Genomic DNA, 46,926 nt, shown 5'->3' with positions numbered 1-46,926 from the left:
TACCGAGATGCCTCGATACCGCTCTACAGACTTAGAATGGCCATCTCGATTTGCCTCACTTTAATGTGGGCTCAAAATTCGGGATGACTCATGTTTATTTCTTCAGTTAAAACAGGGAGTGAATTACTTCTCCTCGTCTTCCACCATATCCTGTTCGATGTTGTGATCAACCAGGATACGGTTACAGTGCTCACAGATCATTGTCCGCTTACGCTGACTGATTTCGAGCTGTTGCTGCGGCGGGATGGCGTTGAAGCAACCACCACAAGCGTTCCGTTCCACTGTTACCACACCGAGGCCGTTGCGATAGGTGTTCCGGATACGATTGTAACCTTTAAGCAGGCGGTCAGAAATCTCTTTACGTTGCTTCTCGGAAGCACGACGTAATTTCTTTTCTTCCTTCTCTGTCTTTGTGATGATCGCCTTGAGTTCTTCCTGCTTTACAGTGAGCAACTCTTTTTTCGCGGTCTGCTTCTCGATCGTCATATCGAGGGCAGCCTGCTTGGTTTCCAATTCACGAGCGGAAGAGCCGGCTTTTTTGTCAGACAGCTGAATCTCCAACCGCTGCATCTCCGTCTCCTTCATCAGGGCTTCGTATTCGCGGTTGTTCTTCACGTTGTTCATCTGCTCCTCGTAGCGGAGGATGAGCGACTCAGACTCGTGCATGTTGGCTTCGTGGCGGCCGATCTCCATAGTGAGATCTTTCACCTGCCCTTCAAGGCGGGTTACACGGGTATTGAGGCCAACGATCTCATCCTCCAGGTCACTTACTTCCATCGGAAGTTCACCCTTTAGGATTTCGATCTCGTCGATCTTGCTATCAATTTGTTGCAGGCGATATAGCTCGCGCATCTTCTCTTCTACTGTCTTTTCGGTCAGTACTGCCATGCGTCGGGGGTAGTTTATTACTTTAGTTAGCGGGGATTTACACGAAGTAGCGTACCGGATTAGTAATACGCTCTGTGCAAAGAACCGCAAAGGTACGGAATTTCTTACTTAACAACTCCGCAAGTAATTGAGTTGTAAACTGTTCGCTTTCATAATGACCAATATCACAGATGACCAGGTCCCCGTCGGCGTCAAAGAACTCATGATATTTGTAATCGGACGTAACAAATACTTGTGCTCCAGCCTTTTTTGCCTGGCTGAGCAGGAAACCGCCGGAGCCGCCGCAGAGGGCAACAGTTTTTACGGGTTGTTCGAGTAATTGGGTGTGTTTCACCACGGAGGTCTCCATTTTTGCTTTCAGGTGGTGGAGAAAAGCTGTTTCTTCCATCGCAACCGGAAGTTCACCGACCATGCCGGAGCCGATGGTCCCGTCTTCATCTTTCGGGCCGAGGAGGCGCAGGTTCCCCAGGCCAAGTCGCTGGGCAATGCGCTCGTTAACACCCTGATGCCGTACGTTGTCGAGGTTAGTGTGGATGGCGTAGATCGCCACATCTTCCTTGATCGCTTTGATGACGGTGCGCTCTACGTAATTGCTACCATTGAATCGTTTCAGGCCCCGAAAAACAATGGGGTGGTGAGCGACCACAAGATTACAGCCCCTGGCCTTTGCTTCGGCGATGATGTCTTCAGTACAGTCCAGGCTGGTCAGCACGCCAGTGACTTCGGTGGTGGGATTGCCGACAATGAGTCCGGCGTTGTCGTAACTCTCCTGCAGGTGAGCCGGAGCGATGGATTCGAGGTGGGTGGTGATGTCGTTTATGGTCATATTGGTACTGTTGTTCTGGTGGGGCTAAAGGACCAATAGACCAATAGTACCAACAGACTAATGAGGCGGGGACGCAGGTGCAAAGAAAAGGCTAAAGGAGCAATGGCTGATTGCCCGGCCTTGAGGCTGATGAAGGCCTAAAGAAATGGTAACCAGTCTATCCGATCATATCGATAATCTTGGTAGAACTCTGCCCCTCAACAAACGGCAGGGTAGTCACCTCACCGCCCCAACTGCGAACTTCAGCTGCGCCGACGATGTCGTCAACGTTATAGTCGCCACCCTTTACCAGTACGTCAGGCTTCAGGGCTTTGATCAGCTCTATGGGGGTGTCTTCATCGAAGGCAATGACGCCATCAACATAAAAGAGGCCGGCGAGTAACTGCATCCTGGCCGCCAGGGGCATGATCGGCCGACTGTCTCCCTTGAGGCGTTTTACGCTTTCGTCAGAATTGACACCAACAATGAGGCGTTCGCCTAAAGCCGCAGCTTCGGCCAGGTAGGTCAGGTGCCCCGGGTGAATAAGATCAAAAACGCCATTAGTAAAGACGGTCTTGTGGCTGTAGTTGCGCCATCCGCAACGACGACGGCTGAGCTCAGCGAGCGGGAGTTGCTTGTCAGCAACCAGTTCGGTTTCAGTCATAGGACGCGAATTTACGATGGCTAACGGGATAAATATTGTTTTTGTTAGGTACAAAGCACTTCTTTTTCTCTGCTTCTTCCACGTCTATTGCACCTGCGGTCCCGACAAATAAAGAGTATGTGCTTGAATTCGGTCAATTTGAGTAGGCTAACCGTAGATATATAGTTTTACAATGCCTAAATTGGCGAAAATTCGCTGATTAGGGAGTCGTCTTGCTTTAGCCTGATTTTTCTCATAAAAGCCCTGACCTGGCGAATAACCTTAGCCCACTTGGCGACTAGATGTTCGAAGTGATACCGTTTGGCAAGTCTTTATTATAGCATTCTTCGGTCCGGATTTACACACTTGCTGCCCGCCTTTTTGTTATACCTGTTCACCACCCATACAATGAAAAACGTTCACACTCCTCTGGCGGCACTTGCCGGTAGCCTCACGCTATTTGGCCTCGGTACGCCAACTTTCTACTTACTCACCGATGGATTTTCCTCCCAAAAGGCAGCCATACTCCTGGGCGTTATTTTTGGCATGGAGCTGTTCTACATCTTCACGATCACCCTTTTGTACGACCGTTTAATTACGGTACGAACTTTTGCCAGGGGAGCGCTTAACGGAGCCTGGCTGTGCTCCCTGATCGCCTTCAATGGCGTATTTATTTGTGGGTTCATATTTCTGAATACGCAACTGGACTTTACGGCAATGACCGGTATCACCGCTGCCTCAGCCATATTGCTGTACACCGTTAGCACGTGTATCCGCGGTGCCATGGCTGGTGGTGTCATTGGCTGGATGCTGGGCAGGGACCAAATGGCGGTCTGAAAAGAAAGTTGCCCTTAAAATTTATGCCGGAGCTGTATCAGGAACCCCTGCTCAGTGTCTACAAGAAGCTCGGCACCAATGGATGCTGCCCGCATCCGCATGTTACTTTGCCCGGCTCCGGTGGTTTTGTAGGCTTTCTGCTGAACATCCCCGTTGTCATGGATGGACAGCTCCAACTTACCTTGCCGCTCACTAAGGTCAATGTTGACAGTGTCGCCACTACTGTGCTTGGCTACGTTAGTAATCGCTTCTTTATAGATGAGGTAAAGGCTTTGGCGAACGTCGGTGGTGAGACTACGCTTTAGCTCCAGTGAGCCGGTGCTGATGCTGTACTGGATGTTGCGGGGAGGTAAAGTTTCCTCTGCATGTTCGCGCATCCGGTCGACGAGATCGGCCAGGGTATCCTTGCGCGCGTCGATCGCCCAAACGGTGTCCCGCATCCTGGACATGGCGCTGCGGCTCATTTCGGCGACGCGGGCGAGTTTGGGCTTGGTATCCTCACTGGCCGTCAGTTCCAGTAGTTCCGTCTGCATGGCCAGGCCGGAGAGCATGCCGCCGACGTCGTCGTGCAAATCACTGGAGATCTTGACGCGCAGGCGTTCGACCTTCAGCGCCTGTTCGAGGCGGTACTGGAAGATGGCGTACATAATGGCACTGACGGCGATGAGGCAAAGCAGGTAAAACCACCACCGCTGGTAGATCGGCGGGATGATGGTGATGGCGAGGAGTTTCGGTATTTCGTTGAGCACTTTATCGGAATTTGTCGCCCAGATTTTGAAGGCATAATCTCCGGCGGGGAGGTTGGGGTAGCGGACGAAGTTGTTGGTGCCGGCGTTCACCCGCTCTTTGTCATAGCCCTCCATTTGGTAATAGTAATCGTTGGCTTTAGGGTCACTATAATCGAGGGCGACGAAGCGAAAGGAAAGGGTGTTGTCCTGGTAGTTGAAAGTCAGGCTTTCCTTTTCATTGAGGTTGCCTTTGTTCTCTTCCCGGGCTGGTGTAAAGGGGTTGTCATTGACGAGGAGCTCAGCGATGGAGATGTTTGGTTTAAAGTCAGAGAGGGTGATGTCTTTGGGATGGAAGACGTTGACGCCGTTTTTGCCGCCCAGCCAGATTTCGCCGGTTTCGGGTACGCGCAGGCTGGCGTTGCGGGTGAAGACGTTGGACAGGAGTCCGTCGGAGGTCGTAAAGCGATGGAAAGTCTTGGTATCGGGGTGATAGCGGACCAGGCCGTTGTTGCCCGGAAGCCAAAGCTGACCGAATTCATCGGGGATGGCGTCGTAGTAGGTTTCCTGGGGGAGGTTGGCCGTTTCCTGACTGAGCCAGGTCACTTCGAAGGTTTGGGGGGCTAGTTGGGCCAGGCCCTTGGCGGTGGCCAAGTAGAGGGTGTTGCGGGTGGTATCTTGTTGGAGGGCGTGGACGGCGCCCAGGTTGGGGAGGTCGGCGAGCACGGCAACCCCATCCCCTTGCGTGGAGACGATGACGAGCCGGCCGGCTTGATCGCCGATGAAAACGTTTTGCGAAGCATCCTCAGCAAGGAAAATGATCGGCCCCAACCCAAGATGTGAGAGCGGCAAAAAAGGAGCCGTACTTATTACTCCTTTTTCTACCTCCAGCTTGACAATACGCTTTCCCAGAGCGATTAACGGACGCTCATCTTTCCGGGTCAAAACGTAGTTGATCGCATCCTCACTCGAATTTGGAATGCCCAATTTATTGTCCCCCTGATAAATAAAGCGTTGTATTTCTTCGTCCCAAAAGACAAATTGATTTTCAATTGTTCCCCACCAGGTGCGATCCTGGTCTAAAAGAAAAGTTTCAATTCCGGGGAGGGGGTAATCATTTAGGGGATCTTCTGCGAGGATGAAGTGAAGGGCTGGTTGGGCAGCTTCGGAATTTTTTTCGGTGAAAAAGGTGCCATGATCAACGGTGCCAAACCAGATGCCTTTGCCCGGTTGGCGCCGAAGACTGGAAATTGCCTTGCCCTGAGAATCGTCTACAACACCAAATTTTTTCTTCCCTGCCTTGGCAAAGGCGATGGCACCGTTTTTTCCGGCCACCCAAAGCATGCCCTTTTTATCAAACAGCAGCCCGTTACAGTCCTTAAACGGGAGGCTTCCTGCTTGTTTAGACTGAGGCGAAAACTGTTGGGTAAAGACCTCCGTCAAATGGTCAAAGACCAGGAGGCCATTCTCAGAAGCAACCAGGTAGTGGCCATTATCGAATGAAGCCAGGCCGTTAACAAAATCTATTTGTGGGGGTACTTCGGCAGATCTGGCGAGGAAGTGTTCTCCCTCCGATAATGTGTCCTTCAACAGGCAGCGCCCCAGCCCGTTGTAAAGACCGGTCCAAAGCACTCCTTCCTCGTCAATTAAAAACCCTTTCGTCCTACTCGATTCTCTATTTGGAGTTCCTTCGTTTGTTTGCAGGTATTCGGTGAACATCGTTTTACCCGTAGCTAAATCCACCACGGCCATTCCGGGCTGGTTGGGTAATTCTGTTTGGGCGATGTAGGCGGCTTGGCCGATACGATCTTGAATAAGGTGGCAAGACTTGCCGGCGAGCGGTACCGACTGTCTGAAGGTTTCTTCTTCCAGGTTAAACAACCAAAGGGAACCAGTTTCTCCCAGGCCGATCCGTAACCAGATGTCCTGATGATCATCTAAATAAAAAGCGTGGTAATCCTTTAAGTCTCCGGGGTAATTATAACTGACGAAATCATCCGTCGACCTGCGGTAACACTGTAAAAAGCTGTAGCTGGAAAACCACAAATTTCCTTCTTTGTCTTCCAGGCAGGAACTGGTGACCCGGTTCTCCGCCAGGGAACGCTGCACTGCCGAATCATTTTCATACCGGAACAGGCGGTTTCCATCATATCGGAGTAAGCCAACATCTGTACCAATCCATAGGTAATCCTTCGAATCGCGGTAAAAGAAGTATTCCTGCGAAGGAGGAAGGTTGTCGGCTTCCGAAAGGACATTAAAGGTGAAGTCAAGCGGTTGGCCAAGCAATCCGATACTAAGATATAAAAGAGTGGCACCTGTTAACAGAGCGCTAACGATAGGTTTTTTTATACATTTAGACATACTTGTTGCGGGCTTGTCGGGGTTAGTTCCAGGGCCTGAGGTACCGACCGTCATCGGTTGCCTCAGCGGAGCCATTATCTCCACAATAACCTGGGCAGGGCTTATCACTCAACAGGACCACCCCTCCAGTATTAATGCCATTTACTGGTACTGTTCCATCTGCCTCCAGTGCCGTTGGTATGGCTAAAAAAGTGGATAGTGTGCTCCTCCCATTTTTTACGTTCACCAGCTCCGGTGCTGAAAACCGGGCATCATCGATGGAGGAAATGGGAACTACGTGAAAGCTGATGCCCAGCGTATCGGGAACATTGAGGCAGGCCCTTAGCATATCTGCGCTAAAAAAGGCCGTCACCAGTTTTGGCCCGCGGGACACATTAAGTCGGGCTTCTAACTTGTCAATGCCCAATGGAATGATTTTGTTGTCCCTGTTGGGGCTTCGGCTTTGCCACACAACTTCGGTTTCAAATCCGTCTGCCTTCACGCCAAGGGCCAGATGGCCGCTAGCATCGGATGTATAGACCCGGATACCCACAATGTCCGGTTGACTCAGCATTTCCTCGATTTTTCCACGGTGAAAAAAACCTTCAAGGGTACCTGCACTCAGGTTGAGCCCCGCTACTTCCTTAGCACTCAGGGGAATGCCTTGGTCATTTGCATTGTAGACGTCCATAATTTATCTCTTTTGGTGTGGTGGTGATTTTATTTAGATTTCCCCCGACAACGACTTGCGAATCACCTCCGCCTTAGAGTTAACCTCCAGGGCGCGATAAATACGTTTGATGTGGTCGCGGACGGTGTCAATGGAGATGTCTAGTTTGTCGGCAATCATTTTATAGCTCAGGCCGTCCACCAGGGCATCGACGATCTGGTGCTGGCGGGGGGTGAGGGTGTCCCCCTCTTTGGCGGCCTTCGGCATGAAGTGACCGGCGATTTTGCGAGCAATCGACGGCGACATATAGGAGCCGCCCCGGTGTACCACGAAAAGGGCTTCCTGTATTTTTACCAGCGAAGTCCGCTTCGAGATGTAGGAGCAGGCACCGGCGCACAGCGCCTTAAATATTTTTTCCTCTTCCTCGAAAGTGGTAAGCATTACGATGTCTGCCTCGGGGAATTTCTGACGGATATGGCGGATGCCCTGCAGGCCGGACATCCCCGGCAGGCCAATGTCTAAAAGTACCAAATTAATGTCTAAGCGGATAGATTTGGTGACCTGCTCTAAGAAGTCTTCCACACTATTGGCCACCAGATTGACAGAAATGGACGGGTTGGCGCCAAAATAACCCTGGAGACTTTCGCGGATGACGGGTTCGTCTTCGATGAGGCAGAGGTTGATGTTTTCCATACCTGCAAAGTAAGGACCGGGAATTTGGGGTGAGGCCTACATTTTCATGTGGAGGAGGAAGTTTTGCGCGGCGCGGACGCGGGTGCAAGCGGAATTTTGGGGGAAGCAGGCCGGGTTTTACCAACATTGCTTTTTTAGCCCCCACCCTTGCACCGGCGGCCCCGCCCGCCCCTGCAGCCCTTTCCCACCCGAAACCTAAAACCTTGCCATTCCCCATACTTGTAGAAGTCCTTGAATGCTTATTGTTGTTAAAAATCCTTTTGTATCTTTAGATGGAGAAACACTAAGATTAAATACTTACTTTTTCTGCGCTTAATGAGGTCTGCCATTATCTATTTATTACTCACCCACCTTCTGGCTGGTGGACTAAGTGCTCAGTACGACTTTGAGCGCATCCCCAACGAATTGGGCCTGTCCCAAAATTACGTTTCCGCTATCTGCCAGGACCAACAAGGTTTTATTTGGGTAGGCACCAAAAGTGGTCTGAATCGCTTCGACGGGTACGCATTTACCACCTTCACCCACTCTCCCGCCGATTCTCTTTCCGTTTCCAACAACGAAATAGAGACGCTCCTCTCCGACAGCTGGGGAAGGTTATGGGTGGGTACTTCCCGTGGCCTGAATCGCTTTGACCCAATCACTGAATCCTTTATCCGGTACGATGTTCCGCTGGGGCCTAAAGACGGTTCGCTCGGCGAACATCCCATTGGCACTCTAACGGAAGATTTCGACGGTAACCTCTGGGTGGGTACGCAACACGGATTGGTCCTACGCATCACCCCGGAAGAACAAGTGACGGTATTACCGGAAATTCCCATCACCGGGCTCGACCCGGCCTACCAGAACCCCATCAACCAAAACCCGCGCATCCTGCGTTTGCTTCCCCATCCGGACGGGACGGTTTGGGCCACCCAGGTTACGCAGGTCAACAAAATCACCTGGAACGAAAAACGCGGAGTCTTTGAGGTAAATAAAATCTTGTGGGGGGACATCCTCGACGAGCGCTGGCACCCGCTACCGGCAGAACACTATCGTAGCCTAAACAATGTTTCGGACGATATCCATCATCATGTTTTCTCCATCATCAACGGGCAGGACGGTAGAATATGGTTGAAAACCCTGGACGGGTTCGGCCTGTGGAGCCCCGCGAAAAGCCGCTTCGACTTCAACCCGCTGGATTTTGACCGGCATAGTTACCACAACTCACCCCTGATGTATACAGGTCAGTTGATGGGAGAAAGCAACAACGGAGAACTCTGGCTAGCCGGCTTTTACAACTTCATGATCTTTGATCCCATTCAAAACCAGGTTCGTTTCGTGTATGACCCTGAAAAGCACGCGGCGGGCGGTAATTTTTTCTATAGTGTAACCACCTACCTGGAAGACAAGGCCGGCCGCTTTTGGGTCGGAACCCGGGGAAAAGGCCTCTACACTTACTCCCCTAACAAACACCGCTTCAAAACCGCGGCGTGGGAAGGAATAGCTGAACGCCAGAGTATCAGGTCTGTCCATAAAACCAAAGACGGGGTCTTATGGCTTGGTTGCACCAACATGAAGTTTTACCGTTGGGATAAGGACCGGGGCGGAAAGCCCGAAATCATCGAAAATAAAGACTCGTGGGGCAAAAAAGACAACGCATCGTTTGGTTACGTCTCCTCCCTGCACGAAGACCGCGCAGGTAACCTGTGGGCGGGGCTGCAATACAGCATAAAAAAGATCATTCGCAAAGACGGCATCGTTCAGGACATCATCACGTATCCTTTGATTAACGACGATGGCACTATTTTTGACATCCACGAAGACCGGGAAGGCGAGCTTTGGATGATCACCAACAAAAAATTCGGTAAATTCGATCCAGTCAGCGGGCTGATTAAAGGTGGTTCCTACTACCAACAAGAAGACCAAGCCCCGAACCTCTTCGGTACGCCGGTCATCCACCAGGCGGAGAACGGCGTATTCTGGCTTGGCACGCCGGAAGGACTGAAAAAGTTTTTTCCCGGTGCGGAGTCCATGACGCATTATTTAAACCGGCCCGGCGACCCCACCAGCCTTTCCAACAACATGGTCAAATCCATCTGCCCCGACCCGGAAAGGCCGGAAGAGATACTATGGATTGGCACAAATGGCGGTGGTCTGAATCGTTTTGAGATAGCCAGTGGGCAATTCAAAAGATTCACCACCAAAGATGGCTTACCCGATGCGGTTGTATACGGCATATTGCCCGATGAAACCGGCGACCTGTGGTTGAGTACCAACCAGGGCCTCTCCAAATTCGATCCGCAAACGGAAACCTTCGTCAACTTCACCTCCGCCGACGGCTTACAAGACAATGAGTTCAATTCCTGCGCGTACTTCAATAGCCCGGATGGTGAACTGTTTTTCGGCGGCATCGAAGGTTTCAATTCCTTCTACCCGAATGATATTTTAAGCAACGCCTTCACTCCTCCGCTGGTGATTACGAAATTGAAAATTGCCAATGAAGAAGTAAAGATGGGGACACCGGGGTCGCCACTATCCCGCTCCATTTCTACGGCGGATAAGGTCCGCTTAAGCTATTCGGACAAACTATTTTCTTTTGAGTTCGCCTCCCTTGATTATACCGACACCCGCAAAAATAAGTATGCCTACAAACTGGTTCCCTTCCAGCAGGAATGGCAATACACTGGGACCCAGAACAATGCCACTTTTACCAATATCGACCCCGGTGAATATACTTTCCTGGTAAAAGGCACCAATTCAGATGGCCTGTGGAATGAAGTTGGCACCAGTCTGAAAATCATTATCGATCCTCCCTGGTGGGGAACTTGGTGGTTTTACTTATTGGCGCTCAGCGCCCTTTCCGCCGCTATTTACGGCCTGATTCAGTACAGGGTGGCACAAATCCTCCGGGTGGAACGCCTGCGCGTAAAAATCTCCAGCGATTTGCATGACGACGTGGGCGGCATGCTCTCGGGCCTGGCCATGCAGTCGGAACTGCTGGCCCTTACGGCCGAAGATGACACCCGGTTCCGCCTGAACCGTATATCCGACCTGAGCAGGCGGGCCATGTCCCGAATGCGGGATACCGTCTGGGTCATCGATGCGCGCAAGGACAAGCTGAAGGACCTGGTGGATAGGATACGGGAGCACACCGAAGAGACCCTTACCCCCCGCAACATTAATTACGAGATATCCACCTCCGGGCTGGATATGAACGCTAACCTGAACTCAGAAATCCGGCAAAACCTGTACCTGATCTGTAAGGAGGCGGTTACCAACGTCGGTAAACACAGTAATGGCAACCTGGTAACAATAAAGCTGCACCAGGATGCCCACTTCTTCACCCTTTCCGTTCACGACAATGGCCACGTAACGCCAAAGCATCACCGGAGTGCCGGCCAGGGCCAGGGCAATATGCGCATGCGGGCTGCTGCTATTGACGCACGCTTTTCGGTGGTGACTGACGGGGGCTACCGGGTGGAGGTCATCAGGAAAAGGCTGTAAAGTCCGTCTGATGTCCGTCTGCTTTTTGAGGCGCGGACGCGGGTGCAGGGCGCTGAATAAAGAAGCTGTACGGGTCACCTTGCTTTACCACCTTTCTCTGCACCTGCGGCCCCGCCATCCAAATTATTTGGTCTGGAAGCAAACTGAACCTAAGGGACGCGAAATACCCCTCCACATTAGGTAGAAATACCCTCCACATGAAAATGTAGAGGTTGCCCCCTTACCCTACCCCCATCTTTGCCTTGTACTCAGGGAGAACACTTCTCCCATATCCTACAACCCATTTCCTGACCCGCAAGGTAGCTGAGGAACCGGCCCGGAATGGCCGTAGCCACTGCTTTGCGCTGAAAACAACACACCATGCTTTTCTCCCCACAATTACAACCGGCTAAGCTGCTACTCTTGATCGCCCTCCTGGCAGGAGGCTTCGGCAAACTGGCCGCACAGCTCAATGAAACCCACCGGAGTCTTTATCAGCTGTCCGTAAAGGATACAAAACGCGGAACGATTACCACCTCCAAAGCAGCTCCCGGCTACGTCACGCTACCTGACGGCACTAAGGTAGAAGGTGATATCGAAGTCACGTTGATCGGAGATTCACCGGAAACGGAGGAGCTACAGGGAATCACCCTGCAAACAGCGGCCAAGCAGCTCGATTTACAACCCATCCAGATTGCCTCCTACGGCCTGCAGCTTACTATTCAGGATTACCTCGGCAAGGCCACTTCTCCGAATAGAATCCCTGGGTTTAACTTTCATCCAGGCTCCATCACTTTGCTTGACGGCGAAGTCCTGACGGGTTTCGTGGCCTTCCAGCAGCAACGAGAGATCTGGAAGTCGTCACCCAAAGAGTATTTCTATTCCAACGTCCTCTTCACCGAAAGTGAAGATGGCTACCTCAAGTTCTATGAGACCAAATACCTGGACGAAGCGACGCAAATAATTAATGGCCAGCCAATCACTTACCAGTACCTGGACAACAAATTCATCGCCATAGGCGCCATGGACGGGAAGCTGGATTTTGCCCCCGGCAGCATCCGGATCACCGGCGGAAAAACCCTTAAAGGCCAAGTCGGCATTGGCTGGGTCACCAAGGTTTTTGCAGATGAAGTCTTCCTGAAAGACGAGGATGGCAAGCTGACGTTGTACCGTTCTCCGGGGCTGAAAGCATTCACCGTCGGCACCGACAACTACGCGGCCACGCAGGGGAAATTTGTCTTAGTAGAAAAAGAAAACTCCGGCTTCCAGATTTACCGCAACCCTTTTCCTACGTCCGAAAACGGGCTTGGTATGCTAGTCGGAATGGTCGCCGCTTCGGCCCAGGCCGCGGTACAAAAAGAAGTTGTCCAGGTTGTATCAGCTACGAATGGTAAAGAAGACAGGGAGTTCAACAAGGCCATCAGCGAAGCATCCGACGAAGAATTAGCCGGGATGGGATACGCCCTGGAGGAAATGCGAAAAGCGATCCCGAAAGATGCTCCCAACGCTAAAAAAATGAAAGCGGAACTGGCCGCCAAACGAATTGCCGTCCGGGGCAACCTGGCCGTTCGCCAAAACTTGGAAAACAACCTGACAAGAAACGACATAGTCACGATTATGAAAAAAGAATGGATCATCTTAAATAAAACCACTAACGAAGAAACGGTGATCCTTAAGGAAAAATTCAGGCAACGGATCGAGCCCGTACTCTTGCAATACAGCAAGTACGCCATGCTCGACAAAAAGGAAAAGAAACAGTTACTGGACTGGGACAACCTGGACGGCATCATGGCCTTCCTCGAAACCTGTATCCAAAAATAACCCTACACCTGTAAGCTTCTTATTTCTCCAAAAAACGCTCGGGATCAAAATTAACCACGGGAGGCAATCACGTCGTCACCGAAGGGTATCCCATTAAAATTCATTACCATGTATTCAGCTAAATATCTTTATTCCACGCTTTTCCTTTTGTTTGCCCTGGCGATCACTCCGCTCCTGGCCCAACAGCAGAAGGTGCCGTTTAAATTCATTGAGTGGCCATCCAACAATGGCAGTAAGCCCTACGCCGGTTACGTTGAATTTGGCGATGGGAACCGACTCGACGGCACCCTGGAGATAAGGGCCAAAAAGGGCTACATCTCCAGCTATAAATTAAACGCAGAAGGCAAGGAGTATGAGTTTAAACCCAAAGAAATCAAGGCTTACGGGTACTATTTTAAGCCGGATTATTTCAGCACAAAGAATAAGGCCCCGGCGCAAATTTTCCAGCCAGGAAGTATCACCTCGCTGGACGGAGAGGTTCGCTTGGGTTACGTCGCCTTCGAAGACGAATTAATCATTGGCAAAGACCTGCCCCGCTACCAGAACATCCTTTTTGCCCCGAGTTTAACCGACACCGTCTCCTACTTACTTTCCCCGGATGTGGGCACTGTAAAGCAAACCATTAACGGAAGGGACCTCACCTACCGTTTACAGGCCAAAGGCTTTGTCAATACGGATGCACTCACCGCCAGCCGGACGTTTCTACCCGGCAAGGTGGAGCTGAAGGACGGTTCGACATTGACGGGCCAGATTTGCCCGCGCTGGTTCGGTGCATTTATCGCTGGTGGCATCTACCTCAAAGACGGAACGGGAGAAATCAATCGTATTGACGCCGAAGCGATCACCACTTTCTCCGTCACCAAAGCTGGGCAGGAAATACCTTATTTAAGGGTCAGGGACGGATTCGTGGCTCAGGAGCGAGACCTAGGCACCCACCTCATGTTGCGCAATCCCTTCCCGACCAGGATCAACAAACTCTGGTCTGCCATGGGCGATGGGGCCAACGTAGTAGGCAATGAAGAGGTAATCACCCCGGAGATCGTGGCTACGGTTTCCAGTCCGGAAGTTCTCCCTCCGGGCTTCAATGATGTACTAAAGCACGCCTCCGGAAAGCAGCTTTTTGACATGGAGGAAGCTATAGCCCTGGAGATCGTGGCATTGGGCCAGGGCCCCGAAACCAAGGCCAAACGGCAAAGACTGGCGGAGCGCCGTACCATTATCCGCACGGTTGCCGAAAGGCGCCAGGACCTGGAATACGGCATGGGAACCTACCAGCGCTCCATCTACAAAAAGGAATGGTTGCTGCGCAATAAGGCAACCGGAGCGGATACCCCCCTGGTTAAAGCCAATTTAATGGACAGCATCGAAGCAGCCTTATCTGCTTGCCATGCCTACCTGGTCATGAGCCCGAAGGACAAAAAGAGACTGGCGGATTGGGACAACCTGGGCCAAATCGCGGCCTTGCTAAGCGGGTGCCGGTAGAAATACCCTCCACACGAAAATGTAGAGGTTGCCCCTGCTAACCGCCCGCACCTTTACCATGTCCTCCGTAACGGGGGACGGGAGAATTCCGAAAATCCCGTACCAGAGTAGGAAAATACCAAAACCATACCACCATGAAACTCATCTCATCCCTAACCTTTGGCCTCGCTCTTTTTGCACTCGGCCTTATTTCTACAGCCTGCGTCGAAGATGCGTGCAGTTCGGTTAGCTGCCGCAACGGCGGCACCTGCGACGACGGCACCTGCGACTGCCCGCCGGGAACCGCCGGCGAATTCTGCCAGGACCTCCTTACCGTCCAGAACCGCCTGGACAATGGTGAAAGCCCCATGGAGATCATCAACTCCGGAACGCCCGTTTCCGAACTCTACGGGGCGTTCTACGCCGGCGGACTCATTTTCTTCGTAGACGTCAACGGTGACTTACCGGGTGTGGAAGGCCTTGTTGCCGCTCCGCAAGATCAGAGCGCCGGCAGCCCCTGGGGCTGCCGGGGTACGGACTTGCCCGTTCCTAATGCAAGCTTCGTCAATAACGACATAGGCGGGCAGGCTTATGAAATTGGCTCCGGCGCATCGAACACCCAAACTATTGTATCCGCCTGCCCTGGGGCAGTTGCGCGCATGAGTACGGGTGTGGACTTCAACGGAACCGGCTGGTTCCTCCCCTCCGGCCGCGAGCTGGAGGCGATGCAGGAAAACCTGGCGGCCCGTGGCTTTGGCGGCTTCACCCAGGGGGCTTACTACTGGTCCTCCTCGGAAGACAGCCGGAATTCGGCGGTGGGCATTCGGCTTAGCCCGAGTTTGCTGAAAGGCTTCCGGGATAAAAACGACCAGCTCCGCGTACGGTCGGCCCGGGCTTTTTAAACGCCCCTCTCTTCACCTTCCCGGCGGCGGTCTGCCGCCGGGAATCCTTTTCCTTTTTGCCCATTAAGTCGGTTACCGGAATTCGGTGGTCTGGGGCACTCATTCGCTAAAAATATTAATCATGTATTCTACTACTCAACAACATAAGGCCCTGCGGCTATTCCTATCCATATTCCTCTGCCTATCCTTTAGTTTCCTGAGTGGACAATGGACGCAAAAGAATATACTAACGGGCCAAGCTACTAATGGATATTATGGCCGTTCTGTTGCCCTCTCGGCCGATGGGACCAGAATGGTTGTCGGCATCCCCTACAGCAGTGCTGCCGCCGGTGCCCCCTCAGGAGAGGTTAGGGTATATCGAAGAGTGGGGGGTGTTAACTGGGCACTCTCAAGTTCATTCCTCACCGGAGATGGGCCCGGTGACCAAGCCGGAGCCGAAGTGGCAATTTCCGGAGACGGAACACGAATTGCGTATAGTGCCAGATTAGATGATAATGAAAATGGAACCGATGCCGGCAAGGTTTTCGTTTTCCGGCTAATGCCGGGAACCGAACTCTGGACCATGGTCGGGGAGCCCATTACTGGTCTTGAACAGAGCTACCAGGCTGGCTACAAGATTGCCCTTAATGGCAATGGTTCGTTACTGGCTGTAAGCTCCACCAATTATTCTACTCGTGTTGCTTTTGCTGGTCAGGTCACCATCTATCGAAATAGTTCCGATCAGGGAGGGTGGACACAGTATCGTGCGGCAATAACGGGAACAGAAACACTTGAACAGTTGGGGAGGTCCTTATCTTTTTCAGAGGAAAATGAATTTCTTGCCGTAGGTTCTTCCGCTGATCGTTCCATGGTACGAGACGGCTTTGTCAGGGTATATTATGACATAAGTGCTGCCTGGAGGGTACGAGGAAATGAAATATCCAACAGTGCTCGTGGCTTTGGTGATGCGACAGATATTTCTAAAGACGGGAATTACCTGGTAGTTGGAGCTGAGGACGATGATAGTGCTTGGGTCTATTGGTTCATCGATGGCGAGTGGGTACAGCAAGGCGGCAGAATCCCGGGGCCCTTCCTTTCAGGCTTTGGTAGTTCAGTGGCCATTTCAGCCGATGGTAAAACTATTGCGGTTGGGGCACCTAATGCAATAGTGAACAGACAAAATCTGGTAGGAAGCGTAACCACCTTCGACCTGATAAATGATGCCTGGGTACAAAGAGGTGAAACACTTAAGGGCACCCAGGAATTTGAATTGTTTGGTCAGTCATTGTCCTTGTCACATGATGGTTTCAAGTTGTTAATTGGGGCCCCGTCGTTTGGTGAGCCTGGTAATCGAAAAGGCCGAATCTATTACTACGAATATACTCCTACTGTACGTCCGGCCAACGACGACATCTGCGATGCCATCGCCCTTCCCGTCAACGGCGAGGCCCAGGGGCCGTTCACCAACGTAGATGCCACAATAACCACTGGTGAAGAGAATTTGATCTCGTCCCAACACCCGACGGAACACCCGGTTGAACATTCGGTCTGGTTCACCTTCACCGCCCCCGTTTCGGGAAGCATCAGCGCGAGCACCTGTGGCATGGCTAGTTTTGATACGGAACTCGCCATTTTCGCCGGCAATAATTGTACGAACTTCACTGACTTCCGGTTGGAGGGGTTCAATGACGACGGCTCTTTTGGCGAATGCAGTGGCAATACGCGTAGCTACCTGGAAGTTGATGGACTAAACCCCGGCCAGCGTTATTTCATTCTCGTGGACGGCTACAGTTTCAACACCGGCACCTTCAGCATTACCCTCGAGGAGTTAGCGACCCTACCCGCCTGCGACAACCCCGCCCTCGCCTTTGATGGCGTGGATGATCACGTAGACCTGGGACAAACCATGGGAAACTTTGGCACCAATGACTTTACGTTGGAATTCATGGTCAAAACGAGTCAGACCGTCAATACGGCTGAAAATTCGCACATTCCTCTTATTGGCAAACGTGATGGTTGCAACTGCGAGACGGATTTCTGGTACGTAACCTTAGAACAAGATGGGACAGTTTTGATGGCCCTCTCATCTGAGGGGTGCGAGGTGGCGGGGTCTTTTCGATCTACCTCTCATATTAACGATGGAGAGTGGCACCATCTGGCCTTTGTCCGGACCGAAGCTGTCCTCGAGCTAATAGTAGATGGTGTACAGGAATCACTCGAGGAGCACCCTGGAGCACCCGTTGATCTGACTAATATGGCGTCTCTCCAACTTGGTTCCAGCGATTGTGCCGTTGCCGGTTTCGGAGGGGTCTTTCAGGGGCAAATGGACGAACTTAGAATCTGGAATACCACCCTTCATACATCGCAAGTCAATGACTTTCGTTTCAGAGAATTATCCGGTAACGAAGAAGGCCTCATCGCCTATTACAACTTCAACGACGGTCATCCGAACGCAGATAATTCCGATCGCATCGGCTCCATCGACCTTACGGGATCGGAGACCGTAGCCCGGATGTACGGTTTTGCCCGCAACGGCACCACCTCCAACTGGGTAACCGGCAACACCGGCATCGTCCAGCTCGACCGCGACGAAGACGGCCTCTACGACGCCTGCAACGAGCCCGACGACCTGCCCACCGCCACCAGGTTTCAGGACCTCCCCGGCGTCCACCTCGGCCAAAACTACCCTAACCCCACAAGCGGGGAAACGGTCATCCCGATTAAGTTGTCGGGCCAGAGTAATGGTACTGAGTTACGGTTCACCTCCGCCTTGGGAAAAACGGTGAAGGTGCTCCTGGTGCAAGGAGGAGTGGATCAGGACATCAGGTTTAATACCGCTGAGCTGCCCGCCGGGATTTATTTCTACAGCCTCTACGTTGGGGTCCGGCTGGTGGGCACGAAGCGAATGGTAATTGCCCGTTAAGGGTAGAATTGGCGCGATCGCAGGTGCAAAGGAAAAGACAAAGGAGCAATCAATCTCCCTGTGTATTTATCCCATCCATTGCACCCGCGGCCCCGCCTCCTGCCGCGGCCCCTTACTACATCAGGAGGGCGGCTCGGTGGGTTTCCCGGTAGAGTCTGCTTAGCGCGCGTCTGAATCATCCCCCTGGTGAGCGGCGGGGAGGTGGATACTAAACGTACTCCCCTTTCCTTCTTCACTGACCAAGTGAATGCTACCACCGTTTTGTCGAACGAGCTGCTGACACAATAATAAGCCCAGGCCCGAACCGCGTTCGCCGGCCGTCCCCGGCAAAGAAGCCGTGGAAAGGCCGAATAGTTCTTTCTGTTTATTACGAGACATGCCGATCCCATTATCCGCTACGTCGATGATGACCTCCTGTCCCCGTAGCCGGGCGGTTATGGCGATTTCACCACCAGCTGAGGTAAACTTAATGGCGTTATTGACCAGGTTGCGAATGACGGAAAGCAGTGCCCGCGGATCTGCTCTGACGATCAGGGAATGAGGAACGTCTACGTTCAGTCGAACCTGCTTCAACTCCGCCGCCTGCTCGTATAAATCCACGGCTTCTTCCGTAAGCGCTGCCAGGGGAAGGTTTTCCGGCCGGTAGGGCGTGCTTCCGGTTTGCAGGAGGGCCCACTGGAGGAGGTTATCCAGTAAGCCGGAAAGACGGTTGACGGTTTTATTGATGTTGTTTGCCTGACGAAGCGCGGTGTCCTGAGCGCCCTGGCCGAGGCTAAACCGGAGTTGTTCTCCGGCCATATTTAAGGCAACAACCGGATTGCGCAGGTCGTGGGCAATAATGCCGAAGAAGCGGTCTTTAGTCGCATTGAGTTGATGCAGGTTTTCGTTGCGGTCGGCCAGCTGCTGCCGGGCGGAGCGGAGGCGAAGGAAGAGAAAAACGCCCACCAACAGCAGGGCGAGTAAGGCCGTCCCGAGGGCCAGGTAGAGTCGGTTGCGTTGCCCCAGCAGGTCGGCCTCCCGTTCGGCACTTTCCTTTTGTTGCTGAAAATCCACTACGTTCTGCCGAACCTGCTCTTGTTTTAAGCTATGAATGGCTACCTGATCTCTCAAACTATCGGTGGCTTCCTGGTACTGTTGCTGGTAACGGTAAGCCGCCAAATAATCCTGCCCCGCCGCGGCAATGTCGGTCTGGAGGCGGAGGATGGATAGCTGGTTGGTCAGTTCACTCGTTTGTCCCGCAACGGTATTGGCCAGTTGGACGTATCGCTGAGCGGATTCGATTTGCCCCAACGCCAGGTAGGCCCTGGCCCGGCCGAGAAAATTATGCAAAGTTTCGCGTTCCGTTGCCAGTCTGCCCAAGACCCGGGAGGCTTGATCATAATTAGATAGCCCGAATTCCGGATTGCCTTCCGTGGTAGCAATATGCCCGAATTCCAGCAGGGCCATCCCGATGCCGATGGAGTCGCGGGTAAGTTCACCCAATTCCATGACGTCTCGTGCGTGCCGCCACGCCGCTTGGAAGTCAGCCTGGCTACGAGCTGCAAAACTTTTCGCAACACCTATATTTATTAAATCGATAGTGTCGTGATTTTCCAGCGCCACGTCGTATGCTTTATTGAAATATTGCTCGGCGATCAGCGGATCCTGAAGATCCATGAACAAGTAGCCGATTTGTTCCGCGCAAACAAAGATTTCAACTTTCAAATCTTTAGCCTCAAAAAGTTGGAGCGCGGTACTGTTGTATTCGATAGCGGTCGGAATATCGCCCAGGGCAGCATACAAATCGCCCAACTCCATTAAAGACCAGCCGGTATGCAAGACCGAGTTCCATTTTTGCCCGAGTGCCAAAGCCCGGTTAAAACGCTTTTCGGCCAGCGCATAATCTCCCCGCCGCAAGTCTAATCTCCCCAGGTACGTTTCCGCATGGGCCGTATTCATATCCCCCCCGTCCCAATGCGTAGCGGGGGACCGCCCGAGTGCGGGGTCCCGGTAGTCACCTACCCGTTCAAATTCACGTAGCGCTGCTTCGAGCCAGTAGTAGCTACTGTCTAGTTGGCCGGCTATTTTAAAATATTCGCCAAGGTCCTTATAAAAATTACCCCGTTGTTTGGGCGATACGGAAGGTACCAGGCGGGACCGTCCTTCCGCAATCCATTTACGGGTGTTTGGCAGGTCCGTGTTGTCAAGAATGTAGTACTCGATGATGTGATAGATGGCCAGAATCTCAAGACTAGGATTATTGCTTTCTTCCGCTAACCTCAGGGCGGGTAACGCGCGTAGTAGCCCGTCTTTTTCCTTATCGATTTCTGATTGGTACAGATATAATAGTGCGTGGCTTTCCCCGGCAATGTTTCCCGTTTTTCGAGCGTAGGCCAAGGCCGCTTGCGCGTAAGGTTCAGAATTGGCCAACCCCTCTACCAGTGCAACGGCGCGGCAAAGACCGACCAGCAAATCCATCCGTTCCAGGGGCCTATGTTCCGTCTCCAGCAATGTGGTGATGGAGTCTACCAGCCTTGGTTGACCGTAGAGTACGGTGGAAAGCCCTGCGATACTGATACAGATTAGTAAAAGGCGATGCATACGTTTTGTGCTCTTACCGTCAATGTACATAATAATTCACCTTATGCCCTGGTCGGGCTATTCGCTTGTTTTTGAGAGCGCGGACGCGGGTGCAGGGTAAGGAATTAAGAAGCCGTGCGCGTCACCTCGCTTTACCAACTTTCTTTGCACCGGCGGCCGCGCCCCCTGATTAGCGGCCTGAAAACGAAAGCATAAAGCAGGTACAAATACCCTCCACATGAAAATGTAGTCGCGCGCGCCACCAACCACCCCCACCTTTGTCGTGCCTTCCCACACTACCCTTCCGGGTGGCCATATTACTCACCCCGGGCAGTACCAAACGCCCACGGTGCGGGGTAACCTACCGGCCGCTTCGGGTACCAATGAGCGGGTACCCTTTTAGACACTACACCATCTTTCCCGTTTTTCTTCACCCAAAGCATCCTTTAAACAACAACTGGTGCTTTTACCAACCCAATTCACTATGAAATTCTTCTTTAAATCGATCTTAGTCATCTCCGCCTTCCTGCTGGCCAGCCAGTTCTTATCCGCCCAGGAGACCGCCACTCCACAGAACTACCACGTACACGATTACTTTGCGGTGCCGGCCGGCGGTGCCGCCGACTACCTGGCGATGGAGAAGGTCTGGAAAAAAATCCACCAGGCCAACATCAAATCCGGAAAATACACCAACTGGGAACTGAGCGAAATCCTGATGCCAGGTACCGGCGTTGATGCTTACAACTACGTCACCCGAACCAGTGTAAGGGGCGAAGAAAACCTCGCCGCATTGCTTACCGGTGAGCACTTCGATATCGAGCCGGCCAACATACTGACGAAGGGCGAAATGGAGGTTTTTAACAATACGGGGAATCTGCGCACCTTCGTGAAGCGGGAAGTATACACTGTTTCACACCTGCTTCCAGCCGCAGATTGGGACAAGGTAAAAGTGGCCGTCCATAATCATTTCGACTTCCCCGAAAGCGGCGGCCGTAGTGCCCACGTAAAGGCAGAGAAAGACATCTGGGATCCAGTACACGCAGCCCGCATCAAAGCTGGAAAGATGTTGGGCTGGGTAGTTGCCGCCAAAATGATGCCCTGGGGTGCCGACGAGATCTTCCATGACGTGACCGTGGACCTCTATGAGAGCTTACCCGGCTACTTGGCTAACCGGAGCCCGATGCCCTACTTTGCCAAGGTCCACCCCGACAAAGATATCGATCAGCTAATGGCGCAAACTGAAGCTGCGGCAACGCTGGTCAGCTCCGAAGTAAGACTGATCCTGGAGAACGTCCACGAGTAGGGGCGATTGCCTCAGGCGCCGGTCGGTACCCGGTCAGCGGGGCAAGCTCTAAATTACCCTACTATTTTTTGTTAGCCGGGCCGCTCTTCTGCAGGAGAGCGGCCTGGTGATTTTACCGATAGTCTGCTTAATCCTCCCCCTGGTGAGCGGCTGGAGGGTGGATGCTAAACGTACTTTTTAAAGGTGTTTCTGGCGCGGCCGCAGGTGCAAAGAAAGGCTGAAAAGCAGGGTTTAAGCCCCCTCCCTGCCTTCTGATCTGCATGCACTGCACCTATCCCGATAGCTATCGGGACGCCAAAAAAATGCCCCCTTCACAACCTCCGGCCCCTCCGTGCGTTTGCCCTTGAGGATAGTTTACAGTAACACTTCTAATTTGCGGCAGCTACTATCTGACTATTTGACTCATTGACTATCTGACTCCTACCTTGCGCGAACTCAAATTCCTCAACCAATTTTTCTGGAAGTACCGCTGGCGGCTTTTGCTGGGCATCGTCTTCATTTGTGTGTCCAACTACTTCAGCGTCCTGCAACCTCAGGTGATTCGCGAAGCACTTGACCTCGTGCTGGAACGGGTGAACATGCTACGGATGTACGAGGGCTTCGACCTGCACGAGGAATACTTTGGTATGCTCAGTCATTCCCTCATGATCTTTGGTGGGATCGTGCTTATACTGGCCATCCTGATGGGTATCTTTCTCTACCTCACCCGACAGACCATCATCGTGATGAGCCGCCTGATCGAATACGATCTGCGGGAGACTATTTATGACCATTATCAGGGCCTGAGCCTCGATTTTTACAAACGCAATAACACCGGTGATCTGATGAGCCGGATCACCGAAGACGTAAATAAGGTGCGGATGTACCTCGGTCCTGCCGTGATGTACTGTGCTAACCTGATCTCCACCATACTGCTGGTGGTGTTTGCCATGATCGCGGTTTCGCCCACCCTGACGCTTTACACCCTGATACCTTTGCCGCTACTGGCCATCAGTATTTACTACGTCAGCAACATCATTCATACCCGGTCTACCTTCATTCAGCAGCAACTGTCTAAGCTGACCTCTACGGCTCAGGAAGTATTCAGCGGTATCCGGGTGGTGAAAAGTTACGTCCGCGAACCGCAGCAGGTGAAGTACTTTGCTGCTGAAAGCGATGAATACAAAAACATGTCGATGGACCTGGCAAAGATTGATGCCTGGTTTTTCCCGCTGATGGTGTTCATGGTTGGTGCTTCAACAATATTGACCGTGTACGTGGGCGGCCTCCAGGTGGTTGCTGGCAACATCTCGGCGGGCAATATCGCCGAATTCGTCATCTACGTCAATATGCTGACCTGGCCGGTAACGGCCATCGGCTGGATCGCCAGCATCGTGCAGCAGGCCGCCGCCAGCCAGAAACGGATCAACGAATTCCTGAATACCAAGACCAGCATTGTTGACCCGGCGCCGGACGAGGTGCACCCCATCAGAGGAGAGATTACCTTTGAGAACGTCAGCTTCGTTTATCCGGATACGGGCATCAAAGCAATCAACGACGTAAGTTTCCACCTGCGTGCCGGCGAGAAACTCGCCATCATCGGGCGTACGGGCTGCGGCAAAACAACGGTTGCCGATCTCCTGCTAAGAATGTATGATGTGACCTCCGGCCGCATCCTCATTGACGGTAAGGATATTCGCGAGCAGGGCCTGGCCAACCTCCGCCGGAAGATCGGCTACGTCCCGCAGGACATCTTCCTGTTCAGCGATACCATCCATAACAACATCGCCTTCGGGGCCAACGACGACCCAGGCCGGGAAGAAGTAGAAGCCTTTGCCCGCCATGCGGCGGTCCACGAAGACATCTCCGGGCTTACCCTTGGCTTCGATACCCGGGTTGGGGAGCGCGGTGTTACCCTCTCCGGAGGACAGAAGCAGCGCGTGAGCATCGCTCGCGCCCTTATCAAAAAACCGGACATCATCCTACTCGACGATTGCCTTAGTGCCGTCGATACCAATACCGAGCAACAGATCCTGGGCTACTTTAATGAGTCGCTGCAAGACAAAACTGCCGTCATCATCACCCACCGCATCTACGGTCATCTTAAGTTCGATAAGATCATCGTACTGGAAGACGGCAGCATTGCCGAAATGGGGACCCATGAGGAGTTGATTGCTAATGGCGGTTACTACTCTGAGATTGTGGAGCGGCAGATGGCGGAGGAAGTTAGTGAGTAGTGAGTTGATGAGTCACTGAGTCACTGAGTTGCTGCCGCTGTTGCCACTCATTTCGCTGCGCTCTTTCGCCCTGTAAATGGGTGAATAATGGAATAAGTGAATGATTGAATAGCTGCCGCTGTTACTTGTTACCTCGGTTTGCTACCGTAGTTGCATTGTCTTGGGTTGCATGCTTTGGCGAGAGGGCCAAAATGTGATCTCCTTATTCTACTTTTTTAATATCACGCACATTATGTTCTACTGGGAAAGATGTACTTCATTCCAGACCGAAGTTCGTACTGCGGTGTTTAGCTCTATTGAAAGTCTGCTGGATATTGAGTTTCCTAGCGTGACGAAGAGATTTATGCTCACCTATTTAACGGGGCAATACTTTGAAGGGGGAGCGGCATACATTGATGAATATTTGAGACCAACTCCATGCTATAGTATCGATGTAAGAGGATTAGGCGGTGATTTTTTATCTGGTTGAACAGCCCTGAAGAAATTATTTTTAATCTTCAGGAAGGAGGACAAGCACGGACGGTTTTTAAGGAAAAGGGGTTATTGCAAATTGGAAGCCTGCACGCTGGGATGTTATTTGTTGATCCCAAAACGGACCGAATTTTTTCTGCACGATATGCAGAAGACCTGGTTTTCGAACTAGTAGCGGGTAATATTTATGGATTTGTCTCGCAGTTTAAATTTCAAGCGAAGGACGAATTTAGTAATCTTAAGAAGTATGGGGACTCTAAATATTGGATGAACCTGTCCGTTGAATATCCTTTGAATGACGAGCTGATTTTAGCCGTGGTCTCCTCTCAGGAAGAGAATAAAATTTCGCTGCTTGAGTCTACGTTGGCCTTGATCCTAAGGCTTAATAAGGCGACCTTCTTTACTATTCTCCTACCGTCTTCTGTCATCGATTCTTTACTCGCTACGCTTAATGAGACTCAGACTGGGACAGACTGGGTGAGGAAGTTTCAAGACGAGCAGTAAGACACAGGCTAATGCTCGAAAGGGTTTTCAATAACCTTCTTGAAGATCCGTACCGTTATCCGGAGATAGTGGCTGGCGTACGATCGTCAGTTGAAATTTACTCGACTGAGGTATTTCTTTATTCTGTTTCCGGTACGAAAATTAACGTTTTTGGGTGTGTAAACAGGATGGACTTAATCAGAGTCTGAAGACAGGAAATTTTTTAATTATTCCTCTTGCTTTCGCAGATTATCACGTATCGCACTCTCGTGAAATGTTTGACAACTTGGCAAGCGCAACGCCGCGTTGCCGGAGGCAAACGCTTCCGCTCGGTCGCGGAACGACCTTCGTCCAGGCCAAGGTGAGCAAGCGCAGCGCCGCGAATGGTACCTGCGGTAGCTCATTCTCCCATTCCCCCCTTCTCCCATTCACTAATCGAAATTAGCATACCCAATCTCCCCCCGCTCCGTCTTAACCCGTCGGAATCGCTCCGATACGCCGAGTACGGTGACCAATTCTCCGTTGTCCAGTTGCCGAATGACGGAGCCGTCGCTATCAGGACTCAGGCGGAGATAGTGATTTCCCCTGTCTGGGACATTCATCCGCGCCGCCGGTTCAGCCAGGGGCAGCGGTGATTCCGGGGGGAGTACATCGGCGCTTTGCAGGAAAGGGTAGGGGTCGATCGCACCGTTGTCGTAAATGCCTAGGTGCAGGTGGGGTGGGGTAGTGCGGGCATTACCGGTATTGCCTACGGTACCAACGATGTCTCCGCGCTTTACGCGTTGGCCTTTGCGGACCAGCTGTTCATCGAGGTGGGCGTAATAATACCGGAGGCCGCGCTCCCGATCATATAGCCAGACGGTTTTGCCGCCGAGGCCGGAATCGGTCAACCGGGAGATCTCACCGTCGGTAAGGGCAAGGAGGTTGGTGCCTTTGGGGGCGAAGATGTCGTTGCCTTCATGCTTGCGGTTACCGCCGTCGCGCGGGGCACCCCAGAAACTTTGGATGGCTTTTTCGTCCTTGCCCGCAACGGGGAACAGCAGGGTGGGTTCGGTCGTAATCTGCAACTCGTACCGGGTGAAATTCCAGGGAGCGGTTTGCACCACGAGCAAAAGTTCTTCGCCGTGGATCCAGGATGTTTCGTAGGTGATCTCCCGACCTTCTGCGGTGAACCAGTCGGTTGGTCGCCTGGAGGCAACTCCGCCCTTCAGGCGGAAGAGCTCGCCGAAGAGGTGCTCGCTGTCGTTGAGGGCGCGGATGCGGAGCAGCCGCCCGGGGGGGAGGCGAAACCGCATGGCCTGGGCGGAGAGAATCAACTGATTGTCGAGATGAACCATCTCGCGGTGCGGCAGCTTGACGTTGAGCGGGGTGTTTTTGGCAACGTCGTAGGCACCGTCCCATAGGTCGAGGTCTTGTTCACCCACTACAGCGTCTTTGATGGCCATCTTTCGGAAGGCAGCACGGGGAGTGGCTGGCCCGAAGAGGCGTTGAAAAAAGGACTTGGTGTCTCCCATCAGGTCCCGGCCACCACAACCGGCGTAGGTTGTCAGTAGACCGAGGATGATAAAAACGAAGAGGTAGAAACGGGATTTTGAGGAAAGACGCATTGGGATGGAAAGACAGACGTTTGGCGGAAAGATACGGCCGAGGGTAAGGAACTTTGCTCTTTCAACAATATCTGCACCTGCGGCCGCGCCACTTAACACGAAAAAGCACCACGCCCTACCAGACGTGGTGCAAAAATGAATAAGACTGAATACTAGACACACTCACTTTATCTTGCATCTTGCGATGCTATTTCATCTTGGAATTTCCGGAAATGACCGGAGTTACCTGACCATCGTTCATCATCATTGGCATGTTACTGTCGGTAATAATAACTTTTGCGTTAGAAGATTTAGCCAGTTCTAGGAAGGCTTCAATGGACTTGAATTTGAGTATCTCGGGCGTCAATCCTTCGGCAATGATCAATTGCGCATCACGGGTGCCTTCAGCTTTTATGCGCTGCTGATCGGCCTCTTGCTTAGCCTGCTGGAGGACGAATTCCATTCTTAGCGCCTGCTGCTCTGCTTCGAGTTTCTCTTCAATGGAACGGGCCAGGTTGGTCGGTAACTGGATTGATTTTACCAACACGGTCTCGATGAGGATGCCACGTCCTTCCAGGTTCGTACTCATCTGCTCCTTGATGGCTTGTTCAATTACGGCCCGTTGTCCGGTATGCATATCCTTTGCGTAGTAGCGGGCGGAAACATCAGCGACCGCAGAACGAAAAACCGGTAAGATTACGGACCGCTCATAATTTACCCCGAGCTGGCGCAATACCTCCGCTGCCTGGGTGCCATTCAGGCTATACAGGATGGAGATTTCGGCCCTGATATTGAGCCCTTCTTTTGAAGGCAGGTTGAGCCCGACTTCCAGGTTCTCAGTCTGCGTACTCACCTTTTGAATACTGGTGATAAAGGGGTTGAAGAACGCTACGCCCTTGTCCACGGATTTCTCCTGATACTTTCCTAAGGTGCGTTTTACCCCCACCTCGCCCTCACGGACGATCGTACAACTGGGTAGAATCATGGAAATAGCGACGAGCAAAGCGGAGAAATAAAAGAAGTTTTTCATGGCATTTGGATTAAAAAGGGTGAATTAGTAATGGCGGTGTTTGGGTTGGTCTAATTCTAGAAGTTACAGAGGCTCTGGAACATCAGGACGCCTGGCTTAAAGCCATCTTTTGCGGACTTAGAGAGGTCTTCACATCCGTTCATGTAATTGTTGAGCAGGATGTGGCCAAGACCACGGTTGTAGTAGAGTTCAGGCCAGTTAACGGCGTCCTTCAGGGAAGCGTCCGTGTAAAGGTTGATGGCCTGGGCGTAGTCGTGATTGAGCATCGAAAGGTTGGCCAGCAGCATCTTGCGTACCCCCTGGTTGTAGGTCTTAGGCAGGGCCTCAAGCGTCCGGCGGGAAGCGATCACGTCCTGGTCTACTTTTTGTTGCAGCGCCAGTACGGCCATGGCCGTATCTGGAGCATTGATAATACTCATGTACTGCTTATAGAAGTAGGCGTTTGGAGAGTCCAATTCATTTGCAGTGCTGATGTCATCGGTAAAGCCGTAGTTCGCCTGGTACCAGTCGCGCGGGTAAAGCGCCAGGAAAGGCATCAGGCCGTTTCTTCCTTTCGCGAGGAAGAAGGCCGTAGCCGTCGGGTTTTGTCTGGAGGCCTGCATGCGGTCCTTCTGTGCTTCCAGGCTACGCCCCAAACGGTAGAGTAACTCGGAACGGGCGGCAAGGGCGGGAACCCAATCCGGTTGCCAGGCCAGGGCACTATTGTAGGTCAGTAGCGCTAGCTCGAACTGGCCGGTAAGCTGCTGCCGGTGGGCCCGGTTGAGTTGGGCTACGGGAAGGTTGCCATAACTGGTAATACCAGAAGCTGGCATCATGGGAAGTTCAGTGACCTGACCCGTAAGCAGAAGCGGGAAAAGCAACACTAAAAGCAAAGAGGTTAAGCGTGAGTTCTTCATGATTGTGAATTTGTTAATAGAACTACTATCTAAGATGATAGTTTTACTATCATGAATAAGAAGACTTACTTTTACATTGTCTTGACAATGTTTTCTTAAATTTTTTGAAAAGAGGCAATAATTGCTATGCTACGGGAGGTGTTGGGGGTTTTTAGGGTTGCTTTGAAAGAGGATCGTTGTGCTTTTTATAGCCTTTTCTGTAGAAACCTGGCCTGCCCATTGCAAGGTTTCTTAATCCGCCCGTCTCAATCCCCAAATTTTCCCTTCCACCAGCCCCCATCCGGCCGGCATCCCTTCTCCGGAGGTACCGTTCACCTCAATCGTCAACTTTGTAAACGGCTCTTCGGGAAAGAATATATCCGTCAGCACCGGATCGCCCTGGTCGAAGAATACCTCCGCAGAGGTGCGGTCAAAAATGGCGTGGATGCGGAGATGGTCCTCGTTACTCCAGCGGGGAGCAATGGTCAGTCGGTCAGGCGCAAATTTTGGGTGGACATCCGTATTGCCGGAAGCCCGCCGGTCGGTGAAAAAAGCATTCTCCACCCCCGATTTTCGGGAGTATCCGGTGCGGTAAAAGTGTTCCCCGCTTTCATCACTCAGCGTGAGGTAAAGTTCCTCGGCATCACTGTCCACCAAATCAATCGTAAGGTCCAGTTCAAAGGCACCATCGGGTGCCAGGTCTTTCAGGTCTACCACGGTAACGCCATCGGACAGGCGTTTCATGTCCAGCTTCCGGACCGGTCCCCGAAGCTTTTGCAATTCTTTCACCGGCTGTTGCCACAGCCGGGTGCCGAAGTCGGTTTCGTGCAGGCTAAGGTCGCGCGGAACCGTCATTGCACTGCGCCAGGTTTCGGTAGGTACCTGCCGGGCATAATCCCAGTTGCTCATCCATCCCATAAAGACCCTGCGTCCGTCAGGCAGGTCACTGAAGGTAACCCCGGCGTAATTGTCACGGCCATAATCGACCCAATTAACGGTGTCAGTAGGGGAGAACTGTGCTTCCCGCAAAGGCTGAAAGGTTTTGCCGTCCCAGTTCCCAGGGAAGTAGAAAGTGCCGGAGCCGCCGTTGGCACCGCCTGGGTTGATGCTGACGTTCAGCACCCAGGCTTGCTCTCCCGTTTCCATTACCGTCAGCGGAAACAATTCGGGGCATTCCCATACGCCGGAGTGGTTACGGGCATCCTGACCGAATTCGCTGAGTAGGGTCCAGTTCTCTAGGTTGGGAGAGCCAAAAAACTGTACGCGGTCCTGGGCGGCAAGCACCATCACCCATTGAGCATTGGCTTCATCCCAAATGACCTTCGGGTCCCGAAAATCCCGAACGCCCTGGTTAGGGATTACGGGATTGCCCGCATATTTGGTCCAGGTTCGCCCTTTGTCATTGGAGTAGGCTATTGCCTGGCTTTGGAAGTCATCCCGGCCGGCCTTTTCGCCAGCCATGTCATGGTAGGTGTAAATGGCGACAAGGGGCGGTGCGCCACCTTCGCCGAAGCCACTGGTATTGTTGAAATCTACTACCGCGCTGCCCGAGAAAATGTAACCGAGCTTGTCTGGATAAAGCGCAATCGGGAGGTGCTCCCAACTTACCAGGTCACTGCTGACGGCATGCCCCCAATGCATTGGTCCCCAGACGTTTCCATCGGGATAATACTGGTAGAAAAGGTGGTATTCTCCTTCGTAATATACCATACCGTTGGGGTCGTTCATCCAGCCGAAGGGTGGGGTGAAGTGCAGGGCAGGGCGGAACTTTGCATCAGGCGCGGTCGCAGGTGCAGGGGAAGTTTCCGTGGCAGGCTCCGCGGTGTCTGCGGTAGCCACTTCAGAAGTATCTTCACAGGCTGTTAACAAAAAGGCGGAGCAGAGGAGGAAAAACAAGAAGCGCATCATAAGAAGTTTGGTGTGCTGAAAGTAAAGAATGTTTTGGTCTTCACCCTACGTCTGACGGCTTCTGAGTTAGCATCGAGGTTAAACTTGTACTGCATACGTCCGGTAGCTATTGCAAATAGCCGAAACAAAAAAACGCGGCACCCTGCAAGGGTGCCGCGTTTCATGACTGCGGTGAACAGTTGACGCATATTAGAACCGGTAAGCAATGGAGCCTACCCAACGCTTTGGTGCCTGATCTACCCGGAAGGTTTCTCCGGCTACGGCGAAGTCTTCGCCGTAGCGGCTGAAGTTGCCGTCGTAGCGCACATCTACGGTGATGGGGCCGATGTCTACCGCTCCGCCCAGCGTGTAGCCCAGGTTGAAGGAGTCAAAGGTGCGATCCCGGCCATCGACATCCATCAGGTCGCTGGTGCTGGATACGAATAAGTGACCCACCGGACCGGCGTTCAAGCGGAGGAAGGCAAGCTTCCAGCTTGCGAGTATGGGAATGTTGACGTCGTTGTAGCGTTCCCGGAAAACCTGAGAGTTTTGCGACTCGGGATCGTCGAAACGGAATTCAGCAGAGGTACTGTTCAGGGTCAATTCCGTTTGAATGTCGAAACGATCAGAGAGCGGGATGCGTAAGAGGGCACCGAACTGGAAACCGTAGTTGCCTTCCGAAAGTGCCAGGCTCAGGCTTTCTCGGCCGGATTCGGTGAAATCAAATCGTTCGCCCTGAAGTGATTCGGTGGCCAGGCCAGCTTTAAGTCCGAACTCCACCTGAGCGGTGGCGGTGGTGGAAACGAAAAGAAGACCGAGCAGGAGGAAAAAGAAATTACGTGTCATGTCTGAAAGGGATATGGGGTAAGTCTAGGATAAGTAGCGACAAAGATCAGGGCCGAATTGCCCGTGACCCGTTAAAACCCGTTAAGGCCGGTGTTATCGTAAACTTAATGTTCTCACACGTAAGGTTGTTACGCGGATAGATTCCTCACCGATAAAGAGTTTTACCTCTTTGCTCCTTTACTTTTTGTTGCACCTGCGGCCGCGCCTGATCAGTCAAAGAGTCAAGTAGGATGCTACCGAACGATCACTTTTACTACCTCACCTCCTGACCGGAATAAGTACAGGCCAGGCGAAACATGACGCAGGTCAAGGGTGAACCCCCTGGCCGTTTCCCGCCCGGTTACGGCTACCTGCCGGCCATTGGCCGCCAATAAAGCCCAGCTTTGCCCGGAACTTATTCCACTGATGATTACCTCATCTTCTGCCGGATTCGGACTGGCGGTCAGCGTTTGTCCTGGGGCGTACTTTATCCGTCGAACCACGCTGCGTTGTACGGTGCCATCCAATGAAAGTGTCTTCAGTCGGTAATAGCGTAAGTTACCCATCCATGGCCGATCATCCACCGCTTGGTACAAGGAAGCAGCCTGTTCAGGTGCTACGCGCGCTACTTCCGAAAAACCGACCCCGTTGTCACTTGCTTCCACCACAAAGAGGTCAAGTGCTTCTTCGGTAACCGTTTCCCATTTCAGGTTTACCCGTCCCTTTTCGTCCAGGCTGGCCCTAAAGTCAGCCAATTCCACCGGCAGCAAGGCGGTAGCCACGTAAACGGCGTATGATTTTGCCGGCACGTCGATCAAAATCCGGTTACTACCGTCGGTAGACGTAGTAGTATTGAAGGCATTGCCGGTCAACTCCGTAAAAGACAAACCATTAGCACTGCTTGCGACTGGTACGGCGATCTCCTGATCGACCTTCAGCGTCCCGTCTCCGAAGTTGATGGCCACGATTACTTCACCGAGGCCGGGGCCACCGCTGATCTGATATATCAGCGCTTCGCTGGCGTTACTCTGCTGGTAATTCGCCGCACGCGGTGTGCCAAATCTATTGAGATACTCCACGGTTCCAGCTCCAAAGATGTGGTCCTTGTGTATTTGGATCAGTTCGGCGATTTCTGTTGAGAGATCGAAGGTTGGGGCATTGGGGATGGTTACTCCAGCAAATTCAGGGTAAAACACGGTGGGCACGCCCAACTGGTTATTGGTCAGGAGGTAGGCGTACCCCAAAATAGGGTTGTTTTGAATGGGTTCACCGGGGCCACGGAAATCGTGGTTGTTCAAAAAAGTAACGACGTTGAAGCCCGAAAGCCCATTGTCGTAGAGTGAGCTGTTGTATACTTCCCTCAGGTCGTAGAAGCCATTGTCGCAGGCTTCCTTGAGGGCATTGCGGAGGGAGAAGTCGAAAATTCGTACCAGGCTGGTGCTGGCAGTTATGTCGGCGTTTACGGCATCCACCCAATCTTTGAGCAGGGTGGGGTTGCTGTCAAAGAACTCGCCGACCACCATCCCGGGATTATGGCCACGTTCCGCCAGATCATCCAGTAACTGAGCAACAAAACCTGGAGGGAAATGCTTGATGGCATCCATGCGCAGGCCGCCGAATCCAACGTCGTTGAGCAACCAGTGGGTCCAGTCATTATAGACCGTTGCGGTGCTGGTTTCGGCCTGGACGACGTCGTAAAAGAAAAGCGGGCTGTCGAAATCACCGGCCATAAAGGTGGTACTGGTATTGGTGGAATTTGGCCGGAAGTTTTCGAAGTTCATGCCGCCCTGCCCGCTGGGCAGGGTGGTGAAATCGGTAAAGGTCTGGTAACGGAGATCGGCCAGCGGAATATTGAAGCCCGGAGCCCCGTCCTCCGGTGCATAGTAGATGTCGTAGATCCGGTGATCGGAGTAGCCGCCGCTGACGTTGACCATGGTAATGATCAGGTCATCTCCGGCGGGATCAAAATCTGCTGCTGAAATGGTCAGCCTGAACTCATCGGTGTAGCAGCCACTGAAGTCGAACAGCGTCCCAACCATATCCTGGTCGAGTAAGACGGTATTGAAAGGCTGCCCACAATCTCCGCCTCCGTTGGGCTCGCTTTCATTGACCGCACCTGCAAAGGGCTTATCCATGCTGGCTACCGTAGCGTAAAATTTGTATTGGTTGGCCCCGAAGCTTTGGGTTTTAGAGCTGAGTTTAATGAAGTAATCTCCGGCGCCGTAGGTGCCGCCGAGGGGGAGGCGGTTGCGGTACCGATCTGAGGGAAAAGGTTGTTTACCATTGCCATTGAAGTGGGTTTCTACGTAAGCCTTTACGGCTGGATTGTCTTCGGCTGCGCCGCCATCCCGGTGGTTGTAGACAACGTCGGCGACCGGAGCTATGCCGTTTGCGGTCAGGTTGGCGATCAGTACATCTACTTCAGCGCGGGTGCCGAAGCCGGTCCGTTCCTGTCCGGCTTCGGTCGGGTCGATGTCATCCCCCAGGTCATAAAGGTCCTGAGGATCGTAGCCGTTGGAGCACTTGCCGAAGCTGGCCCGGCTGGCGGGCGGCAGCCAGGCGAAGGTGAAGCCAGCGTTGGCCAGGGTCGTTACGTCTGCGTTAAGTCGGGTTGCCCAGTTTTGACCGGCGTAGCCGTTGCAGCCATCTTTGTCATAGTCCCAGTACCAGCCCTGCAGCATGAAATCCTGGGCGGACAGGGTAAGGCCGCTGATCAGCAGCAAGAGGGCGAAAATTGTTTTTTGCATGTTACTTTTCGAGTAGGTAAATAAAGGGCTTAAGATACGGCGCGGACGCGGGTGCGGGGGGAAGGTTGGGACGAGCAAGCATAGGGCCTTATATCATAATACCTCAGGCCCTGACTCATTGCTCTTCCTTCTTATTTTGCACCTGCGTTCGCGCCTGAACTGCCGCATCTTAGTATCTTACCATCGTTTAACCTACTTAACTCGAAAAGTAACATGCAAAAAATTTACCTCCTGGTACTGCTCCTGATGGGGCTTACCCTTCCTGCTTTTGCCCAGAACGGCATCATTGGTCAAGGCTTCGCAAACGGGTTTTCTAATCCTGCCGATATAGGTTTTTTCGACGATTCTTTCGGCGGCAGCCGTATCCTGATCACCCAAAGTACTGGGACCGGCGATCAGTACTTTCGCATGGTCCGGGCCTGGAGTGGCGACAATTCCGAATTTGCCCCGCAAGCGTCCTGCCCGGCCAACGATCAGGACGTCACCGCGTTATCTGGCGACGTGCACAACGGTGTCGTCAGCTTTGGCAATTGTGACAAAGCCTTCTTCATTAACGTGCCGAATACGACCGATAACTACGTGTTCAAAACGCCCTCCCCAACGGGAACTATGGAATTTATCTATTTCCGTATTGAAGGGGCGATAGCCTCCATCATCCTGACCCAACAAATGCCCTCCGTCAATGGTACGGGAGAAGTTCCCGCAGATATGGACATTGAGGTTGCTTCTCTGGCCGATATCAATGTGCCAACGGGGCAAGGGGTTTACCTTCGGTACACCACCAATGGTTTTGCTACGTCCACGGTAATTCCAATGACTGTCCTATGTGTGGGAGGTAATTGTACGCCATTCGCGACCATCCCCGGGCAACCCGATGGTACGACTGTAACGTACTACGTCTTTACTTCCGGCGATGCTGTAGCACCTGCCACTGATGGCTCCGATGCTGACTACCGTACCATCAACGCCGATACCAATGGCGGTGCCAACTTCAGCTATACCACCAGCTCCGTGTTGCCGGTCACTTACACCTCCTTTACGGGCCAGCGGCAAAAAGCCGACGTTGTCGATCTCACCTGGTCAACGGCTACCGAAGACCAGGCTGGCTTCTTTACCGTAGAATGCAGTGTTGACCAGGGCCGTACCTGGATGGACCGGGCAACGGTCTCCGCGCAGAACCGCCCCGACGGAGCTATTTACACCTTTACCGACCTCGATGCGCCCGTGGTTGACCTGAGCTACCGCCTCCGGCAAACGGATGCCGACGCCAGCTACCAATATTCCAACATCATTCCGGTGCCGGCCCTACAGGCGTCCGTCCGCATTTGGCCCCAGCCCGTTGCCGGTGACCGGGTTAACCTTTCCGTTCCGGGTCAATACCAGGGGGGGGAGGCTACCCTGATCAATACGGTGGGTCGGAAAATCTCCACTTTTGTCCTTAACGCTGGCCGTCAGGACTTCAATATTGCCGGCCTTCCGGCGGGGATGTATTTGCTGCAGTTGTCTGCCCCGGGCGGAGAACAGACAGTACGGCGTGTGCTGGTTCGGTAAAGACAGGATATCGGGTTGTCGGGTTATCAAGGGGCTCAAATTTTCGCGGGGGGACTTGTCGACACCCTGAAAACCCTGATAACCCGACAACGTGATTTGACAACTTGACATTCCGATAACCCGGACAACTTGATAACCCGACAACTCGCGCTTATCTTCGCCATCCAAATAAAGCCAGACCAAAATGACCACTCAGAACTACATCGACGCCAACCGGGAACGATACCTTGAAGAACTCTTCCGGATGCTGCGCATCCCCAGCGTAAGTACAGATAAAAAGCACGACGATGATACGCACGCCTGTGCCGTACTACTGCAGACCTATATGGCGAAAGCCGGACTGGAGAACGTCAGCCTTTACCCTACGGACGGGCACCCGATTGTGTATGCCGACAAAATGATCGACCCGGCCCTGCCGACGATATTGGTGTATGGTCATTACGATGTGCAGCCAGCCGCTCCGCTCAATGAGTGGAAAAGTGGCCCCTTTGAGCCCGAGATCCGGAAAACGGATCGTCATCCGGACGGCGCCATTTTTGCCAGAGGGGCTACGGACGATAAAGGTCAGATGTTCATCCACGTCAAAGCCGTGGAAGCCATGATCCAAACGAACACGTTGCCCTGTAACGTCAAATTCATGATTGAGGGCGAAGAGGAAGTCGGCAGCCCCAACCTTGATCCGTTTATCCGTAAGTATAAGGACATGCTTGCGGCTGATGTGATTCTGGTGTCCGATACCAGCCTGATTGGTAAGAAAGTACCTAGTATCACGGTGGGCTTACGAGGTCTTACTTACCTCGACGTTAAGGTGACCAGCGCCAGGGCAGACATGCACTCCGGCCTTTTCGGCGGTGCCGTAGCCAACCCAATCAATACGCTCTGTGAGATGATCGCTTCCCTGAAGGACGAGAAGAAGCACATTACCATTCCCGGATTTTACGACGACGTACACTTCCCCTCCGAGGAAGAACGCGATATGATGCGCAATGCACCGTTTGATGCGGAAGAATACATGGACAGCCCCGGCGTATTCGGTCTGGAAGGCGAAGAAGGTTTCCATACCTACGAGCGGACGGGTATCCTGCCTACCCTCGACTGCAACGGTATATGGGGTGGATTTATGGAGGAAGGTTCTAAGACGATCATTCCGGCCGTAGCCAACGCCAAGATCAGCATGCGGCTGGTCAGTAAGCAGAACTACCACAAGATCACGGACCTGTTCACGGCGCACTTCAAGTCCATCGCACCCGATAGCGTGAAGGTGGAAGTACATCCCCATCACGGCGGTAACCCCTACGTGACCCCAACCGATACGCCGGAGTACAAGGCTGCATCGGCGGCAATGGAAGAGGCTTTCGGCAAGGTGCCAGTGCCAATGTACGAAGGTGGTTCTATTCCGATCATTGCCAATTTTAAGGAGGTGCTGGGCATTGAATCTATCCTGATGGGCTTCGGTTTTGATACCGACGGACTGCACAGCCCGAACGAGCACTTCGGTGTGTGGAACTTCAACAAGGGAATTGACACCGTTCCCCGTTTCTTTGCTAAGTACGCGGAAATGAAAATCCAGGCTTAGTACCACGTAATTTAAGTTTCGTCACCAAAAATACAGCACGCTTTTTCGTTCAGATCGAGTGGGCTATGCCACTAGATTTATCGGGGCATAGCCCCCTCGACCTAAGGGGTGGACCATCATTAAATACTGATAGCCACCATCATTCTGACGGCGACTTAGCCATCAGAGAATTCTAAAATGGACCACTAGTGCCAACTCGCCGCCAGCAACAAGCCAAAGTTTTACGTGTAACCCGCAAGCTTCACCGCCTGTCCGGGATCAGTCTCTTTGTGTTCTTTTTTATTATGGCGGTAACGGGTATCCTGCTGGGCTGGAAGAAGCACAGTGGAGAGGTGATTATGCCCGATACTTACCGGGGAACCAGTACCGAAATGGCCCATTGGTTACCGTTGGATCGGCTGAGTGCATTGGCTTCTTCTGCTTTGGAAGAACGCACGGGGGAGGTGTCAGCGCTTGATCGAATTGACGCCCGGCCGGAGAAAGGTAGCCTTAAATTCCTATTCAAGAATCGGCAACTGGAAGTTCAGCTCGACGGTGCAACCGGGGAGGTACTATCCGTCGGCCGCAGACACAGCGACTGGATTGAGCAGGTCCACGACGGCTCCATTATTGATGACTGGCTCGGGGTCCCAAATGGCCTTTTCAAGGTTTTCTATAACTCGCTAATGGGCTTGGCGCTGATTATTTTCACGGTGACCGGGTTTTGGTTGTGGTATGGACCTCGGCGGATGCGTTCCAGCTCCTAACTGTTGTTCAGCACACTTTTCTGGATCAACTCATCCACCGAAGCTTGTCGTACCTCCAGTACCGCGCCGGAAAAGAAAAGTGTCTTCCCAGCTAAGGCATGGTTGGCATCGAGAGTGACTTCTTTATCGTCCCATTTCAGGACCTTGGCATGGACGGCTTTACCGTCGGCACCGGTAAGGGTAACAAATTGGCCTTCTACCAGGAGGTCTGGCTCAATCTGTTCCCGCTCGTTGTAGAAGAGGTGGAGAGGCATTTTCAGGATGTGCTCTTTGCCGGGTACACCGTAAGCATCTTCGGGACTGAGCTTGAAGGCGAAGCCGGTACCTGGCTTCAGGCCGAAGAGGCGTCGCTCCCAGGCGGGCAGCATTTTGCCTACGCCGAACATGAATTTGAAGGGGTAATTAACGTCCATCCGCTCCAGTAGCGGCCCGTCAGGGGCGCCGTCGCGGACTTCGTAGGTGAGGGTAACAATGGCGTGGTCGTCAATGGTCATTAAGTGCTTACTTTATTTTCGTTTGCCTGCCTGGCTTGGTACATTATCCATAGCATATATATGTTGCAGATAAACAGTCCTAAATACCCCATGGGGGTAAATTTTTCGAAAACTTCCGGAAGGAAATCAAAGACCGTATCTAGGATCAGTGTGGTGCTGACTAAGCTAAGAATGATCAGGGGTATACGGATATACAGCGGTTTGGCGGCGATTGGATTTTGCATAAGGTGTTAATTTAGGGGAGTACTTAAGGTGCATTTCAGGGCGGGGTCGCAGGTGCAGCGAAGGTTAAAGGAGCAATATTAGAATAACGTCATTGTTAGTACCGCCGTTCAATCATTGGCGCGTCAGCGCCGGGGCCAGCGCTTTCATCGCGAATCACATCGAGGCGATCGCGGCAGCTATTACAACTGCCAAGATGTTCACTGAAGCGATGGTAGGCCTTTGGGTCTTCTTTTTTGGTTCTGCCTGCCCAGAAGTCCTGCAATTCCTCATCGGAGAGGTGGCGGAAGGCACCGAAAACTTCCTTACCAATATAGTAAATGATGGCTAGCGCGACGACGAGAACGATAATTTTACCCATGGTGCGAAGATAAGGATCACCGGTGGGCGCGGCAAGAGCGATGAGTGATGTTTGCACTTCAATAATCCCTTGCACCTGCGGCCTCGCCTTATTCTTGAATGGTGCCCGATCTAAAAGTACACTTATCGAATTTCAATGTTACCCCGGTCACCGGTTATCCGAATTCTTCTCCCTTTCGTCGAAACTGCATTACGCTATTTCCCGTGGTCAACGTACATTGCAACATGTCCACAATCAGCAGCGACAGTTTCAACAAGGATTCCGGGCAATTTCTGGAACGTCTTGGTAAAACCCTGACCCAACGCCCCTTCTACCATGCCGGTGGTTGGCTGGCCTTTCTGTTGTTTCTCATTACATTAGACATGCGCCTGGGGGAATACCCCTTCGGTATCTCCCTGTTGAGCCAAATCATCAATATTGTCTTTTTTGCTATTGTTGTTTACCTCAACCTGCTGTACCTGTTTCCCAAGTACCTGAAAAACGGCCAGTACTGGACGTATCTTTTACTGCTTTTTGGTACTGCACTGCTTTTCACCCCCCTCAAGCTGGTACTGAAATACGGACTGTTCAACAAGACAAGCGGCATCCGGCAAGACATTCTCGATAACCTTTCTGCCTATTTCATGAGTATGTTCCTGGTAGCGGGACTCAGCACGGTGGGCAAAATTATGGTCGATTGGATTGTGACGAACCGTAAAAAGGAGAAGGTCGAAAACGAAAGTATGCAGTCTGAACTTCGGTTTTTGAAGAGTCAGATAAATCCGCATTTTCTTTTCAATACCTTGAATAGTCTGTACGCGCTTACGCTGAAAAAAGACGATAAAGCGCCCGACATTGTGATCAAACTCTCGGAAATGATGCGCTACATGCTCTATGAGTGTAATGAGCCCCGGGTGCCGCTGCGCAAAGAAATCAACTATTTACAGAACTACCTCGACCTGGAGCGCCTGCGTCAGCGTAAGGGCATCAGTATAAAGTTGAAGGTAAACGGCAATGTGGCCGATCAAATGATTGCCCCTTTGATGCTGATCCCGTTCCTGGAAAATAGCTTTAAGCACGGGGTCAATGCGAATATCAAGGATGGTTTCGTGATTGCAACCCTCAACGTCGAGCCCCGAAGCATTCACTTTATCCTTGAAAACAGCAAAGGCTCCGTAATGCCTACGCAAGTTCACGGTAACCGCCCAAGTGGCGGTATCGGCCTCGTGAACGTTCGCCGCCGGTTAGACTTATTATACAAAGGAAAGTACGAACTTAACATTAGGGAATCTCCCGGTACATATGCCGTACACTTAGACCTGAACCTGTAAATAGCGCAGGGTCGCTTCCTTCACAGTTTGGTGAAATGAAGGCAACGGGCCAAATTTAACACTGTTATAACGTTTGTATTCACTGCTTTGCCGAACTTCCGTCCACCTTCGTCGATCAAATGCCTCACCTTTTTACCCCACTCAATACATTAGCAGCATGATAAACGCAATAATCGTAGATGACGAGCCATTGGCTCAGGACATCCTTGAGACTTACCTGAAGAAGATTCCTCAAATTGAACTCATCGCTAAGTGTGATAACGCTTTTGAGGCGAACGACATCCTGAAGGATCACGACGTAGACCTGATGTTTCTGGACATCAACATGCCGCAACTGACGGGCACCGACTTTTTGAAAGGCCTCACGGATCCACCAGTAACCATTTTTACTACTGCCTATCCCAACTATGCTCTTGAAGGCTTTGAGCTTAACGCCCTCGACTACCTGGTCAAACCAATTAGTACCGAGCGTTTCCTGACGGCCTGTAACCGGGCCATCGAGCAGGCTGAATTGGAGCAAAAAGCTAAGGCCGGCAAGGTCGAGGACGGAGGTCCGGACTTTTTCTTCGTTAAGGCGGATAAAAAACTGGTGCGGGTTAACCTATCAGACATCGTCTACATCGAAGGACTTAAAGACTACGTTATCATCCGTATGCCGAACGACCGGGTAATTACCCTTCAGACAATGAAGTCGTTGGACGAACGGCTGCCGAGCGCTAATTTTCAGCGTATCCACCGGAGCTATATCGTCAATCTGGACCGGATCGAAGCACTTCATGGCAATATGGTCGAAGTGAAGGAGAAAGGTAAAACGACCTCTCTGCCCGTCGGTAAAAGCTATCGGGAAGTGTTGGCATCGCGGATCGAAGGCTACAAGCTCTAGTACGCTGTCAGGTAAATCGTTTTATACTATCTGCGGCGTCTTTTACCCGCTGGCTGCGTCGCTTGAATCTTCTACTTAGCAACGGCTAAGCTCCGGTTCAAGCGCCTTGCCAGTGGGCAAAAACCACCATCGCTTAAGTAGACAGAATCAACCTGAGCGTGTACTAGCACCCTCCTGAAGAGTGAATAATTAACATGCTACCGATTATCTGAATAACTGTTTCCGACATATCTCCGGTAAACCGCAGTGTACCATCATCTTGTACTTTCAGTAACTCGGGCAACAAATCAGGACCTTCGTCAAATTCCTTCTTCCTGTCGACCGCCTCGGTCACTCCGAAAAACCGGGCAGCGATCAGATAGCCGTCATTTATGGAGCCGGAGGGAAATACCAAGGTCATACTCCCACCACCTTCGTACTCGGAATTTGTGACCATTACTCCAGTAGGGTAGTGGGACACTCGTTGGCGACCTTCATGTTGCCACGGTAGTTTTTTGCCGCTAGTATTTGCCGGTTCCCCGAACTGTGTCGTCATCCAGGCGATATAATCAGTCGGGGAGCCGGCTTCTACAGTTGGAGAATATTCGGAGAGGTAGCCATTGTATAGGTAGCCCGTTTTATCCTGATAAGTAACTTCCAGGTAAGATTCTTGCATCAAATAGGCATCGGAATTAAGTGATTGTCCCTCCTGCCGATAGCTTACGGCAGGAAGCGCGGTCACGTTTGCCTGCTGGCCAACCTTACCGGTTGGCGAAACCTTAGCGCCGAAGGGAACGACCATAATTTTCTCCCCTCCGGTGTTGCCCGTATTGCGCATTGTCAGGCCGGATTTTGCCCAAACATACCTGTCGGGATACTCCTTTCCGGTTTGAGCCGTGAGAAAGCAAGGGAGCAGGAGAAATAGGAGTAGTAAGCGCATGATTTGTTTTTTGCTTGACCCAAAGTTGGGGTGATTTTTACGGAAGCATCATAAATGCTAGTATTTGCGAAGGTAGGGGTAGCAAACGTGGACAACTATCGTTTATGTGCTGCTGCCAACCTCCCCACACCTCATATGTTTATTTGTTAAACCCAAGCAAGCCATGTCCGCCAAAAAAGACGCTAATTTCGCCACGCAATGTATCCACGGAGGCCAGCATCCCGATCCTCTTACTGGTGCCGTGATGACTCCGATCTACCAGACCTCGACCTACGCCCAGGAAGAACCCGGTAAGAACAAAGGCTACGAATACGCCCGAACCCGAAACCCTACCCGCGATGCGCTACAGGCTAACCTGGCTGCTATTGAAAAGGGAGATTTTGGCGTCTGCTTCAGTTCTGGTCTGGCGGCTATGGACAACGTTCTGAAGTTGCTGCAACCAGGAGACGAAGTCCTGGCCTCCGATGACCTCTACGGCGGGAGCTACCGCCTCCTTACGGCAGTCTTTGGTCCCTTTGGTATCAAGAGCCGCTTCATCGATATGCGGGACCCCGCTAACGTGGAAAAGGAAATCTCGGCTGAAACTAAAATGCTCTGGATCGAAACGCCGACCAATCCGATGTTGAACATCGTGGACATCGAAGCGCTGACGGCCATCGCCACCAGCAAAGGAATTATGTCAGTGGTAGATAACACTTTTGCCAGCCCCTACCTCCAGCAGCCGCTAACCTTGGGTGCTGATCTGGTGCTGCATTCCGCGACTAAATACCTTGGTGGTCACTCCGACGTAGTGATGGGAGCCGTAATAACCCGTAGTGCAGACCTCGCCAAGCGGCTCTACTATCTGCAAAATGCTGCCGGGGCTGTGCCTGGACCACAGGATTGTTTCCTGGTTCTTCGAGGCATTAAAACACTGCACCTGCGCGTACAACGTGCTTGCGAAAACGCACGCGAAATCGTGAAGGTGCTCCAGAACAATAATCTAGTGGCCAACATCTACTATCCCGGGCTGCAAGACCACCCGCGACACGACGTTGCTAAAAAGCAGATGCGTGATTTTGGCGCTATGATCTCTTTTGACCTTAAGGAGGACACCCTGGAAGCCGCTACCCAGGTGATGAAAAATACGCACTATTTTACCCTCGCCGAATCTCTCGGTGGCGTTGAATCCCTCATCGGCCACCCCGCTAGTATGACCCACGCCAGCGTGCCGCGAGAGCAGCGATTGAGCGTTGGCCTTACCGATAGCCTGATTCGCCTCAGCGTAGGGGTTGAAGATGTAGAAGATCTGGTGAAAGATCTTGAAATGGCGTTGGCTGCTGCGGTTGGCGCTAAGGCTTAGGGGCGAGACCACTAAGGCATAAAGACGCTAAAGGAATGCCACTAAATGCATAAGCAAATAACCAGTAATGGCTATTTGCTTACACGAATAGGTGGCGAACCTTAGATTCTTGCTGAAGTTTACGTCGAAGGGGCCGGGGAGAGGTGCACGAGCAGCGCACAAGACGTTTTGCCCGCCAGGCGAATATACCTTTGTCGCTTAAGCCGGCCGGTAAGCTAACCGGTAGACCCTGGCACTTTCTGACTTTTTCTTCTCGGTGCTGATGTATAAGGTGCCGTCACTGTCGAAGGCCAGGCCTTCGGGTTGGGCGTAGAACTTCTTATCCAGCCGTTGTAAGTGGTCGATCCGGCCGTCAGGGTTAAGTACCATCAGCACTTTGCCGACAGAGGAGGTGATGAACAACTGTCCGGTAATGGGGTGAATAGCAATGGCCGAAGGGGCCAGGTCGTATTCATCCTTGGTGAGGAAAAAATCGCATAGCTGTTCGTGGCCCGTGGTTTTTTCACAAACATTCAGGTAGTTTTTTACGGCCTCCAGCTCTATTGCGAAGACTGGGTCTTTGCTGAGTGTCTTGGTGGCCAGGTCAAAGGCGTAGATGTAGCGTCCGTCTTTGTCGTTACCGTCATCCTTGGCGTCCTTTTTACAGGCCAGCAGGAGCCGGTTTTTTTTGGCGTCGTAAGCCAGACCTTCCACGTCGTTGTCTCCGGTGAGGGAGGTATTGAATTTTTCTACTTGTTGGTCCAACTTTCCAACATTGGAAACCTGGTATAACGTACCGGTATTTTTTACTACCCATACGTCGGAGCCAACGGCCTCGATGGCTTCGTAATCGCCATCCTTCCAGAAGGTGACGGCAAAGAGTAGAGCACCGGTTTTTGCGTTGATGCGAAAGATCTTTCCTTCCTCATCCTGAACGGCCAATAACTCGTTTCGGTGGTAAGGAGACATAGAAAGGCCGGAAATTTCATCTAATTCCGGCGGCAAGTTGCCGATTAATTCGGGCGCGTCGTAGTCGTAGTCTTTGGCAGCAGATTGAGGGAAAAGGTTGAACGTGAAAAGGCTGAAAAGCAGCAGGCAAATTGGTTTGATCATACAGTATTTTTACAACAACATTCAAACGGTGGCTGATTCGCTTCACCGTTACGTATGATAAAACGTCTAAACTGTCTGTTTATTTGGTCCCGGCCACTTTTGCCGGCAGAGTGAGTTATTAGGTGCTCGTTAATTAATCTGCCCGTACGACGGAGACTTTCCCGTTTGCGGTGAAGGCGTGAAGGCGGGAAAGTTCGTCGTAAGGGGCTTAAAACCTAAAGGAACAATTCCTCCAACGGTAACCGAACCTTCGCAGCGTGCTGAGTTTTGTCTTCTTCTGAGCGATAACCTACGGTTGCAATCACACAGGCGTTGAGTCCTTGCTCCGGAAGACCGAGGATATTATTGACCTGTTCAGCATCAAATCCTTCCATCGGGCAGGTGTCGATCTTCAACTCCCCAGCGGTGGCCAATAGGGTCCCGAGGGCAATGTAGGCCTGCCGACGAGTCCAGTCTTGAATAAAAGCTGGTTCCTTACCCTTTAAGCTGCCTTTGATGTAATCGGCATAGCCCTGGACGGCGTCAACGGGAATACCACGGGTTTCGGCCAAAAGCCTGATAAAGCCATCAACGTATTCGTCGGAGACGTCCAGCATGTTGGCAAAGACAAAAACGTGACTGCTTTCCGTCAGCTGTGGCTGGTTATAACTTGCCACCTGTAACTGTTCTTTTACGTTGGGATCGCTGATTAGTGCAACCCGAAAGGTTTGAAGGCCGTAAGATGTTGCCGTAAGGTTCACGGCTTGCTGTAGCGTTTGAAGGTCAGCATCGCTGACTTTTTTAGCAGCATCGAAGCGTTTGGTGGCGTAGCGCCATTTAAGGCCGTCGATGATTGGGGTAGACATATTGAAAAATATTTATTTGTTTGGATTAATACAGTTTTGGGCGCGGCCGCAGGTGCAATCAATGGATTGAAGAGTAAGGACAAAGCCATTGTCCTGTCCGAAATCATTAGCATAATGCTAAAAAAATCGGATGGGCTGCATTCACTATCAGCGCTAGGCAGGCAACTGCATCGGAACCTCCATCAGTAAGATCTTGGTGTCAGTATCGGCATTGAAGGAGAGCTGGGTGGTTTCCCAAACTCCAAAACCATCCCGCTTGTTCAACGGCTGCCCGGAAACGGTTACCTCTCCGTCAAGCACAAAGACGTAAACCCCGTTACCACTTTTTTTGAAGTCGTAATTTATGTTTGTTCCGGCCGACAGATTACCAAGGTGAAACCAGGCATCCTGGTTAACGGAGACGCCCCGATCTTCAGGATTCGGAGATAAAACCTGGTCGAGTTTGTTGTCCAATGCATGTGGATCTAAAGTGATCTGGCTGTAATTTGGCGCAATGTCCCTGGTTTTGGGCAAAATCCAAATTTGTAGAAATTCTACAGCTTGGTCCGTGTTCGCATTCATCTCACTATGGGCTATTCCCGTGCCCGCACTCATGGCCTGTACGTCTCCCTCCCGGATCACGGTAGTGTTTCCCATCGAGTCTTTGTGCTGTAAATCACCCGAAAGCGGAATGGAGATGATCTCCATATTATCATGCGGATGTTTACCGAATCCTCGCCCCGGAGCAACGAAGTCATCATTCAAAACACGCAAAGCACCAAAATGCATGCGCTCAGGATTGTAGTAACTGGCAAAGCTGAAACTATGGTTGGATCGCAACCAACCATGATCTGCAAGTCCCCGACTGTCGGATTTATGAAGAATCGTTTTCATGTGAAGTATTTAAATGATGTAGGTACATTAAATGCTTTCGGATGTTATTTAGTTTAGGCTCGTATTTAAAAAAATGAAACTATTTTTCGGGCAAAGCTTGTTCACGTCTAGCTGGCACATTACTTTTGCGCTCGCTACGGAGGAATGCTACTGGTTAGTTACAATTGATACAGTTGATTTGTAACAACTATTGGGATCCTTCTTCACTGCCCAGATGGTGGAATTGGTAGACACGCCAGCTTGAGGGGCTGGTGTCCATTACGGACGTGCAGGTTCGACTCCTGTTCTGGGCACATTTAACATGAGTCATCCCGAATTTTGAGCCCACATTAAAGTGAGGCAAATCGAGATGGCCATTCTAAGTCTGTAGAGCGGTATCGAGGCATCTCGGTACCGCTTTCCAGTTCTATGACAGTAATTTCTTAAAAAAAGAGGAACCCAGCCTTTCCAGTTGCGCAATATCTGGAGCATGAAGTCATAGACCAAGGTGACGATACTCATCAGCTTCATGCGGTTGTCCCAAAACCATAGCCTTGGCGACTCCAAACCCAGCTCTGACTTGAGAAAACGAAACCCCTGTT

Annotated in this window: 36 protein-coding genes and 1 tRNA gene; 17 read left to right on the top strand and 20 right to left on the bottom strand. The window is 52.0% G+C overall.

Going from position 1 to position 46,926, the window contains the following annotated elements; translation table 11 throughout:
• Positions 1–123 precede the first annotated feature (123 nt).
• The 3 genes from B036_RS0121120 to rfaE2 form a co-directional block, all read right to left on the bottom strand.
• Positions 124–888: a zinc ribbon domain-containing protein gene (locus B036_RS0121120; RefSeq protein ID WP_020570731.1), complete on the bottom strand. Its 765-nt coding sequence runs from the start codon at positions 886–888 to the stop codon at positions 124–126.
• 37 nt (positions 889–925) lie between these two features.
• Positions 926–1,714 (bottom strand): Nif3-like dinuclear metal center hexameric protein, encoded by a 789-nt coding sequence (locus tag B036_RS0121115; RefSeq protein WP_020570730.1) that lies wholly within the window; start codon positions 1,712–1,714, stop codon positions 926–928.
• A gap of 157 nt (positions 1,715–1,871) precedes the next feature.
• Complete coding sequence (gene rfaE2 / locus B036_RS0121110; RefSeq protein ID WP_020570729.1) at positions 1,872–2,357, bottom strand: D-glycero-beta-D-manno-heptose 1-phosphate adenylyltransferase; 486 nt, start codon at positions 2,355–2,357, stop codon at positions 1,872–1,874.
• 387 nt (positions 2,358–2,744) lie between these two features.
• Here rfaE2 and B036_RS0121105 point away from each other — a divergent pair, with 387 nt between their 5' ends.
• On the top strand, positions 2,745–3,173 hold the full coding sequence (locus B036_RS0121105) for a hypothetical protein (protein WP_026232196.1): 429 nt from the start codon (positions 2,745–2,747) through the stop codon (positions 3,171–3,173).
• Positions 3,174–3,187: 14 nt separating this feature from the next.
• On the opposite strand, the gene B036_RS0121100 is transcribed toward B036_RS0121105, so the two are convergent.
• The 3 genes from B036_RS0121100 to B036_RS0121090 are packed head-to-tail and all read right to left on the bottom strand — an operon-like array spanning position 3,188 to position 7,601.
• Positions 3,188–6,259, bottom strand: coding sequence for a sensor histidine kinase (locus tag B036_RS0121100; protein ID WP_169435086.1), 3,072 nt, complete (start codon positions 6,257–6,259; stop codon positions 3,188–3,190).
• 22 nt (positions 6,260–6,281) lie between these two features.
• Positions 6,282–6,929 carry a hypothetical protein gene (locus tag B036_RS0121095; RefSeq protein ID WP_020570726.1) on the bottom strand — a complete coding sequence of 216 codons (648 nt, stop codon included), beginning with the start codon at positions 6,927–6,929 and terminating at the stop codon, positions 6,282–6,284.
• Between the two features lie 33 nt (positions 6,930–6,962).
• Positions 6,963–7,601, bottom strand: coding sequence for a response regulator (locus B036_RS0121090; protein WP_020570725.1), 639 nt, complete (start codon positions 7,599–7,601; stop codon positions 6,963–6,965).
• 315 nt (positions 7,602–7,916) lie between these two features.
• Between B036_RS0121090 and B036_RS0121085 the strand changes: the two genes are divergently transcribed.
• From B036_RS0121085 to B036_RS0121060, 5 genes are all read left to right on the top strand, one after another.
• Positions 7,917–11,084: a sensor histidine kinase gene (locus tag B036_RS0121085; RefSeq protein ID WP_020570724.1), complete on the top strand. Its 3,168-nt coding sequence runs from the start codon at positions 7,917–7,919 to the stop codon at positions 11,082–11,084.
• A 360-nt stretch (positions 11,085–11,444) separates the two neighbouring features.
• Positions 11,445–12,884 carry a hypothetical protein gene (locus B036_RS0121075; protein ID WP_020570722.1) on the top strand — a complete coding sequence of 480 codons (1,440 nt, stop codon included), beginning with the start codon at positions 11,445–11,447 and terminating at the stop codon, positions 12,882–12,884.
• Between the two features lie 108 nt (positions 12,885–12,992).
• Positions 12,993–14,366, top strand: coding sequence for a hypothetical protein (locus tag B036_RS0121070; RefSeq protein ID WP_020570721.1), 1,374 nt, complete (start codon positions 12,993–12,995; stop codon positions 14,364–14,366).
• 134 nt (positions 14,367–14,500) lie between these two features.
• On the top strand, positions 14,501–15,247 hold the full coding sequence (locus tag B036_RS0121065; protein WP_020570720.1) for a hypothetical protein: 747 nt from the start codon (positions 14,501–14,503) through the stop codon (positions 15,245–15,247).
• Positions 15,248–15,368: 121 nt separating this feature from the next.
• Complete coding sequence (locus tag B036_RS0121060) at positions 15,369–18,149, top strand: LamG-like jellyroll fold domain-containing protein (protein ID WP_026232195.1); 2,781 nt, start codon at positions 15,369–15,371, stop codon at positions 18,147–18,149.
• A gap of 159 nt (positions 18,150–18,308) precedes the next feature.
• Here the strand turns inward: B036_RS0121060 and B036_RS32440 are convergent, their stop codons facing one another.
• A complete protein-coding gene (locus B036_RS32440; RefSeq protein WP_169435085.1) occupies positions 18,309–20,729 on the bottom strand; it encodes an ATP-binding protein in 2,421 nt (806 codons plus the stop codon).
• A gap of 463 nt (positions 20,730–21,192) precedes the next feature.
• Here B036_RS32440 and B036_RS0121050 point away from each other — a divergent pair, with 463 nt between their 5' ends.
• From B036_RS0121050 to B036_RS0121040, 4 genes are all read left to right on the top strand, one after another.
• Positions 21,193–22,011 (top strand): hypothetical protein, encoded by an 819-nt coding sequence (locus B036_RS0121050; protein WP_020570717.1) that lies wholly within the window; start codon positions 21,193–21,195, stop codon positions 22,009–22,011.
• Positions 22,012–22,436: 425 nt separating this feature from the next.
• Entirely contained in the window at positions 22,437–24,227 is a 1,791-nt protein-coding gene (locus B036_RS0121045; protein WP_020570716.1) for an ABC transporter ATP-binding protein, read from the top strand.
• Positions 24,228–24,459: 232 nt separating this feature from the next.
• Entirely contained in the window at positions 24,460–24,696 is a 237-nt protein-coding gene (locus B036_RS33725) for a hypothetical protein (protein WP_157472285.1), read from the top strand.
• Positions 24,693–25,202 (top strand): hypothetical protein, encoded by a 510-nt coding sequence (locus tag B036_RS0121040; protein WP_020570714.1) that lies wholly within the window; start codon positions 24,693–24,695, stop codon positions 25,200–25,202. The genes B036_RS33725 and B036_RS0121040 overlap by 4 nt, the downstream gene beginning before the upstream one ends.
• A gap of 410 nt (positions 25,203–25,612) precedes the next feature.
• On the opposite strand, the gene B036_RS32435 is transcribed toward B036_RS0121040, so the two are convergent.
• The 6 genes from B036_RS32435 to B036_RS0121010 all read right to left on the bottom strand — a co-directional run bounded on the left by B036_RS32435 (position 25,613) and on the right by B036_RS0121010 (position 34,131).
• Entirely contained in the window at positions 25,613–26,788 is a 1,176-nt protein-coding gene (locus B036_RS32435; RefSeq protein ID WP_020570713.1) for a M23 family metallopeptidase, read from the bottom strand.
• Positions 26,789–26,975: 187 nt separating this feature from the next.
• On the bottom strand, positions 26,976–27,797 hold the full coding sequence (locus tag B036_RS0121030) for a prohibitin family protein (RefSeq protein WP_020570712.1): 822 nt from the start codon (positions 27,795–27,797) through the stop codon (positions 26,976–26,978).
• 56 nt (positions 27,798–27,853) lie between these two features.
• Positions 27,854–28,693: a tetratricopeptide repeat protein gene (locus B036_RS0121025; protein WP_026232194.1), complete on the bottom strand. Its 840-nt coding sequence runs from the start codon at positions 28,691–28,693 to the stop codon at positions 27,854–27,856.
• 231 nt (positions 28,694–28,924) lie between these two features.
• Positions 28,925–30,580: a glycoside hydrolase family 32 protein gene (locus tag B036_RS0121020; protein WP_245557496.1), complete on the bottom strand. Its 1,656-nt coding sequence runs from the start codon at positions 30,578–30,580 to the stop codon at positions 28,925–28,927.
• A 189-nt stretch (positions 30,581–30,769) separates the two neighbouring features.
• Complete coding sequence (locus B036_RS0121015; protein ID WP_020570708.1) at positions 30,770–31,405, bottom strand: outer membrane beta-barrel protein; 636 nt, start codon at positions 31,403–31,405, stop codon at positions 30,770–30,772.
• Positions 31,406–31,638: 233 nt separating this feature from the next.
• Positions 31,639–34,131: an alpha-amylase family glycosyl hydrolase gene (locus B036_RS0121010; RefSeq protein WP_020570707.1), complete on the bottom strand. Its 2,493-nt coding sequence runs from the start codon at positions 34,129–34,131 to the stop codon at positions 31,639–31,641.
• 213 nt (positions 34,132–34,344) lie between these two features.
• Between B036_RS0121010 and B036_RS0121005 the strand changes: the two genes are divergently transcribed.
• The 3 genes from B036_RS0121005 to B036_RS0120995 all read left to right on the top strand — a co-directional run bounded on the left by B036_RS0121005 (position 34,345) and on the right by B036_RS0120995 (position 38,004).
• Positions 34,345–35,682, top strand: a complete 1,338-nt coding sequence (locus B036_RS0121005; RefSeq protein ID WP_020570706.1) for a T9SS type A sorting domain-containing protein — start codon at positions 34,345–34,347, stop codon at positions 35,680–35,682.
• Between the two features lie 184 nt (positions 35,683–35,866).
• The gene (locus B036_RS0121000) at positions 35,867–37,258 is read left to right on the top strand and encodes a dipeptidase (RefSeq protein WP_020570705.1); all 1,392 of its coding nucleotides are present in this window, start codon (positions 35,867–35,869) and stop codon (positions 37,256–37,258) included.
• A 188-nt stretch (positions 37,259–37,446) separates the two neighbouring features.
• Positions 37,447–38,004 carry a PepSY-associated TM helix domain-containing protein gene (locus tag B036_RS0120995; RefSeq protein WP_026232193.1) on the top strand — a complete coding sequence of 186 codons (558 nt, stop codon included), beginning with the start codon at positions 37,447–37,449 and terminating at the stop codon, positions 38,002–38,004.
• On the opposite strand, the gene B036_RS0120990 is transcribed toward B036_RS0120995, so the two are convergent.
• From B036_RS0120990 to B036_RS0120980, 3 genes are all read right to left on the bottom strand, one after another.
• Positions 38,001–38,498 (bottom strand): FKBP-type peptidyl-prolyl cis-trans isomerase, encoded by a 498-nt coding sequence (locus B036_RS0120990; protein ID WP_020570703.1) that lies wholly within the window; start codon positions 38,496–38,498, stop codon positions 38,001–38,003. The genes B036_RS0120995 and B036_RS0120990 overlap by 4 nt on opposite strands.
• Positions 38,498–38,722, bottom strand: coding sequence for a hypothetical protein (locus tag B036_RS0120985; RefSeq protein WP_020570702.1), 225 nt, complete (start codon positions 38,720–38,722; stop codon positions 38,498–38,500). The genes B036_RS0120990 and B036_RS0120985 overlap by 1 nt, the downstream gene beginning before the upstream one ends.
• Positions 38,723–38,817: 95 nt before the next feature.
• Positions 38,818–39,081 (bottom strand): hypothetical protein, encoded by a 264-nt coding sequence (locus B036_RS0120980; RefSeq protein WP_020570701.1) that lies wholly within the window; start codon positions 39,079–39,081, stop codon positions 38,818–38,820.
• Positions 39,082–39,305: 224 nt separating this feature from the next.
• Between B036_RS0120980 and B036_RS0120975 the strand changes: the two genes are divergently transcribed.
• Both B036_RS0120975 and B036_RS0120970 read left to right on the top strand, forming a co-directional pair.
• Entirely contained in the window at positions 39,306–40,391 is a 1,086-nt protein-coding gene (locus tag B036_RS0120975) for a sensor histidine kinase (protein WP_020570700.1), read from the top strand.
• Between the two features lie 157 nt (positions 40,392–40,548).
• Positions 40,549–41,274, top strand: coding sequence for a LytR/AlgR family response regulator transcription factor (locus B036_RS0120970; protein WP_020570699.1), 726 nt, complete (start codon positions 40,549–40,551; stop codon positions 41,272–41,274).
• 163 nt (positions 41,275–41,437) lie between these two features.
• Here B036_RS0120970 and B036_RS0120965 read toward each other — a convergent pair whose 3' ends face one another.
• Positions 41,438–42,193 (bottom strand): hypothetical protein, encoded by a 756-nt coding sequence (locus B036_RS0120965; protein ID WP_020570698.1) that lies wholly within the window; start codon positions 42,191–42,193, stop codon positions 41,438–41,440.
• Between the two features lie 163 nt (positions 42,194–42,356).
• Here B036_RS0120965 and B036_RS0120960 point away from each other — a divergent pair, with 163 nt between their 5' ends.
• Positions 42,357–43,535, top strand: a complete 1,179-nt coding sequence (locus B036_RS0120960) for a cystathionine gamma-synthase (RefSeq protein ID WP_020570697.1) — start codon at positions 42,357–42,359, stop codon at positions 43,533–43,535.
• A 198-nt stretch (positions 43,536–43,733) separates the two neighbouring features.
• On the opposite strand, the gene B036_RS0120955 is transcribed toward B036_RS0120960, so the two are convergent.
• The 3 genes from B036_RS0120955 to B036_RS0120945 all read right to left on the bottom strand — a co-directional run bounded on the left by B036_RS0120955 (position 43,734) and on the right by B036_RS0120945 (position 46,345).
• Positions 43,734–44,627, bottom strand: coding sequence for an SdiA-regulated domain-containing protein (locus B036_RS0120955; protein ID WP_020570696.1), 894 nt, complete (start codon positions 44,625–44,627; stop codon positions 43,734–43,736).
• A 215-nt stretch (positions 44,628–44,842) separates the two neighbouring features.
• Entirely contained in the window at positions 44,843–45,472 is a 630-nt protein-coding gene (locus tag B036_RS0120950) for an NAD(P)H-dependent oxidoreductase (protein ID WP_020570695.1), read from the bottom strand.
• A gap of 153 nt (positions 45,473–45,625) precedes the next feature.
• Positions 45,626–46,345, bottom strand: a complete 720-nt coding sequence (locus tag B036_RS0120945) for a pirin family protein (RefSeq protein WP_020570694.1) — start codon at positions 46,343–46,345, stop codon at positions 45,626–45,628.
• A 208-nt stretch (positions 46,346–46,553) separates the two neighbouring features.
• On the opposite strand from B036_RS0120945, the gene B036_RS0120940 reads away from it, so the two are divergent.
• Positions 46,554–46,638 (top strand) — tRNA-Leu (locus B036_RS0120940).
• The last annotated feature ends 288 nt before the right edge of the window (positions 46,639–46,926 follow it).

Origin of the sequence: Neolewinella persica DSM 23188 (assembly GCF_000373105.1) — a bacterium.
GTDB classification, from domain to species: Bacteria; Bacteroidota; Bacteroidia; order Chitinophagales; family Saprospiraceae; genus Neolewinella; species Neolewinella persica.
The sequence above is the reverse complement of the archived record's forward strand: the minus strand, read 5'-3'. Positions and strand labels throughout refer to the sequence as shown.

Bases quoted from the DNA above. Each gene is read 5' to 3' on its own strand.
- B036_RS0121010 (WP_020570707.1), bottom strand. From the start codon at position 34,131: ATGCAAAAAACAATTTTCGCCCTCTTGCTGCTGATCAGCGGCCTTACC.
- B036_RS0121065 (WP_020570720.1), top strand. From the start codon at position 14,501: ATGAAACTCATCTCATCCCTAACCTTTGGCCTCGCTCTTTTTGCACTC.
- B036_RS0121100 (WP_169435086.1), bottom strand. From the start codon at position 6,259: ATGTCTAAATGTATAAAAAAACCTATCGTTAGCGCTCTGTTAACAGGT.
- B036_RS0120985 (WP_020570702.1), bottom strand. From the start codon at position 38,722: ATGCAAAATCCAATCGCCGCCAAACCGCTGTATATCCGTATACCCCTG.
- B036_RS32435 (WP_020570713.1), bottom strand. From the start codon at position 26,788: ATGCGTCTTTCCTCAAAATCCCGTTTCTACCTCTTCGTTTTTATCATC.
- B036_RS32440 (WP_169435085.1), bottom strand. From the start codon at position 20,729: ATGCATCGCCTTTTACTAATCTGTATCAGTATCGCAGGGCTTTCCACC.
- B036_RS0120990 (WP_020570703.1), bottom strand. From the start codon at position 38,498: ATGACCATTGACGACCACGCCATTGTTACCCTCACCTACGAAGTCCGC.
- B036_RS0121060 (WP_026232195.1), top strand. From the start codon at position 15,369: ATGTATTCTACTACTCAACAACATAAGGCCCTGCGGCTATTCCTATCC.
- B036_RS0121070 (WP_020570721.1), top strand. From the start codon at position 12,993: ATGTATTCAGCTAAATATCTTTATTCCACGCTTTTCCTTTTGTTTGCC.
- B036_RS0120975 (WP_020570700.1), top strand. From the start codon at position 39,306: ATGTCCACAATCAGCAGCGACAGTTTCAACAAGGATTCCGGGCAATTT.
- B036_RS0121025 (WP_026232194.1), bottom strand. From the start codon at position 28,693: ATGAAGAACTCACGCTTAACCTCTTTGCTTTTAGTGTTGCTTTTCCCG.
- B036_RS0121050 (WP_020570717.1), top strand. From the start codon at position 21,193: ATGAAATTCTTCTTTAAATCGATCTTAGTCATCTCCGCCTTCCTGCTG.
- B036_RS0120965 (WP_020570698.1), bottom strand. From the start codon at position 42,193: ATGCGCTTACTACTCCTATTTCTCCTGCTCCCTTGCTTTCTCACGGCT.
- B036_RS0121105 (WP_026232196.1), top strand. From the start codon at position 2,745: ATGAAAAACGTTCACACTCCTCTGGCGGCACTTGCCGGTAGCCTCACG.
- B036_RS0121120 (WP_020570731.1), bottom strand. From the start codon at position 888: ATGGCAGTACTGACCGAAAAGACAGTAGAAGAGAAGATGCGCGAGCTA.
- B036_RS0120960 (WP_020570697.1), top strand. From the start codon at position 42,357: ATGTCCGCCAAAAAAGACGCTAATTTCGCCACGCAATGTATCCACGGA.
- B036_RS0121000 (WP_020570705.1), top strand. From the start codon at position 35,867: ATGACCACTCAGAACTACATCGACGCCAACCGGGAACGATACCTTGAA.
- B036_RS0120980 (WP_020570701.1), bottom strand. From the start codon at position 39,081: ATGGGTAAAATTATCGTTCTCGTCGTCGCGCTAGCCATCATTTACTAT.
- B036_RS0120950 (WP_020570695.1), bottom strand. From the start codon at position 45,472: ATGTCTACCCCAATCATCGACGGCCTTAAATGGCGCTACGCCACCAAA.
- B036_RS0121115 (WP_020570730.1), bottom strand. From the start codon at position 1,714: ATGACCATAAACGACATCACCACCCACCTCGAATCCATCGCTCCGGCT.
- B036_RS0121030 (WP_020570712.1), bottom strand. From the start codon at position 27,797: ATGAAAAACTTCTTTTATTTCTCCGCTTTGCTCGTCGCTATTTCCATG.
- B036_RS0121005 (WP_020570706.1), top strand. From the start codon at position 34,345: ATGCAAAAAATTTACCTCCTGGTACTGCTCCTGATGGGGCTTACCCTT.
- B036_RS0120955 (WP_020570696.1), bottom strand. From the start codon at position 44,627: ATGATCAAACCAATTTGCCTGCTGCTTTTCAGCCTTTTCACGTTCAAC.
- rfaE2 (WP_020570729.1), bottom strand. From the start codon at position 2,357: ATGACTGAAACCGAACTGGTTGCTGACAAGCAACTCCCGCTCGCTGAG.
- B036_RS0120945 (WP_020570694.1), bottom strand. From the start codon at position 46,345: ATGAAAACGATTCTTCATAAATCCGACAGTCGGGGACTTGCAGATCAT.
- B036_RS0120970 (WP_020570699.1), top strand. From the start codon at position 40,549: ATGATAAACGCAATAATCGTAGATGACGAGCCATTGGCTCAGGACATC.
- B036_RS33725 (WP_157472285.1), top strand. From the start codon at position 24,460: ATGTTCTACTGGGAAAGATGTACTTCATTCCAGACCGAAGTTCGTACT.
- B036_RS0121095 (WP_020570726.1), bottom strand. From the start codon at position 6,929: ATGGACGTCTACAATGCAAATGACCAAGGCATTCCCCTGAGTGCTAAG.
- B036_RS0121075 (WP_020570722.1), top strand. From the start codon at position 11,445: ATGCTTTTCTCCCCACAATTACAACCGGCTAAGCTGCTACTCTTGATC.
- B036_RS0121015 (WP_020570708.1), bottom strand. From the start codon at position 31,405: ATGACACGTAATTTCTTTTTCCTCCTGCTCGGTCTTCTTTTCGTTTCC.
- B036_RS0121090 (WP_020570725.1), bottom strand. From the start codon at position 7,601: ATGGAAAACATCAACCTCTGCCTCATCGAAGACGAACCCGTCATCCGC.
- B036_RS0121085 (WP_020570724.1), top strand. From the start codon at position 7,917: ATGAGGTCTGCCATTATCTATTTATTACTCACCCACCTTCTGGCTGGT.
- B036_RS0121020 (WP_245557496.1), bottom strand. From the start codon at position 30,580: ATGATGCGCTTCTTGTTTTTCCTCCTCTGCTCCGCCTTTTTGTTAACA.